Here is a 55,302-nt window from a genome sequence, read left to right as displayed (position 1 = left end):
CGGCTACTTCATCGAGCATCTCGGAGCAGCCCAGTTTGCCGTGCCGGCGACGGTGGACCGATTGCGCTCCTTTACGGAAGATGCCCAACTCGCCAAGGCGGAGCCTGTCGCCTTGGCCCTGGCCTCCACGGATCCCGCCAACCCGTACGGGGCTGCCCTCCCGTGGCCCGCGTTGGCCGTCGACGCCGGATCGGGTCATCGTCCGGGGCGGAAAGCAGGGGCCCTGGTGGTGATAGTCGACGGGGCCTTGGTTTTGTACGTCGAACGCGGAGGGAAGACCCTGCTTACTTTCAGCCATGACGATGCCGTCCTGGCGGCTGCCGCTGCGGCGCTCGTAGGCGTGGTGCGCCGGGGAGCCGTGGACAAACTGATCATGGAAAAGGTCAATGGCCATGACCTCCTGGACACCCCCGTGGCTTTTGCCCTAGCGGCTGCCGGGGCGTATTCCACGCCGAAGGGTTTGAGGATCCGTGCCTGAAATGGGAATCCGTGCCTGAGGGCGACTCGATCTGGCGGGCTGCCGCGGAATTGCACAAGGCCCTTGCCGGACAGACGCTGGTCTCCTCGGATTTCCGCGTGCCTAGGTTTGCCACGCTGAATCTGGCCGGATGGACGGTGTCCGAAGTGGTGCCGCGCGGAAAGCACTTGCTCATGCGATTGCTGGAGCCGGCGGCGGGCGGGAGCACGGCTGCCGGTTCGGCGGAGGCTTCGCGGGACGAAGCCGGATCGGCGGCGGCTTCGCGGGACGAGGCCGGTTCGGCGGCGGCCGGACGGCCCCGGCGCGCCTTGACCATCCATTCGCACTTGAAAATGGAAGGAAGCTGGCAGGTCTATGCCCCCGGCGGCCGCTGGAGGAAACCCGGCCACACGGCCAGGTGCGTCCTCCGCACGGCGACGGCCGACGTCGTCGGCTTTTCCTTGGGGATCCTCGAAGTGATCCCAACGCCGGATGAGCACCGTGTAGTAGGGCACCTTGGCCCGGATCTACTCGGGCCGGATTGGGACGCCGAAGAGGCCGTTCGTCGGCTGCGGGCCGCCCCGGACACGCCGATCGGCGTCGCACTGTTGGACCAGCGGAACCTCGCCGGCATCGGCAATATCTACCGTTGCGAGGCGTGTTTCGTGGCTGGGGTGCATCCCGCCGCGCCGGTATCGGCTGTGCCGGACCTGGCGGGGATGCTCGGGGAAGCCAAGGTCCTGCTCGAGGCCAACTTAGGACCCGGGCGAAGGATCACGCGTGGCACCGCGTTCCCTGGAGTCCGGGGGATTCCCCGCTCCGGCTTTTGGGTGTACGGCCGCGAGCATCAGCCGTGCCTTCGCTGCGGTACGCCCATTCGCCGTGGGTTGCTGGGACCGGCGTCGGGGTTGGAAGACCGGACCATCTACTTCTGCCCGGAGTGCCAGCCTGGTCCCTGACGCTGCGGGAATAACCTGGCTACGCTGCGGAAATTTCCTGACGCCCCCGGAATTCCGGGGGCGTCAGGAAATCGGCGCGTCGCCAGGACGAACCTGCGTCACGGAGCCGCCGGAACCGCTTCGGGGGCAGCCTGACGAACCTTCTCGGGAACCGTAAACAGGGGCAACAACAGTTGCACCACCGGTCCAATGGCCAAGGCATAGACCACGGTTCCCACGCCGACGGATCCGCCAAGCAGCCAACCCACACCAAGCACAACCACCTCGATCAACGTGCGGGACAAGCGCACTGACCAGCCCGTGCGGCGGGCAAGTCCCGTCATGAGTCCGTCGCGGGCACCCGGGCCAAGACGTGCGCCGATGTAGCAGGCGGAGGCGATGCCGTTGAGGACTACGGCGCCGGCGAGCATGGCGATCTGGCCACCCAGGTGTGAGAACGCGGGGATCAGGGCCAGGCCGATGTCCGCGAAGACACCCACCAGCACGGCGTTGGCGAGGGTTCCGAAGCCGGGCATCTGCCGCAGCGGGATCCAGAGGAGAAGGACCAGGAAGCTGACGACCACCACGACGGTGCCGATGCTCCACCCGATCTTCCCCGCGACGCCCTGGTGGAACACGTCCCAAGGATCCAGGCCAAGGCCGGCCCGGATGAACATGGCCAGGGAGATCCCATACATCGCGAGGCCGATCAGGAGCTGGGTGATTCTGCGGGTCATCATGAAACCATGCTCCCGAAAACTGGCATTGCTTTCCATAGCCAGTTTGCAATACTGGTCTTATGTCCGGATCCCTGAACCCCACAGCCATGGTGCGCCTCCTCGGCCCGTGGAGCAGTGGCGCCGCTCCCGCCTATCGCGAGCTTGCCGACGTCGTACGCCTTTTGGTGATGGACGGGCGCATCCCGCTTGACGTCGCACTGCCCAGCGAGCGCGCGCTTGCCGTGACCCTGGGGGTCAGCCGGACCACCGTCACCGCCGCGTACGCCAGCCTGCGCGAGCAAGGATTCCTCAGCGGCGGCCAGGGCAGCAGGGGTCGGACGGGCATTCCGCACCGGACGCTTCCCGTCAGCGGGCCGGGACTGGCTGTCCCGGATGGGATTCTTGACCTCGCCTATGCTTCACTGCCGGCCACGGGCGAAGTGGTGCACCGCGCATTCGCTGATGCGTTGGTTGACCTCCCGGCGCTGTTGCCTGGTTTTGGCTACGACGCGGTCGGCCTCCCGCCCCTCCGCGAAGCCATCGCGGACCGCTACAAGGCCGCCGGGATTCCCACGACGGCCGCGCAGATACTGGTGACTTCGGGGGCCCAGCACGCACTGAACATCATCTTGAAGACCCTCGCCGGACGGCAACAGAAGGTCCTCGTGGAGCATCCCAGCTACCCCAACGCTCTCGACGCAATCCGCGCTTCGGGTTCCCGCACGATTCCGGTACCGATGCCGCCTGCCGCGGAACCGACGTCGCGCGGTGGCGCGGAGCCGACGCCCGGCGGCTGGGATATCGAGGGCATGGTCGCCGCGATGCGCCACCAGCGCCCGGCCATGGCCTATCTCGTGCCGGACTTCCACAACCCCACCGGGCGGATCATGTCCAATCTTCAGCGGCGCCGCCTCATCCGCGAAGCCGCGGGGACGGGCACCGTCCTGGTGGTGGATGAAACGCTGCGCGAGCTAAACCTCGACGAAGTCAGTACTTCGCCGCTCGCGGCGTTCAGTCCGGCGGTGGTGACCATCGGATCGCTCAGCAAATCGCATTGGGCCGGACTCAGGACCGGATGGATCCGCGCTGAAGAGGACCTGATCAGCCGCTTTGTGCAGACCCGGACAACGATGGATCTGGGCGGGCCCGTCGTCGAGCAATTGGCTGCGGCTCGACTGCTCCGGGCCTTTACCGAACCTCTGGACGCCAGGCTTGCGGAGCTGCGGCGAAACCGGGAAGCGCTCCTTGGACTACTGGCCGAGCACCTGCCCGATTGGCACGTGGAACGTCCTCGCGGCGGGCTGACGGCATGGTGCAGGTTGCCCACGCCGTCGAGCACCGCACTCACCGTTGTCGCCCCGGACTTCGGCGTGCGGCTGGCGGCAGGGCCGCGCTTCGGCGTCGGCGGCGCTTTCGAGCACTTCATGCGTGTCCCGTACACCCTCGCACCGGACCAGCTCGAGACGGCGGTGCTGGCACTGCGAGATGCCCAAGCCCGGATCGACGCATCGCCGCAGCTCCGGAGGACCTTGAAGGCACCCAAGGAGCCGGCCGCCGTCGCGTAGCCCGTTCCTCCCCCAACTGACTCGCATTTGTTGTCGTTATGAGGGCTCAGAACGACAACAAGTGCGAGTCAGTTGGGTCACGACTACTCGCGCGCCGCGGAGGAGGAGCCCATGCGCTGCTTGGCGGTGTTGGTGCCCGGACCGACCGGAACATGCGAGGTGGCTTTGGCCAGGCCAAACTGCGGCATGCCGTTGTAGACCACCTCAATTCCCGACGCCGGCACCTGATAAGTTTCGTGCCACACGCCAATGTCTCCGCTTCCCGCGACTTCCTTCATGAAACGTCGCCACGGCCCCAGGTGCGGCGAATCCCTGTCCGCCGCGAAGCGCCTTAGATGCCCGGGGCTCTCCCAATAGCTGAGCAGCATGGTGGTGCGCCCGAACCACTGTTCGCAGCCGAGCATTCCGGACTCGGGATGTGCTGCGAGATGACGGAGCATGGTGGGCATTGCCGAGGCCACGCGCGCCACTTTGCCGATCTTCCACCAACGGTTGGCCCGCATTCCGATAAGGAATACGGTCACCGACTCGCGCCCGGTGTCCGCCGTGAAGCGTCCCGGGAAGACTTCCTGTGCCATGTGAATCCTTCGGTCTGGGAACAGTGGTTCAAGTTCCGCTCTTCGAGTTTCATAACGTCGTTACGAAACAATGTTATGAAACACTTGGAGGCATGGCAAGACCCATCGTTCATGACCAGCTCCTCCGGGAGCGGCTTCTTCAGGTAACGGCCGAACTCGTGGACCGGGATGGCCCCGCGCGGGTCACGCTCCGCGACGTTGCCGCGGCCGCCCAGACCTCAACCACGGCAATCTACTCACTTTTCGGTGGCAAGGCCCAGTTGCTGACGGCCGCCGTCGACGACGGATTCCGCTCGTTCGGCTACTCGCAGCGGCTCGCCGAAAGCGGCGGGCTCCGAGGCCTCGGCACCGCCTACCGCTCCTGGGCACTGGAACATCCGGCCTTGTACCGGCTCATGTTTGGCGGCGCACTTGCCAGCTATGTGGACTGCAGCCCGACGCCGGCAGTCGCCTCGGAAGCCATGCTTCCCCTCATGGAAGCGGTGACCTCCGCGCAGAAAGCGGGGACCCTTCGCGACGCCGAGGCCACGACGATCGCCATGTCCGTCTGGGGGCAGGTCCACGGACTGGTGAGCCTGGAATTGGCGAACATGGACGACGCCGGAACCGACTGGGAAGGGATCTACGCCGCGGCGTTGGATGCCGTGGCGCGCGGCTGGCAATGACGCCCGAATTTCCATGCGACGCGCGTATGGTCTGGCGACACCGGAATCCCGGAGTCGCCAGACCACATGCGCGTCGGCCAGCGTTTTGCGCGTCGCAGCCTAGGCGTACACCTTCTCCAGGAACCCGCCCCAGGCCTTGGCGGTCAGCTCGGAATCGCCGCTGCCGCTGAAATCGTGCACCGTCATGCCCACGGGGGCTCCGAAGGAGTTGCGGCCGAAGAAGCGGTAGAGCGTGTCGGCGGTCCGCAGGCCCAGGAAGTGCTGGTTGGAGAAGTCGAGCTCCCCGCTCAGCCGCCCCACGCCGTCGACGTCCAACTCAACCGTTGAACCCTGAGCAACGCCGTCCACGCCGAGGGCCGTCTTCAGTTGCACGAATCCGTCGGGCGTCTGCGAGGCCGCCGGACCCTGGATGTCGGTGAAGACTACAGGCTTGCCGTCGAAGTACTGAAGGTACTGGCCCAGGGTGTGAAGGTAGAACTCGGTGTGCTTGCTGGCGCCGTCGTACTGCCCCTCCCAGTTGTCCGCGAAGATGCCGCTGTGGACATAATGCAGCTTGGCACGGCCGCCGTCGAGCGGTTCGAGTACGTGCTCCAACTGGTTGAACCAGCCGTCCGGCCCGTCCATGCGGGTCACAAGATGACTGGGGTATTCGTCCACGGTCTTCACGGCCGGCCACTGATCGGTGGGAAACATCCAGGCCGAGGTGTCCTGGGTGACAGCCTGCCAGACCCGTTCAGGAGTGCCGGGCAGTTCGGTGTCGGCCACGATTTCGAATTCACGGTTGTCAGTCATTGTCCTGTTCCTTTTCTGGAGAGTGCTGCGTATTTGTCTTGAGTGCGGGATGAAGTACGACGACGAGTCGATGCTTACGTGCGCCGCTCGCCGCCGCGGAAGCCCCGCCGTCGTGGTACTTGTCCACGAGCCGCGTCACCGCGATGCCAAGCTCCTCGGCAAAAGCTGCGCGGTCCGACGCCGATCGGAAGGTGATCTCGCCGTCGATCGCGAAGCTCGCAAGCTTCTTCTTGGCCGCGGCCGCTCCCGCTATCAGCCTGCCCATCTCCTGGACCGTCCGGGCCGCAAGGGCCAGAAGCCAGAAGGCTGAAAAGCGATCCGAGAAGCGCCGGGGATCCGGCGCCACGGACGCAAGCGCCACCGGAGAAATCAGGTACGACGCCGCCGTCGCGCGCAAAACGCGCTCGGTGACGTTGCCCTTCTTCCGCTCCTCCACAAGCTCGACGAGCCCGTGCCGCTCAAGGGCCTTGAGATGGTAGTTGACCTTCTGCCGGGGCAGGCCCACCCTGACCGCCAGCTGCGTGGCGGAACCCGGCTCGACAAGCTCCTGCAGAATGCGGGTGCGGATCGGGTCCAGCGACGCTTCCGCCGCGGCGGGATCCTCGATCACTTCGATGTCCAACATGCTTCTATTCTGCCTACCGACAACTTTTCTTGTCAAGAACTCTTTTCTCGTCGGCGGGTTGCGGGACGCCATCAGAGGAGCGCTGCCGGCCTGTACCGCTGCGATCGGTGAAGGAGTACCCTGCGGGTATCACTGTCCGTGAGGTGCACGATGAGGTTCAAAAGTCCGCCCGCTGAGTCCAGAGCCGATCGGCCACTCAGGCGTCGAAGGGGGCGGATTCGGGCCTGGGCTTTACGGCGTCCGGCCCTCGCTGCCTTGTCCATCGTCGCGGTCATCGCGTTTGTGGGCGCTGCCGTCTTTTTCGGCGCGTCCTGGTCCCGGTCACTGGTGGCGGCGGGGGCGGGGGCGGGCGGTGCTGGCGCCCCCGCCGTGGCGGGCGGTGCGAGCGGTGCTGGGGCCGTGGATACGGGGATCTCGAAGATTCAACATGTCATCGTCATCATGCAGGAGAACCGTTCGTTCGACAGCTACTTCGGGACGTTCCCCGGAGCTGACGGGATACCGATGCAGAACGGCTCCCCCGCGGTGTGCGTTCCCGATCCGACCCACGGCTCGTGCGTGAAACCGTACTACGACCCCGCTGACCGGAACTCCGGAGGCCCGCACAGCCAGAGCAATGCCGCGGCTGACATCAACGGCGGGAAAATGGACGGCTTCATCGCGCAAGCCGAGAAAGCGTCAACCAACTGCGCACCGAACGCCCCAGCCTGCGCGGGCGGCAACCAAAGCGACGTGATGGGCTACCACGACGCGCGCGACCTGCCCAACTACTGGGCGTATGCCAAGAACTTCACGTTGCAGGACCACATGTTTGAACCCAATGCCTCCTGGAGCCTGCCCGAGCACCTGTACATGGTCTCGGAATGGTCGGCCAAATGCAGCCGGGCGGGCGACCCGCAATCCTGCGTGAACGCCCTCCAGAATCCGGGCAGTCCGCCGGACTTTACCTCCGCGATCCAGTCCACCCTCATCGGCAAATGCCGGGCCGGCCTGCAGAACAAGGCCTGCCAGGACGCGCTCACCGCAGCGGGGATCACCCCGGACATTGCTGCGCAACTGCACACCCTCATCACGCAAAACTGCGCCGGCTCGGATTCCTATACGAGTTGCCAGGCCGCGATCGACAAAGCAGCCCTCTCCGAGTCGCTCAAGCAAAAGCTGCTTGCCGCCGCGAAGCTGCTTGCTCCCCCTGACTACGCCTGGACCGATCTGACTTACCTGCTCCACAAACAGGATGTGCCCTGGGCCTATTACGTCTTCAACGGCACTGAGCCCGACTGCCAAGACGACGCAGCCATGTCCTGCGCTCCCGTAGCCCAGAACGCGAAGACGCCGGGCATCTGGAATCCGCTGCCCTACTTCGACACCGTCAAGCAGGACGGCCAGCTAGGCAACATCCAGTCCCTCACCAACTTCTACGCCGCCGCCAAGAAGGGCACATTGCCTGCAGTGAGCTGGATCAACCCCACCGGAGCCGTCAGCGAGCACCCGCCGGCGCTGATCAGCACCGGACAGGCCTACGTCACGGGCCTGATCAACGCCGTCATGTCGGGCCCGGACTGGAACAGCACCGCCATCTTCCTCTCGTGGGATGACTGGGGCGGTTTTTACGACCACGTCACCCCGCCCACTGTGGACCAAAACGGCTACGGCCTCCGGGTCCCCGGAATCGTGATCAGTCCCTACGCCAAGCAAGGCAACATCGACCACCAAATCCTCAGCCACGACGCCTACGCGAAGTTCATCGAAGACGACTTCCTCCACGGCCAACGCCTCGACCCGGCCACGGACGGACGGCCAGATCCCCGGCCCGGCGTCCGTGAGGACAACCCCCAGCTCGGCAACTTGGTGAACGATTTCAACTTCAACCAGCAACCCATCAAACCCGTCATCTTGCCGGGCGGCACAACGTACTAGGTGTTAGCGGCCCCCGGTAGAATAGACCGGTGATGCAATCCCCCCTTCCAGTGCGTGACGGCGTCAACGCCACCCGTCTGCGTCTCCCGGACGAGGGGCCCTGGGACACGGCGATGGATTACATGATGCACCGCTGGGGCCATATCGACCCCCAAGGCATCGAGGACAGGTTCGACGCCGGCGAAATCGTGGGCGAGGGCGGCGCGCCCCTTGACCCCCGCACCCCCCTCGAAGAACACACTTTCATTTGGTACTACCGCACCCTCCCGCCGGAGACCCGGATGCCTGTGGAGATCAACATCCTGCACCAGGACGAGCACCTCCTGGTGGTCGACAAGCCCCACTTCCTGCCGACCACCCCGGGTGGGACCTACATCCAGGAATCCGCGCTCGTCCGGCTCCGGAACCAACTGGACTTGCCAGACCTCATCCCGATGCACCGGCTCGACCGCATGACTGCCGGAGTGCTGTTGCTCTCCACCAACCCGGAGACCCGCGGCAAGTACCAGGTGCTCTTCGAGAAGCGGCAGGTGCAAAAGGAGTACGAGTGCGTCTCCGCCGCGGCACCCGCCGCAGGCTTTCCCGCCGTCGGGTTCCCCGCCGTCGTGCGCAACCGCATGACCAAATCCCGCAGCTACCTTCTCGCCGAAGTCATCGACGGCGAACCTAACGCTGAAACCCGCATTGAACTGCTGAGAACGTTCGACGGCGGTGTGGCTCGCCGGGCGCTGTACCGGCTTGAGCCCCACACCGGCAAGACCCACCAGCTTCGCGTGCACATGGCTTCGCTCGGGTTGGGTATCGTGAACGACGCGTTCTACCCCGAACTCCTGGACAAGGCCCCGGACGACTACTCCAAGCCCCTGCAGCTGCTCGCCCGTGGCATCCGATTCATTGACCCCATCAGCAAGCAGGCCGTGGAATACCGGAGCCGCCTTGAGTTGAGCGAAGCCCACCCAGCCTGACGCTCGCTACACATAAGTGAGCGAGCGTCCGGCCAGACACCCACATAGGTGAGCGAGCGTCGGGTGACGAGAGTCGAGCGCGGGTTTCAAGCGGCGGGGCGGCGAATCAACGGTCCGGTTACCCGTCGCGAACCGGACCGGGCGTATATGCTCAGTTTTGCCGGCTCGCTGACCGTGGGCGGTGTTCGATCTCGCGCAAAGGAACCACATGGCCCACGCTGAAAACGAAGTCTCGATCAACCGCACCGCAAACGACGTCTATGCCTTCCTGGCGGACGGGCTGAACAATAGGCTGTGGCGTCCAGCCGTCAAGACTGTCACCCTCGCAAGCGGTGAAGCGGGCAACAAGGGTGCCGTGTACTCCCAGACGATGGCAGGCCCCGGTGGCCGCACGATCGCCGGCGACTACGAGATCACCGCAGCCCAGCCGGGCAAGCGACTCGATTTCCAGGTCATTGCCGGCCCGGCCCGCCCAACAGGATCCTTCACCCTGAACGAGAACGACGGCGGCACAACCGTACGCTTTGCCTTGGATCTCCAGCCCAAGGGCTTCATGAAGCTCATGGGATCGATGATCACCAAGACCATGGAGTCGGAAGTCGGACAGCTCGGACAGCTGAAGTCCGTGCTTGAGGCGCAGTCCGTCTGACGCCACCCGCAGAAGCGCGCCGCCCGCGGGCTTCCCTCACCCTTCCGAAGCCGCGAACACGCTTCGGAATACGTCCGCCGTCTCGGCGCTAAACAGCACAAATTCGACGAGTTCCAGCCCGCTGGAGTCTTCGTCGTCGAACCGGCTGACGGCGTCGAGCGCTACTGTGGCGACCTCGAGCGCGTCCCAACCGTAGACCCCCGCGCTGATTGCGGGAAACGCAACTGAACTCGCCCCGAGGGATGCTGCCACCTTCAGGCTTTCGCGGAAACACGACGCCAGCAGTTCCGGATCGTTTTGGCCCGCGTGCCGGTTGGGACCCACGGTGTGGATCACCCAGCGGGCAGGCAATTTGAACCCGGAGGTGGCCACGGCACGGCCCACCGGTAGGCCGTGCGGGTACCGCTCGCGCACCTCCATGCACGCGGCCAGGAGTTCCCTGCCCGCGGCGCGGTGGATCGCGCCGTCCACTCCGCCGCCCCCCATCAACGACGAGTTGGCAGCGTTGACGATCGCATCGACGGCGCGCGTGGTGATGTCACCTTGCAGGATTTCGAGCCGCATGGCGCCAGTCTTGCACGACACTCCGGCGGATGCACCAAAGTGGGGTAATTTGTGCCCATGGACATCACCACGGCCGAAGGCTGGGGAGCCGCGATTTATGTGTGGATCATCCCCATGGTGGTGGGCGACGCGATCTTCCCGCCCATCCCGTCCGAGATGCTGGTGATCACGGGTGGTGCGCTGGCCGCGGAGGGCCGTGTCAACCTGTGGCTCGTGGGTTTGATGGCCGCCGTCGCCTCTTGGCTGGGCGACATCATCGTTTTCCAGCTCTTCAAGCGCCGCTTGGGGCATATCCTGGATCGCTGGGCCTGGGGCCGCAGGGTCCATCAGGGCATCCACAGGGCCATCGCCAGGGCCGGGCGCTCCTCCACGTACGGCGCGATCATAGGCGCCCGGTTCATCCCTGGTGGGCGGCTTGCTGCGTCGGCCGCTTCCGGGATCGCCGAGGTTTCCTCCCGCGGCTTCAGTCTCTGCGCTGGCTTGGGCGGCCTGTTGTGGGCCACGTGGCAAGCCGGTCTGGGCTACTTTGCGGGCTCGACGACGAAGCTTCCGTTCTGGGCGAGCTCACTGATCGGCGTCGGCGTGGGGCTGCTGATCGGCGTCGTGGTAGGCGTGATCGTCACGCGTCGCCGGGGCGACCGCTCGCCGGTGGACGAGCCGGGCGAGCCGCCGCGCCTTTAGGCGAGTCCCGACGTCGGGCTCAAACCGGCGACCATTTCCCCCGCTTGCGGCGCAGGACGTAAAGGTTCCCAGTGAGTGCTACGCGTTCGACGGCGTCGCGCATCATGGCTGCCGACGCGCGGGCCTCGCTGTTCTCACCCGGATAGTCACGCGGCTCCACCAGGAAGCGGAGGCTGATTTGCGCGACGCCACCAACGATATCCAACTGCTTGGATTCGACATGGTGCCGCGTTTCCAGGGCCTCAAGCGCAGCGGCCATCACCGACTCCGGCGGATTGCCTGGCTTGAGCCCGGTGATCTTCAATTTGGTCTGGAACGACGGCATTCCTCAACCCTAAACGCTCGCTCACAAACAAGCCCTTCCGGCCGCACGCTCGCTCTCATGTGAGCGTCGGAAGGGAGGGGTGACGCTATCCGGTGTTGCGGAGGCCGGCGGCCACGCCGTTGACGGTGATGAGCATGGCCCTCTGGAGGCGTTCGTCGATCTCGGCGCTGGAAATGGAGGCTTCGCGAACGCGGCGCAACAGCTCCACCTGCAGGTAACTGATGGGGTCGAGGTATTGGTCGCGGATTTCGAGCGATCGCTTGAGCGTCGGCTGGGCTTCCAGGAGCTCGGTTTCCCCGCTCAGGAGTTCCACTTCGGCAACCGTGAGGTCGTACTCTGCGCGGATTGCCTTGAACAGGTGGTGCAGCTCTTCCGGAACCAACGAAGACACGTAGTGCCCGGCGATGTCCATGTCCGTCTTGGCCAGGGTCATCTCCACGTTGGAAATCACGGACTGGAAGAAGTGCCAGCGCTTCATCATCTCCGCAAGCTCGGCGGTGTTGCCTGCCTCGCGGGCGGCCTTCAGGCCTGAGCCCACGCCGAACCAACCCGGAACGATCTGCCGAGACTGGGTCCAACCGAACACCCACGGAATGGCCCGAAGACCGCCCAGCCCGGCGCCGGAATCAGGGCGCTTGGAGGGCCGCGAGCCGATGTTCAATGAACCGAGCTGCTCCACCGGGGTCGAGGCCAGGAAGTACGCGGGCAGGTCCGGATCGTCGATCAGCGAACGGTACTGGGCAAACGCGGCGTCGGAAATGGTCTCCATGACGTGGCCGTAGCGTTCGCGCTCGTCGTCGGAGGTGCGCGGGGTGCGGTGCAGCGCTGAACCCTGCATCACGGCCGCCAGGGAGAGCTCCAGGTTTTCGCGGGCGAGTTCCGGCAGGGAGTACTTGTCCGAAATGACTTCGCCTTGCTCGGTGAACTTGATGGCGCCTTCGAGCACTCCGTTCGGCTGGGCCATGATGGCGTCGTAGGTCGGTCCGCCGCCACGGCCCACGGAGCCGCCGCGACCATGGAACAACCGGACGTTCACGCCGTGCTTGGCGGCGACGTCGCGCAGCTTGCGCTGGGTCTTGTGGATCTCCCACTGGCTGGTCATGACGCCGGATTCCTTGTTGGAGTCCGAGTATCCCAGCATGATCTCCTGGACATCCCCACGCAGCCGTACCAGCGAACGATAGGACGGGTCGGAGAGCAGCAGGTCCACGATTTCGGCCGAAGCGCGCAGCTCCTCCACAGTCTCCAGGAGCGGAGCAAAACCGATCTTGGCATACGGAGCCGCCCCGAACAGCTCGATCAGTCCGGCTTCCCGGGCCAGCACCGCGGCAGCCAGGACATCGTCCGCGCCGCGCGTCATGGAGATGATGTAGGTTTCGACGACGTCCGGTCCGTACGTCTGGAGGGCGTGGCGGATGCTGCGGAAGACGTCGTAGGTGCGGTCGCCGTCGCCGTCGAGCTTGATGGGGTGGCCGGACAGCGGGCGGCGCGAAGCCAGCTCCGCGCTCAGCCGCTCGAACCGCTCGGCGCGGCTCAACTCTCCGTAGGGAGTTCCGACGCCGATCCGGTCCACCAACTGCCCGACGGCGTCGTGGTGGTAGTCGGCATGCTCACGGATGTCGAGGGTCGCTAGGTGCAGCCCGAAGGAGGCGATCGCACGGCGGACGCGGGCCAGGGCGCCGTCGGCGACCAGTACGGCCGAGTGCTTGCGCAGCGAGGCTTCCAAGAGTTCGAGTTCGGCCAACACCTCCGAGGTGGACGCGTAGTCACGGCCGGTTTCGTGGTGGCTGGATGCGGACACGCGGCGGCCCGTGTTGATGAGCTTGGCCTTGATGCAGGTCAGTTTGAGGCGGTAGGGCTCCTGCGCGTTCAGCTCCAGGATGCGCTTGTCCAAGCCGGGCAGGTTCTTGAGGTCGACGGCGATCGAGTCCAGGAGGTCCTCTTCCGCGTCCACCAGGGCCGTCGAGTTGGAGAGGACGGAGATCAGTTCGTCAATCATCGAGATGCTGATCCGCACGGCGTGCTGGTTCTGCAGCTGCAAGACCTCGCGCGTGACGGAAGCGGTAACGTTCGGGTTGCCGTCGCGGTCTCCGCCGATCCAGGAGCCGAAGCGGATGGGGGCGTTGTGCGCCGGCAGAACCACGCCGTGCTCCCCCAGCAGCTCGGACAGGTCCGTGAGCATTTCCGGCATGGCATCGGTGAGGATGCTGCTCAGGTAGTAGATGGCGTTTCGGGCCTCGTCAACTGGAGTGGGGCGGACTTGGCGCAGTTCGTCGGTCTGCCACATCTGGTCGATGATCTCGGCGAGCTGGCGGTCTTGGCGACGGCGGGCGGCCGTGCCCTCAACAGTGGATTCTGACAGGACATCCGAGAGCTTGCGTATCTTGTCCAGCACCGAACGCCGGGAGGCTTCGGTGGGGTGCGCGGTGAAAATAGGACGAACGTCCAGCTCATTGACGACGTCCTGCAGGGCCTGGGTTCCGGCCTCGTCGGCGATCTCGGCCACGGCTTTGGCCAACCAGCCGTCCTTTTCCTGGCGGGTGCGCAGTCCGCGGACGCGGTGCACTTGCTCGGCGGCGTTGGCGAGGTGGAAATAGAAGGCGAAGGCGCGGACCAGCTCAGTGGCTTCCTCAAGGGGCAGGGAGGCGAGCAGCTCCCGGACCTGGGCGACGACGTCGTGCGCGCTCCACGGACCTGTGGCGTCGGCGCCGCCGCGGGCGGCTTCCTTGGATTCCTTGGTGAGCAGGCGCACCTGCTCGACGAGCTGAAGCAACTCGGGGCCGTGCTGGCGGACCAACGACTCTCCGAGAAGCGTGGAGACGCGGCGGACATCGGCCCGCAGTTCCGCGGCAAGGTCGGTGCTGAGATGTGCAGTGTCAACCATGAAAAATACCTTCTGGCGTTGGGTGTGGCCCGTACACTGCGCTGGATACTGTGAGCCGGATTACTAATATTCCTAGGGAATCCTACCTGCAGCTCTTGCGGGGGTGGCAATCCGTCTCAAATGTTGTCGTTTCGTTCGCCGTGCGCACCCAACTGACTCGCAGTTGTTGTCGTTTTCAGCGCTCAAAACGACATCTAATGCGAGTCAGTTGGGTTCCGGGAATGGTGGTGACGGGTGCATGGTTAAGCCAACGAACACCGCCCAAGCCGCTGGAGGAACCATGAGCGCAACAGCCCCCGCAAGCAACGCCCTGCTGGAACGCTGGCAGCGTTTCCGCAACGGCCGCAACGCCGCCCTCGCAGCGGACCACGGCTGGCTCACCCTTACCTCCTTCCAGTGGCTCGAATCGGCACCCGCCGCCGTCGAGCTCGTCCCGGGGCTCTGGTCAACGGATGGCACGACGGCGACACTCACCGCGGGCGCGGCCGATGGGCTCACGCTCGTGGAGACGGGAGCTCCCGTGGACGGCACGATTTCGGCCACCCTCCAGGATGAGGAATCGCTCATGTGGGTGCAGTTCGGCGGCGCGGATGGCACGGAGGTGGTGGTGGAACTCGCCATGCGCGCGGACAAGTACGCCATCCGCACCCGGGACAACTCCTCGCCGGTATTGACGGAGTTCGACGCCGTTCCCACCTATGAATACAACCCGGACTGGGTGATTGAAGGCCGCTTCGAGGAATACCCCGAACCGGTGGATGTTCCGATCGGGACAGCCAATCCCCTGGTGGACGGGGTGCACCGATCCGTAGGCGAGGTGGTTTTCCGGGCGCCTGGCCTTCCCCACGAGATCCGCCTGCACGCCGAGGCAGAGAAGCTCGGAGCCCTCACCGTCACCTTCCACGACGAAACGAACGGCAACACCACGGACGAATGGCGCAAGCTGGCCGTCTCGCGCCCCCGGCCTGACGCGTCCGTCGTGCTCGACTTCAACCGCGCCATCAACTACCCCAGTGCCTTCACCCCGTACGGAACGTGCCCTATGCCGGTGTCAGGAAACTCGATCGACGTGGCGGTAGAAGCCGGGGAAAAGCTGCCGGCCGGCCGGATCGTCTAAACGGATCGTCTAACACCGCCGCGTAAACGCAGTCGGCCAAACGTAGTAGCCCAAGGGCGTTACATCTCCCACAAGTCAAGGTACACTCTTCCTGGAAAGCGCTTACCAAGCGCTCCTGGAACGACACTGACGTCAGCAACCCCGCCCCCGGGGATAGATGAGGAGAGCCATGGGCACCCTGTCCACGCCCGTCCCGGCAGAACGCGAACAGCCCAGCCATGAAGCAAGCCGGGTGGCCCTTGTGGGGGTCCACGGCTTCGGCGCGCACCACCTGCAGAACCTCGAAAGGCTCCAGGCCAACGGCGTCGTGCGCCTTGTTGCCGTAGCGGATCCGAATCCGCCTGCCCCCGGCGCCCTCCCGCCCGGAACTGCTGTCTTCAGCACCTTGGACGAACTTCTGGCCGGAACCCCCGTGCTGGACCTGGTCATTGTGGCCACACCCATCCAGACGCACGCACAGCTCGCCTTCACAACGCTCCCCCACGCAGACCTGTACCTCGAGAAGCCCCCGGTCGCTTCCCTCGCCGACTTCAATCGTTTGCAGGAAGCCGCAATTGCGGCCGGCAGGAGCGTCCAGGTCGGCTTCCAGAGCCTCGGGTCCCGCGGCCTCCAGGCCATTGAGGAACTGCTTGCGGAAGGAGGGATCGGCACGCTTCTGGGCATCTCGGCCACGGGACGCTGGGTGCGTGACCGCGCCTACTACAAACGCTCCCGCTGGGCGGGCAAACGCAGCCTGGACGGCATCGACGTCGTTGACGGGGTGGCAACCAACCCGCTGGCACACGCGATCGCCACCGCGCTGAGGATCGCGGGGGCGCGGACGGTGGACGATCTTGCCTCTGTGGAAACAGACCTGTACCGCGCCAACGACATCGAATCCGACGACACCTCCGTGATCCGGATCCGCACCGCCGCGGGCCTCCCCATCACGTGCGCGCTCACTCTTTGTGCCGCCGAATCCGTGGAACCGTACATCACCCTGCAGGGCAGCGAAGGTACGGCGGTGTTCCACTACACCGAAGACCGCCTCACGGTCAGCTCTGCCGCCGGGAAGCGCGACACGGTCTACAGCCGGGTGGACCTCACCGAGGACTTGCTGGAGCATCGTCACCAGCTACGCTCCGTGCAGGGCCTTGCAACCGGCGCGCCGCTGATCAGTCCGCTCGCGGACAGCGGCGCCTTCATGCAGGTCCTCGAGGCCATCCGCACCGCAGAATCTCCCGCACTGATCGCCGGGCAGTACGTCACCTGGGAGGGCGAAGGCGACGCCGCCCGTGCCGTGATCAACGGAATCGAAGACGCCCTGGAACGCTCGACGGCGGCGCACGCCACCTTCAGCGAACTTGGCGTGCCGTGGGCGCGGCCTGCCGTCGACGGCGATCGGCCGGTTTTGAGCTTGCCCGACGGCGGTGAGCCGGGCACCTCTGCGATTGAAACCGACCAGCCCGCTGTCGTCTTGGCAACCCTGCAGAGCGGCGCCGGACTTGCCGCGCGGCTCTCCCCGCGGCCCTATCTGCACCCGGTCCGAACACTCGCCGGAGTCAAAGTCACCGACCACCTCCCGGCTGACCACCCTTGGCACCTCGGCGCGGGATTCGCGTTGCAGGATGTCAACGGCAGCAATTTCTGGGGCGGCAAGACGTACACGCGCGCTGCAGGCCGTTACGAAGAACGGCAAGACCACGGCCGCATCATCGAACGCTCCACAATGTCGGGTCCAGGCCTGCTGGAGCAGGAATTGAGCTGGCAGGCACCGGACGGTAATGAGCTGCTCCGCGAACTACGCACCGCCCGGTCCAGCCTGCTTGACCGCCGCACGTGGCAACTCGAGCTACGAACAGAACTGACCGCCGTCGTCGACTCCTCGCTGGGCAGCCCCGGCTCGAACGGCGCCCTCGGAAGCGGCTACGGCGGCTTCTTCTGGCGTTTGCCCGCCTCCGCCGGGGCAGAAGTCTTCACAGCGGAACGTCGCGGCGAGCCCGAAGTCCACGGCTCGGCGTCGCCGTGGCTGGCCTGGGCATCGGAATTCCCTGAAGGCCCCGCCACTCTGGTGTTCGCCGCCCAGGCTGAGGCGCAGGATCCCTGGTTCGTGCGGATGGCGGATTACCCCGCAGTGGGTTCGGCCCTGGCCTGGGACCGGCCGGTGGAGCTTGCCGCAGGCGACTCCATGACCCGCACGTTCACCGTATGGATCGCCGACGCCAAGCTGTCTCCGGCCGAGGTTGCCGAGCTGACGGCCGGCAGGGCTTCCGCTGCAGGATAGACCCGTAAAACTTGAGCGCGGCTTAGCGACAGCGGCTGCGCCGACGGAGCTCCCGTCAGGATGAGGGGGTCTGTTCTTTAGCCCACTCGGCGACCCGGCGAGCACTTTCCTCATCGGAGAGGTCCTCGACTCGGGTCATGATGGTCCAGCGGATACCGAACGGATCACGAATGCTGCAGAACCGATCCCCGGACACGAAAGTCATCAACGGCTCGCGGATAGTAGCGCCAGCCGCCTCGGCCCGCTCGACGACGCCGTCGACGTCATTGCAATAGAAACCCATCGAGCAGCAGTCATCGTCGCCAGCAGGAGGAGGTACGAGATGGTAGTCGACGGCCGGTTCACCAATCTGGAGCCGACCGTCGCCGAAATCGAGGACGGCGTGAACAACGACGGCATTGATTTCCGTCACGTCGACGATGCGTGCGCCGAACACATCGCGATAGAAAACGATCGCCGCGGGGGCGTTCGGTACAACGAGGAACGGCGTCAGGCTGGTCGAACCATGCGGGATACCGTGGGACGTGTGATCGCCGTGTGCAGCGGCGGTTTTCTCAGTTTTTTCGGACATGTCTTCACGATAAAGGGACGGCGCAATGCGGGGCTTGAAGATTCGCGACAACTTCATGAATGCCGCAGTATGACCGGAGATTCACGCGGAATTCTCTATCCCGCGAGCCTGCCACGGTTCTCCCGGCTGCCCTCCCCGGACCGGATCTCCTCATTGGTGCGGTGGTTCTGGATCGCTGAGTGGGACATCGCACCAGGACACACGTCGCGCCAACAAGTGATTTCGTTCCCCGCGTCAAATCTCACCGTGGAGCCAGCGTTTGTCGGTTTCGCGGGACCGACAAGCCGTCGCTCCACCCGTGACCTCACGGGTCGAGGATGGACTGTCGGCGCCCTGCTAAGGCCCGCAGCCGTCCCGCACTTCACGGCCGCCCCCGCAGCTCATCGAGATGCATACGGGCCCGTAGACTTCCCGGACGTCCATGCCGCGGTCGTCCGCGCAATGACGGGATCCGAGGATGCAAGCGGCCGGCATCTCCGGGCTGTCGAAGCGTTCACGAGCTGGTTCGTTGAGAACGTGCCGACTCCGGGCGCGGAAGGTTTGCGTGCGAACATGATGGCCGACCTCATAGACACTGATTCGACGATAGTGCGCTTGGATGATGTAGCCGGGCGTCTAGGAGTTTCTGCACGAACAGCACAGCGGCTCGCTGTACGTTACGTCGGCCTCTCGCCCGCTGCCATGATCCGTCGTCGGCGAATACAGGAAGCCTCAGAGCGTCTCCGGAGCGACCCGGACTCCGACATCGCAACCATTGCGGCCCACTTTGGCTACTCGGACCAAGCGCATCTCGCCAACGACTTCCGCACCGTCCTAGGGCTCACACCCGGCGCGTACCGCAACGCTTCATCGGATCACCCTCCTCTCGAATAGGACCCGCGATACTCCCGGCCATTTGGTCATCGGGATCGCGCCGAGCCGTTAGGCGTACGGAAGCACGAGCTCCGCGTAGCGCTGCTTCATGGTTTCCAGGACCGAATCGCCGTCGGCATCCCAGATGTCCTGATTGAAGATTTCCACTTCGATGTCGCCCGTGTAGCCGGCCTCGCGCACCCAGCTGCCGATCGTCGCGAAGTCGATCACGCCGTCGCCCATCATGCCCCGGGAGAGCAGGGCGTCGGAGGCGATGGGGAGGTTGAAATCGCACACCTGGTAAGAGGCGATCCGGCCTTCCCGACCGGCCCGCTGAATCTGCTGCTTCAGTTCCGGCTCCCACCACACGTGGAAGGTGTCGACGGCGACGCCGACGGCCTTCGCGTCGTAGGGTGCGGCGAGGTCGAGGGCCTGCCCCAGGGTCGAGATAAGGGCACGGTCCGCAGCGTACATCGGGTGCAGCGGCTCAAGCACCAGGCGGACCCCGTGTTCGACGCCGAAGGGCACCAGGTCCTCGAGGCGATCGGCCACGCGCTGGCGTGCCGCGACGACGTCTTTCTCTCCCGGCGCGAGGCCGCCGACCACCAGGAAGAGCTGCTGCGTATCCAACGCCACGGCTTCCAGGATGGCCGCCCGGTTGTCCGCCAACGCGGCTGCCTGCCCTTCGGCATCGGCCGCGGTGAGGAAGCCGCCCCGGCAGAGGGACGAGACGCGAAGTCCTGCGTCCTTGATCAGTTTGGCGGCCTTGTCCAGGCCCGCATCGGCAACGATGTCCCGCCACGGCCCGATCGCCGGAATTCCGGCCCGGACGCAACCGTCCACGGCTTCGGCCAGCGTCCATTTCTTGGTGGTGGCGCTATTCAGTGACAATCTTGAAAAGTCCGAGAGTCGCGAAAAGTCGCTCATGCGCCCACTCCGTTGATGCGAAGGTAGTCGGACATCCGGAAGGCGGCCAGCGCTGGATCGCGCAGGAGCCCGGCTTGGTCGGCGAGTTCGAAGGTGCGCGCCAGGTGGACCACGGAGCGGCCGGAATGCAGCCCGCCGACCATCTGGAATCCGGGCTGCTTGCCGTTGAGCCACGACATGAAGGCGATCCCGGTCTTGTAGTAGAACGTGGGGGCGCTGAAAATGTGCTTGCCAAGTTCGCGGGTGGAGTCCAGGATTGCCCGCGCGTCCGCAGCGTCGCCGGCGTCGTACTTCTGCAACGCTACCGAGGCGGCAGGGTAGATCGCGGCGAAGATGCCCAGCAGCGCGTCCGAGTGGCGGGTCCCGTCGCCGTCGATCAGTTCCGGGTAGTTGAAGTCGTCACCGGTGTAGAGACGGACGCCGTCCGGAAGAGCTGCGCGCAGGGCAACTTCATGCGAAGCGTCGAGCAGCGAGACCTTCACCCCGTCCACTTTGTCCGCGTGGTCGCGGATGAGGCCAAGGAAGGTTTCGGTTGCTTCGGCAACGTCGTCCGAGCCCCAATAGCCAGCCAATGCGGGGTCGAACATGGTCCCGAGCCAGTGCAGGATGACGGGCTGGTCCACTTCGTCCAGGAGGGTGGAGTAGACGTGCAGGTAGTCCTCCGGGTTGGTTGCCGCTTTGGCCAGTGCGCGGGAGGCCATGATGATGACCTTCGGTCCGGCTTCGCTCACGACGGCGATCTGCTCGCGGTACGCGTCCAACACGGCTTTGATGCCGGCGGGACCCTCGGGAACAGAGTCGAGGTCCAGCTGGTCGGTTCCGGCGCCGCAGGACACGAGGTCCTGGACGGTCTTGCCGGCGGTGGCGGTGTTGCCGGACGCCACCACGGAGGCCGCTTCGACGCCGGTTCGCTTGATGAGCTGCTGCGTCGCGGCCCAGTCCAGGCCCATGCCGCGCTGGGCGGTATCCATGGCATCAGCAACACCCAGGCCGTAGGACCACAGCTCGTGCCGGTACGCCATCGTGGCGTCCCAGTCCAAGTGCGCCGGGGCGCCCGGGGTATTGTCGGCTGTCGCTTCCGGAATCACGTGCGCGGCGGCATAGGCGCGCCTGGAGGTCAGCGGCGCCGTCGGCCTGGCCCACGACGTGGCCGGCTGCAACTTGTAAAGGCGGGTACCGCCGTCGTGGTTTGGGAGGAGAAGGGAGGTCATCAGAGCACAATCTCCGGGATATCGATGGTGCGGCGCTCGTCGTTGGACCGCAGGCCGAGTTCGGCCAGCTGCACGCCGCGGGCGGCGGAAAGGAGGCCGAAGCGGTGTTCCCGGCCGGCGACGACGTCGCGCAGGAATTCTTCCCACTGCAGCTTGAAGCCGTTGTCCAGGTCGGCGTTGGCGGGAACTTCCTGCCACTGGCTGCGGAAGGACTCCGTGACGGGCAGGTCCGGGTTCCACACGGGCTTGGGCGTGTGGGCGCGCTGCTGCGCAACGCACTTGTTCAAGCCCGCGACGGCGGAACCGTGCGTGCCGTCGATCTGGAACTCCACGAGTTCGTCGCGGTAGACGCGGACGGCCCAGGAGGAATTGATCTGGCCGACGACGTCGTCACCGCCCGGGGTTTCGAGCTCGAAGATTCCGTAGGAGGCATCGTCGGCCGTGGCCTTGTATTCCTTGCCCTGTTCGTCCCAGCGGGCCGGGATGTGGGTGGCGGTCTTGGCGTTGACGCTCTTGACCTTGCCGATGATGCCTTCCAGGACATAGTTCCAGTGGCAGAACATGTCCGTTGTCATGCCGCCGCCGTCTTCCTTGCGGTAGTTCCAGGACGGGCGCTGCGCTGCCTGGATGTCGCCCTCGAATACCCAGTAACCGAATTCTCCGCGGATCGAGAGGATGCGGCCGAAGAAGCCCTCGTCCACCAAGCGGCGCAGCTTGACCAGGCCCGGCAGGTAGAGCTTGTCGTGCACCACGCCCGCCGTCACGCCGGATTCCTTGCCGATCCGGGCCAGTTCGATGGCTTCTTCCAGCGTCTCCGCCGTCGGCTTTTCGGTGAAAATGTGTTTCCCGGCGCGCATGGCCTTCTTCAGCGTCGCCGCGCGGAGGCTCGTCATCGACGCATCGAAAACGACGTCGACCGTGGGGTCGTTGATGACTGCGTCGAGGTCGGTGGACCACTCGGAGACTTTGTGGAGTTCGGCGAGTTCGCGGATTTTCGCTTCGTTGCGGCCCACCAGGATCGGTTCAACCTGGACGCGGGTGCCGTCTGCCAAGGTGAAGCCCCCGGCGTCCCGGATGGGGAGGATGGAACGCAGCAGGTGCTGACGGTAGCCCATCCGGCCGGTGATGCCGTTCATGGCGATGCGGATCGTCTTTGTTTCGTAGCCCATGAGTCCTCTTCAATGGAAAGTAAGTGAAGTGGGAAAGCGCATTCCCAATGCATTCATGATGACACGCAGGTGCTGGTCTGGCAATCGCTTTCCCAAGGTCAGTTAGGACTGCAATAATCGGATGTTGCTGAAAGTGTCCGAGACTGAGGCTTTTGAAGAGGAGTTATCTGTGACTGCAAGCACGCTGTCCGAAGTGGCCAAACTGGCCGGCGTCTCCCCCGCCACCGCCTCCCGGGTGCTCAATGGTTCTGCCAGGACGCCCGCACCGGAAATCGCCGAGCGCGTCCGGCAGGCAGCCGACACCCTCGGCTACATCGCGAACGCCCAGGCCCAGGCGCTGGCGAAATCCAGCACGGGGCTCATTGGCCTGATCGTGCACGACATCGCGGACCCTTATTTTTCCGCCATAGCGCAAGGCGTCCAGGCCGCAGCACGGCAGGAGCGCCGCATGGTGCTGCTCGCCACGACCAACGGCACGCCCGCTGAGGAGAAAGATGCCGTCGCTGCCTTCGCTGCACGGCGGGCCGAGTCGATCGTCATCGCAGGATCGCGTTCAACACGTTCCGAAGATGCCCGCGCGAACACCGAGCTGGCCGCCGAATTGGACCGCTACTGCCGCAACGGCGGGCGCGTGGGCGTCGTCGGGCAAGCGATTCTGGGCGTCGCCGAAACGGACAGTTACCGAACCATCGCCGTCCCTAACGCGCAACTTGCGCGGGATCTGGCGCGGGAATTGGCGCGCACCCACAAAGGGCCGTTCGTCATTGTGGCCGGGCCAGAGGGACTGACCACTTCGGATGAGCGGGTTATGGGATTCCAGCGCGGCTTGTCCGACGCCGGCCAGCCCGCCGCGGATGTTGTGAACGTCTCGTTCAACCGGAACGGCGGCTTCGACGCCGGTATTGAGCTTGCCTGGCGGATCAAGGCCTCCGGCCAGTCGGCGCCGGAACAGCGCTTGTGCATTTTCGCTACGAACGATGTCATGGCCATCGGGGTGGCAGCCGCGTTGAGGGACCAGGGGCTCAGGGTCCCCCACGACGCCAGCCTCGCAGGGTTCGACGACATCGAATGGCTCCGGGACTTCCGGCCGGCGCTCTCCACCGTGAGCCTGCCACTGGAGGAAATCGGACGGCTGGCAACCATTGCGGCCCTTTCCGACGACGACGGCGGTCCGGCCGCCGTCGCGGGCAGCGTCACCCTCCGCAGGAGCACGGGTTCGCCCTAGTTCCCTGGGTTCGCGGCGGCTCCATCGATGACACGATCACGCCGGGCCGAGAGTCCCCCGCCATTGTGACCGGCATAACAACTTAACCTTGACAGCGCGGCCGCACGGGTGTCTCATGGAAAGCGCTTACCAAATGGGAAAGCGCATACCAAGCGGAAGTTCAGTCCGATTCTTGCGATGGCGCCGCCCTCCTACTGGAACCCAGACCCAAAGACGGGAAGGCCCTTCCAGTGGCCCCAACGACTTGTCCAAAGGAGGACAATATGAAGATCGACGCGAGCAGGCAGCGAAGTTCAACCGGACCGCGACCGTCCAGCACTACGAGGAAAGCGGCAGCCAGCGGCTGGATCGGCAGCGCCCTTGAGTACTACGACTGGTTCATCTACGCGCAGGCCGCGGCGCTCGTTTTCCCGGGCGTCTTTTTCCCCGCGGGAAACCCGACCGTTGCACTGATCGCTTCGCTCGGCACATACGCCGTGGGCTACGTGGCTCGCCCGATTGGTGCCTTCGTCCTCGGACAATGGGGCGACAAGCACGGCCGGAAGAACGTCCTGGTCCTCGCCATGTTGATGATGGGCGCGTCGACCTTCGCCGTCGCTTTGTTGCCGACTTATGGCCAGGTCGGACTTCTGGCACCCGTCCTCCTGGTTGCAGTCCGGCTCATCCAGGGCTTCGCGGTGGCCGGCGAGCTGAGCGGCGCCAGCGCCATGATCGTGGAGCACGCGCCCTTCGGTCGTCGGGGCTTCTACGCAAGCTTCGCGCTCCAAGGCACCCAGGCCGGACAGATCATTGCCGCGGCCGTCTTCCTCCCGCTTTCCGCCGTGCTCTCCAATGAAGCGTTCAAATCCTGGGGCTGGCGCATTCCGTTCCTCCTCAGCGCCCTCGTGGTGTTCGCCGGATACATGATCCGCCGCCGGGTCGAAGAAACACCCACTTTTACTGAGGAAAAGGCGCACCAGGAGATCCCGAAGATGCCGATCGTCCGCGTTCTGCGGGAAAGCGGCCTGGACGTGGTCCGGGCAGTCTGCATGACCTTGGTCAACGTCGTCGGCGTCACCGTCGCAGTCTTCGGTGCGGCGTACGCCACCCAGCCGGGTTACGGCGTCGGGATGAGTACTACTGTCTACCTCTGGATCCCGGTCTTGGCCAACGTCGTCGCACTCGCCCTCATCCCCTTGTTCGGAGATCTGTCGGATCGGTTCGGCCGCCGGCCGTTGATGATCTTCGGCTCGTTGAGCTCCGGTGTGCTGGCCTACGCCTACCTGTACGCGGTGAGCCAGAACAACGTACTGCTCACGATCATCCTCTCGATCATCATGTGGGGCACGCTGTACCAGGTCTGGAATGCAACATTCGCCAGCTTCTTCCAGGAGCTCTTCCCGGCCCGCACCCGCGTCACGGGATTCGCGATCTCGCAGAACATCGGCCTCGTCATCACCGCATTCCTTCCGAGCATCTTCACGGCAATCGCCCCGCCGGGATCGGCGAATGTCCCGCTCATCATCGGGTCCATCTGCTTCGGAATCTGTGTCATCGGCGCCGTGGCTGCCTGGTCGGCCCGGGAAACCTATCGTATCCCCCTCAATCAGCTGGGCACCCCGAACGCGACGCCGGTTGCCCGCGAGGAGTACCGCCAGCTCCGGAGCGGCGCCCGGTAAGCTGCACGATTAATGCAGTGATTCGCGGTCATCGAATGAAACGATTCAGGAAGATAGGAGAATCCACATGCGCGTCTGCTTCCGTTCCTCGGTCAAACCCAGCCAGATTCCCGAGTACCGGCGCCGTCATGCGGCCGTGTGGCCGGAGATGCTCCGTGAACTCAAGGTGGCCGGCTGGAACAACTATTCGTTGTTCCTTGCCGACGACGGGCTGCTGGTGGGATACGTGGAATGCGACGATTTCGACACGGCACGAGCCCGCATGGCCCTGACCGATGTGAATGCCCGCTGGCAAGCGGACATGGCGCTCCTGTTCGAAGACGACGAACGGGCGCCGGACCAAGGCTTCGTGCAACTCACGGAAATCTTCAATCTGGAGGACCAATTGTCCGGGCTGGAGGACCAATTGTCCGGGGGCTGAGGCCTCAGGCTCAAAACCGGGGCTTGTTTCCCATCACCGCGCTTCAAGCTCCGGTCTGGGAAACAAGCCCCGGAATGGCGCGCCGCCTCAAACGATCGCGGAAACCCCTGTCACTGCCCGGCCCACGATAAGCGAGTTGATCTCGAACGATCCTTCGTAGGTGTAGATCGCCTCGGCATCGGCAAAGATCTTGGCCATACGATAATCGGTCACGATGCCGTTCCCGCCCAGGATGGACCGGCCCATCGCCACAGTTTCGCGCATCCGGGCGCTGCAGTACGCCTTGGCCAGGGCCACCTGGGCCATTTGGGCTCCGCCGTGGCGCACTCCCTTGCTGTCCGTGTAGATATCCTCCTGCAGCTGGGCGATCCGCACCATCATGCCCATGCTGGCCACGGCATTTCCGAGCATGTCCACCAATTGCTGCTGGATGAGCTGGAACTTCGCCAGCGGTCGGCCGAACTGCTGGCGTTCGAGCGCGTACTTCCTGGCGACGTCGAACGCCGCCAACTGCTGCCCCACGGCCTGCCAGGCCACCATGAGCCTGGACCCTCTCAGCAGGTGGTTGGTGTCGGCGAAACTGTTGATCCCGGAAAAGCGATCCGCCTCGGCAATCCGGACGTCTTTGAGGACAATGTCGGCGTTTTGCACGGTGCGCAGGGCGATCTTGTTTTCGATCTTGGTCCGTGTCACCCCGGGCAGCGTGGCACCCACGATGAAGCCTCGGACGGCGCCGTCAGCTTCGTCCCGGGCCCAGACCAGCATGTGATCGCAGAACGTCCCGTTGCCGATCCAGCGCTTGGCGCCGTTCAGCACCCAGTAGTCGCCGCCGTCGTCGTCGGCTCCCCCGGTGACCCGGCGGGCCACCGTCTGCAGGCCACCGGCTACGTCGGAACCGTGATCCGGTTCTGTAAGCGCAAACGCTCCGGTGGTCCGCAGATTGGAGGCGTCGTCCAGGTAGCGGTCCTGCTGGTCCTTGGAACCGAACTCGTAGAGCGCCTCGATGAAAAGGTCGTGGTGGACCATGAAGAACGTGGCGATGGAGGTGTCAACGCGGGTCATTTCCGCGATCACCAACCCGGCGAAGAGGTTGCTGTAACCGCGGTGCGTGGGGGTGCTTAGGCGAAGGGCCGCGAGCTTGGGCAGGATGTGCGCCGGGAACTCAGCCTTGTCCCACCAATCCTTGGCATACGGGGCGATTTCCGTGGCCAGGAATTCCCGGAGCTCGTTGAGCTTGCGCTGTTCCTGGACGCTGAGGAGCGATTCGAAATCGAAAAAATCGGCCCCCGGCAAAGAATCAGGCAGGGAACCGGCCGAGTGTTCGACGGCGGCCGCCACCCTGTGCGCCTGGCTCACTTCGGTGCCATCCGGATGGCGCCGTCGAGGCGGATGGTTTCGCCGTTGAGCATGGCGTTTTCCACGATGTGCGCCACGAGGTTGGCATACTCGGCGGGACGGCCAAGACGTGCGGGGTGCGGTACCTGCTGGCCAAGGGAGAGCTGCGCGTCCTGGGGCAGGCCTGCCAGCATGGGGGTTTCGAAGATGCCCGGCGCAATGGCCATGACCCGGACCAGCGAGCGCGCAAATTCACGGGCCAGGGGCAACGTCATCGCGGCCACGGCTCCCTTGGACGCGGCATACGCAGGCTGCCCGATCTGGCCGTCGAAAGCCGCCACGGAGGCCGTGTTGATGATGACGCCGCATTCCGCGCCACCGAGTTCGGTAAAGGCAGGTTCGTTCCGGGCCATCGCTGCGGCAGCCAGGCGGATCACGTTGAAGGTGCCCACGAGGTTGATCTGGATGACCCTGTTGAAGTTCTCCAGCGGCAGCACGCCGTCCTTGCCAAGCACCTTGCCCGGGGTTGCGACGCCAGCGCAGTTGACCACGATCCGGAGCGGACCCAGCGCGACGGCAGCGTCGACGGCATCCTGCACTTGTTCTTCGTTGGTGACGTCGGCGGGGACGAACACGGCCCTGCCGTCGGCTCCCGAGGCGTTGAGTTCGCTGGCGAGAGCCTCGCCGGGAGAGGAGCGGAGGTCAAGCAGCACCACCGACGCTCCGGCGTCGAGCAATCGCCTTGCGGTTGCGGCCCCCAGTCCCGAAGCCCCGCCGGTTATCAACGCAACTGCGCCCTTGATGTCCATCCATCCTCCTTGATGCAGAACTAAAATCCGTTAATGAATGTTAACTGAATCACTTTGATTGTGCACTGGGGAGGGGCCTGCGGCCAAGCGCGCAGCGTTAGGCTGTCACCATGTCCGTCCCCGACACCTCGCAGGGCACCTCCGGAACACCGGATTGGGCCGCGCGTGCCGACGACGCCGCACGTTCGGTGACCCGGCATTTCGGACGGCCTCTCCTCCTCCTTCCCGGAACCCACCTCGCCGCGCCGGTCCGGCCCTCCAGCCGTTTTCCGGGGCAACCATGGAACTACTGGTGGCAGGCGCACTACGTCGATTGTCTGGTGGACGCCGGGTTTCGCGAACTGGCCTCGGGATCAAGGTTCGACGGTGGTGATCGCCCGAGCGCTGGCCGGCTCGCTTCACGCCTGGTCACCACCATCCGCTTGCGCAATGTCCTTCGCTACGTGAACAGCTACTACGACGACATGGCATGGCTCGCCCTCGCCACCTTGCGCTTGGACGCCTTGGCCGAAAGAGCGCACCAGCCCGGCCGACGGCGCAACGCCCGCTTGCAGGAAAGCCTCTCTCCGCAGTTCGAATCGGCCTCCACCGACGACATGGGCGGCGGCACCTTCTGGAGCACCACACGCGACTTCAAGAACACCCCGGCCACGGCGCCGGTGGCCCTGCACTTCGCCCGGACCGGCAAGCCGGAGCGGGCACAAGGGCTTGTGGACTGGCTCGACGCCACGCTCTTCGAACCCGCCCGCGGCCTGTACCTCGACGGCGCCTGGATCAGGGAAGGCAAGCTCGTCCTCGCCGAAGAGGTCTACACCTACAACCAGGGCCCTGTACTCGGCGCCTTGTTGGAGTTGGGTGGGGATGCGAACCTGGCACGTGCGGCCGCCTTGGTGGCCTCCGTCGCCGAACATCTGACGATCTGTGGGCCTGACACTCAGGGGAGGCACGTTCTTCGCAGCGAAGGCACCGGCGACGGCGGACTCTTCACCGGAATCCTCGTCCGTTACCTGGCCCTCGCCGCCGGGGACGTTCGTTTGCCCGCACCCAGCCGCGCTACCGCCGGCCAATTAGTGCTCGACACCGCGGAGGCGCTGTGGGCGGGGCGGACTGTGCGGACCGACGCTGCCCACGGGACTTACGGAAGGTACGACGACGACGGCTGGCTCATCTTCTCGACCGAACCACAGCGTCCGGCCGCCGAAACCTACCCGGCGGACACCGCCGTCGAACTCTCCACCCAACTGCAGGCGTGGATGGTGCTGGAAGCCGCCGCGCGCGTCCGGCACCTTGTCGGTGCCGAGGCCTAGTCTGGAGCTGTGAACCCGTCCCCGAGTCCATTGCCTGTCACCGTGGTCGCCGCGCCGCCGGAATGGTGGCAGATCCTCAGCGCGCTGAGCCCACTCGCTGTTCTTGCAGCGGCCATCGTTGCCGCGGTCGTCGGCCTCCTGTCCTTGAGGCAGAAGGCGCGGGCAGACGATAGGTCCGAGTGGTGGCGCCGGGCTCAATGGGCACTGGACGCATCCCTGTCCCGCAGCCGCTCTGAGGCGGAAATGGGCCAAAAAGCCATCGATCTGCTGGGCCGAAGCGAACTAGCGTCATCTGAAGAGCTCGCACTCCTCAAAATCGGCACCGAGGACGCATTAGAGGCCGCTGACAAAGCTCGAAGGATGGACGCCCACGATGTCTTGGGAGTCCCTGGCACGGTGCGGGCAGAGCTCATTCGGGTGGACGAAGGTGACAACGCAGGCGACAATGGAGGGGACATAAACGGCAGCAAGGGCAGGCAGGAGGTTGACGATGAACATGGCTAAGCCAGCAACCCGTCGTAAGGCCGATCACCCATCTGAAAACCACGTTGTTGCCACGTCGCAGCGTCCCGCGACGGTGAGCCCCGAGGACCGCAAGGTACAGATCGCCGCAGCCAAGGCCAGGGTCACGCTCGACAAGCGACTGGGCGAGGACACCCCTGAGTGGATCATTGCGCTGTCTCAGGAGAAGCCCGAGTAAGGCTACTCCCCCACCACAGGCACCGGCTTTTTCCTCTGCGGGTGCGGGGTTTCCTGCCGCGCCAACATCTCGACAAAGCCAGCGATCTTCCTGGCCCGCGTGTCCGCCTTCTTCACCGAATTGGTCCGGTAGATCAGAGCGTAGCGATTGACCGACGTCAGCACGTCGAACATCGCCTGGGCTTCGGGAACGGCGGCGATGGCTGCAGCGAGGTCCTCCGGAACTTCCGCGTCGGCTTGGCCCACGTAGGCAGCTTCCCAACGCCCGTCCGCCTTGGCGCTGTCGACGGCGGCCCATCCGGCCGGGGTCATCTTGCCTTCGGTTTCCAAACGGGCAATGTGCCCGACGTTCCGTTTGGACCATGGGCTTTTGGGGCCTCGGCGGGTCATGCGCTGGAAGACGCTTTCGTCGTCGCGTCTTCTGCCCTGGCCGTCGATCCAACCGAAACAAAGGGCCTCGTCCAAGGCAGCGGCGTAATCCAGTTCCGTCACGTTGCCGCCCTTCTTGTGCAGCACGAGCCACACGCCAGGGCTATCGGCGCCGTTCATTTCGAGCCAGGAACGCCATTCGGCAGCGTCTTTGACGATCAGTTCTTCAAGTTCTACAGCCATGGCCCCATTCTGGTGCCAGCTAGGCTGTGGCGAAAGCCCACTGACTTCTGCGGAGTATCCATGTTGCGCGTCCGCCCCATCCAGTTCACGTCCGACGTCGCCGCTTGGAAGCACCTTCTTACGACGCTAGGCCTTGTGTGCATCGAGGACCACGGCGATTGGGTGGAGTTCGACGCCGGCTCGGGCCGAGTGGCCTTGCACCGTACAGCCACTGACTCGCCCGACGACGGCACTGCCGTATTCGGCGTCGAGGTCGGGGATTTGGCCGAGTTCGCCCGACGCACCGTGGCGGACGGAACCCGTGCCGAACTCTTCGATGCCGATCACGGGCAGGCCGTGCGCATTACCGCCCGGGACGGCTTCACGTTCCTTGCCGATAAGGCGAGCAGCCGCACGACCAGCCCCGAAGCGGATCCGAGGCTCGCCGTCGTCGGGACATGGCTCACGCCGGATGTGCCGGCGGCCGCGCAGGAGTTGCGCAACATCGGCGCGCGGTCGCGGCGTGCGTCCGGGGACTTCGCGGATTTCAGCACGAAGAACGGCGGCATCCTTTTGGTCCGGGAGTCTCCGCAGACGGCTGCGGGAGGCCTCGCTTTCGAGTACGACGGCGACCTCGCAGCTCTGGAGGCCCGGCTCGCCGTCGCCGGACTCGCCGCCGCCCGGACCGGCTCGCTTCTCACGACCGAGGCCCCGCGCGGCGGGACGATCAGCGTGGCGGGGCCTGCATAGCCCAACGCTCGCTCACCTAAGTCGGTCCTTTCCCCAACGCTCGCTCACCTAAATCGGTCCTTCCCTCAACCCTCGCTCACCTAAATCGGTCCTTTCCCCAACGCTCGCTCACCTCAATCGGTCCTTCCCCCAACCCTCGCTCACCTCATCTGCACGAGGGATCCCGATTTTGGCCACAAACGTGAGCGAGCGTCGCCGGATTGGACGACATAAGTGAGCGAGCGTTCCGGATCTTGGGCTCGACGCAATCCTGGCTCTCTGATTCGTACGGCATGGAACGGCATGGGATGAGGTAGAACTTAACCATGAGTGTTCGTACCCCTGACCCGTACTCCGGCTGGCTTTCCGATGAAGACCTCTTCGAAGCCCGCGGCCGCCTCCCCATGGTTTACGTGGAGGCGGTTCCCGTGCGTCTGGATCCGCTCGGATTCGTCAACGAGGTGGGTACCCTCCTGCAGGGCGATGCCGACGGCACCATGGTCCGTTCCTTCGTGTCCGGCCGCGTGCTGTACCGCGAAACCATCCGGGCCGCGCTGCTGCGGCACATGGAAAAGGACCTCGGCCCGTTGGCCTTCCCCCAACTGCCCGTGAGTCCCGTGCCGTTCACGGTGGCCGAGTACTTTCCGGCGCCGTCGCAGACCGGCTTCACGGACGACCGCCAACACGCCGTATCCCTCGTCTACGTCATCCCCGTCACGGGCGAGTGCGAACCGCGCCAGGACGCCCTCGAGCTGACGTGGATGACTCCTCAGGAAATCCTCAGCGACGACGTGCAGCAGGAATTCAGCGGCGGCCGCGGCAATCTGGTCCGCCAGGCTCTGGCTTTCGCCGGCGTCGGCCAGTAGCCAGCGCGGTCAGTAGCCGCCTCCCCGATTTGCTCGGTGAGGTTTTATAGACTGTTGGGCGGACCCCAAGAGAACCAAAGGACTTCCGATGACTCACAGCCCAGCCGACCAGCAGTACCGTGAAAAGCAGGCTGGGGCCCTGCAAATCGGGGACTACCTGTTCCTCCCTGGGGATGGTCCCGCGGAGGAAATCACGCACATCGAGCTCGAACACGACGACTTTGGCGCGCCCGCACTCATCCTGGTGACCACGCTCGACGGCGGGAACGTGCGGATCGCTATCGGGTCCAGCGTTCCGGTGGGCGAAGCGGCTGTCATTCCCGACGACGTCGACACGCTGGCGGAGGACGATCCAGTTCCGCCGTCGGAGCCGGATCCCGGCGACGCGGCCGACGGCGGTGACGAGCCCGAGGTCGGTACCTCCGACGGCGGTACCTCCGATGACGGCGACTCGCCCGCGGAAGCCATTCCCGCCGTCGTCGTACCTCCTTTGCCCACGGTGGCACCGACTGTCAGCGGATCTCTTGTGCCCTCGGCTGCGCCGGATCCCGCGCGGCTCGCGCTCATTCCCGAACCGACAGATTCGCCCGAGGACGTCGTCGCCGCCGCTGCCGAAGCGCACCCCGGCAGGAACGGCGTCGCGGTGTTGAGTGAACGCCTCGTGAAAGGCATCAACACGAAGTCGGGAAGCTGCCTGCGGGATCTGAGCGACCTGGCCCACGATCTTTTCATCGAGCTGCGGGATCCGGACCATGCCCTCGCGGTGGCCGACATTCTCAATGTGCTCCCCTACGACGGAAACCGCGACCGGTGGATGTCGGTTGAACGATCCCTCGCACTTTCCAGCTTCATTTGCCGTGAGCTCGGCCAAACGGAACGCGGGGAAGTCTACGATCAACTCCTGCAAGCGCCGGACACCGTGGAGACAGACCCGTTCAAGGCCCGGATCGCCGCCAAGGTCCGGCAGCGCGGGCTCAACGAACCGAACCTGTACGACAAGGAAATCTTCCGCTCCATCGACAACGGCAACCGCGATGCCGAGCGTGAATGGCGGCTGCTCCGGCTGGAAGCACTGCTGTTCCTGCGCTCGCACGGCGGCTCGAACACCCTTGGCGTGGGTGAACTCGATCACCGGATCGCGAACGAACTCGAGGCCGTGCGGGCTTAGGCGCTATCGGAGGATTCCGCAAGACCTGTCGCGTTCGCTCCAACGGCGGTAGATTCGGGCCATGACGAACAATCTGAGCGTTGTTGTTAATGCCGACGCGCAGCAAGTTTGGACTTCGCTGCGCGAACCGTCGCTCGTGGCCCAGTGGCACGGCTGGGAGGCCGATGAGCTTGGCGACGAAATCAAGCAAATCTACTTCAGCACCGACGTGGTCGAGGCTCCCGACCACACAAGCCTCACTGTGAACGGCGGGGACGTCTTCGAGCTCACCCCGGTCAGCGGAGGCACCGAAGTCCGCGTGACGCGGGCCGCCTTGGACCACGATTCCGAATGGGCGGCGTGGGACGAGGACATCACGCAAGGCTGGCTGACCTTCCTGCACCAACTCCGGTTCGCCCTGGAACGCCACCCACACGGGCACCGGCGCACGCATTTTGTCTCCCTGCCCGGCGGTAGCGGATCCGGGATCCAGAAACTCGGCCTGGCCGACGTCCCCGCTCACGGGGAGGAGTACTCGCTCACGTTGCCCACAGGCGAGGCCGTCTCCGGCAGGGTCTGGTTCCGGAGCAACCACCAAGTGGGCCTCACCGTGCACAGTTATGCGGAACACGGGGACGGGCTGCTGATTGTGGCTGACCAGCCGGTGATTCCGGAGAAGAGGCCCGACGGCGGCACTATCGTGATCGCTTCGACCTACGACCTGGGCGCGGCCAGCCTGGACTCGATCCGCTCCCACTGGGACGGCTGGAAGGCTGAGAACTACCCCACAGAGGTGCATTCGCACTGACGATTCACGCTCCGGGGCTGGCAGACTGTAACGGTGCCAGCCGATCCTTCACTGCCTGCTTCCGGGTCTAACTCCAAGTCCGATCCTTCCGCGCTCGGGGCTGCCCGGCAGTCCGCATTTTCCTTCGAGGTAGGTGCGCGGCTCAGCGAAACGCGCCCGCCGTCGTCGGGCCTTTTGAACGCCGACGGCGGCAGCCGGCACGGCGGCGGCAAGCGCGGGGAGTTCCTGGGCCGCACCGGAACCATCACCACACCGCACGGCCAGATCCAGACGCCCGCGTTCATCGCCGTCGGGACCAAAGCCACGGTCAAAGCCGTGCTGCCCGAATCCATGAAGGAGCTCGGCGCGCAGGCTTTGCTGGCCAACGCCTACCACCTATATCTGCAGCCTGGACCGGAGATTCTGGACGCGGCCGGAGGACTCGGCGCGTTCATGAACTGGGACGGGCCGACGTTCACGGACTCTGGTGGATTCCAGGTGATGAGCCTCGGCTCGGGGTTCAAGAAGGTCATCGACATGACCTCCGTGGATGCGTCCGGGCCTGACGACGCTGTAGCCCCGGGCAAGGAGCGGCTGGCGCGTGTGGACGAGGACGGCGTCTGGTTCAAGTCGCACCTGAACGGGGACCGGCACCGCTTCTCGCCGGAAATCTCGATGCGGGTGCAGCACCAGATCGGCGCCGACATCATGTTCGCCTTCGACGAGCTGACCACCCTGCAGAACTCCCGGGGCTACCAGGAGGAATCCCTGGAGCGGACGCGTCGCTGGGCCGAGCGCTGTGTGGTTGAGCATGAGCGGCTGACAGCTTCCCGGGTAGGGAAGCCGTACCAAGCTCTGTTCGGCGTCATCCAGGGGGCGCAGTACGAGGACCTTCGCCGCAAGGCCTGCCGCGACCTGGGCGGGATGCCCTTTGACGGTTTCGGTATTGGCGGCGCCTTGGAAAAGGAAAACCTCGGCACCATTGTGCGTTGGTGCAACGAGGAACTTCCCGAGAACAAACCACGGCACCTCCTGGGGATATCCGAGCCGGACGACATCTTCACGGCCATCGAAAACGGCGCTGACACCTTTGATTGCGTCTCCCCCACCCGGGTGGCCCGCAACTCGGCGTTCTACACCCCGTCCGGCCGGTTCAACTTGTCCGGGGCACGCTACAAATCGGATTTCGGACCCTTGCAGGATGGTTGCGATTGCTACACCTGCGCCAACTATTCGCGGGCGTACATCCACCACCTGTACAAGGCCCACGAGATGGTCTCGGCCACGCTCATCTCCATCCACAACGAGCGCTTCGTGGTGAAGATGGTGGACGACGCCCGCTTGGCCATCGAATCCGGGGACTTCTTCGAGTTCAAGGCCGACACCTTGGGGCGGTACTACTCGTAGCTTCCCTCCGTCGAGTTGGAGGTGCACAGCCGGGCTGGTCGGCATCGGCTCGACTTGCCTGACGGGAGGCAAAGGTCGCGTTGGAATTCGATGGCGAGATCAAATACTTCGATTTCAAGCCAACAGCCGAGGTGATTTTCGAGGAGCGGCGCCGGGAGAAAGCCCTTAGCGAGGACGGCTGGCGCTTCGTCCGCGTGGAGTGGAAACCAGCCCGCCGCCGTCGAGATCGCCGGAACGCGCCCGGGTCGCCGAAACTCTCCGGCGAGCCGGCACCGTTCCGGCGAGCTCGCGCCGGGGAGCCTCCTCAGGGGCGGTCCGCCGTCGTCACGCCGATCACCAGGAGCACCACATTGAGCACGACGGCGGGCGTCACCAGCAGTTCCGGGGCGTTGAACAGCATGCCCAAGGCCAAAGGCACCAGGGCGAAGAGGCACAATACGTAGCCTCGGATCCTGGTTCCCAGCATGGCGGGTCCGCTACGTCCAAGCTGCATCAGGTACACCAGCTTGGTAAGGTCTTCCTGCTGCCGGAAGGCTCGTCGCAGCATCCCCGCGCCCAAACCGCCGCCCGCCGCCGCACCCAGGACGAGGAGCTCCACCCGGAATCCGCCCGCCAGCACGAAGAATCCGGCAGCCGCCGTCGTCCACAACCCCATCAGAATGACCGGCAGCGCGACGTGGACCCAGCGCGAGGCTGTCCTGGAAATCGGAAGGAGGGCGTCGAGGCTGGGGGCCATGCGCAACTGCCAGAGCGGCCCGGCCGCCGCTGTGGAAGAGAAGATCGCCGCGGCAAGCAGCACGGGAAGCAGGATGATAGGTGAATCGAACGTCCGGACCAGCCCGGTCAAGGGAACGACGGCGAGACCCAGGCCCCAGCGCCACAGCCGGCCGGGTTGCCGGGCGAGCACGGTTGCCTCCGCGTGGAAGAGCGCGCCCGCTGCGGTGCGGGGGGTGCCCGGGAGCTTCACCCTGCTCCGTTTGCCGCCGCTGGAAAGCGAGGCACTAAGCTCCCCGGTGTCCATCAGCGTCAGCGCAGCCTGGACATGTCCCCTCGCGGACCCTGCCTTGAGCAGTGATGTGGTGTGGACGCTGGAGAGCTTGTTTCGCATGCCAAGGGCTGCGGCAACCAAAGCGACAGCAGGGGCGATGGCGAAGATCCAGTTGCCCTGCAGCGTCCCGAACAGCATCGCGCCGAGCACCGCCGAAGCAGCCGCCAACAGCCACGAGGTTGCCCGGCCTTGCTGCCGAGCTGGACGCTGGGCGGGCGTCTCCAGCCGGCCCGGCGCTGCCATCCGCGTCTGGGCGAACGCGGCCAGCGCGAGAATAGCCGCGCCGGTCAGTGCCCCTGCCAGGACCCGCCCGGCAAACACCACCGCGTTCGAACCGCTGATGACTGCCACCGGAATCGTGGTGAGGGCCCCGACGACGGCGGAAGCCCAGACCGCGCGGCGCAAGCCCCGGGCTAGAAGCGGCTCGCGGTTGATAGCTAGCGAGTACCACCAGTGCCGCTGATTCGCCGTGATAGCCAGCGGCCCGAGCCTGCCCGACACCCAAAAGGCCGCCAAGCCCAGGAGCCCGAACCCGGCCACTAGACCGTATTCAACCGGGACGACACCGTAGCCGGCCGAAATCAGGTGGCCGCCGAAGCCATGCTCCGCTGCGGCTGTGAGCCCATTGAGGAGTCCTGTCGCGTAGATCAGGCCGACGCCGAACGTCAGGAACTGGATGTACAGCTCGTTGAGCCTGGAGAGCAAGGACTGGCCGCGCGGGCGAATGACCTTGCGTGTGGCACGCTCGGGGTCGAAGTCCACGAACTCCGGATGCGCTACGGCAGCAGTGGACATGCTCACCGGCGAATCCTCGCCACGGCCTCGTCGGTACTAACCACGCGCGCACCGCCGTCGTCGACTATTACCGCCCGGGTACACGCTGCTTGGGCGACGTCCGCGTCGTGCGTGACCATGACGACGGCGGCACTCTTCTTGGCAGTCCGGGCGATCCGCTGCGCGAGCAGGCCGCGCATGCGGGTATCGAGCCGCTGCTCGGGTTCGTCCAGGACCAGCAATTCGAAGGGTCGGATGAACGCCGAGGCCAGGAGGAGCTTGCGGCGCTGTCCCGAGGAAAGCTGATCGGGAAACGCATCGGCCACCGTTTGGAGCTCGAAGAAGTCGATCTCTCCTTCCACAGCCGCATCGGGGTTGGCGAGGCCATGCCCCCGGGCCACCAAGGAAAGGTGCTCACGGACCGTGAGTGAATCGAAGTAGGCATCCTCATCCAGCAGCACCGAGACCTTGCTGCGAAAGAGGGCCGAGCGGTCGTCCGGCATCAAACCAAGAACGTGGGCATCGCCCTCAATGGCGGCCTGGGCGCCTATCATCGTGCGCAGCAGAGTGGACTTGCCGGCCCCGTTTTCGCCCACCATCCCGAGCACCTGCCCGGAAAAAACCTCGACGTCGAGGGGCCCACACACTGCATGCTCGCCGTAGCCTGCAACAAGATTCTCGGCCGTCAGCACGGCGTTTCCCAGCTTCATCCTCTGAAACTACCGGACTTCCCTGCGGTTCCCCTGAGCCGACGACGCCCGCTCACATATATCGCGTCCCGGGCCAACGCCCGCTCACATAAACGCCGTCCCGGCCGGACGCCCGCTCACATAAACGCCGTCCCGGGCCAACGCCCGCTCACACCCAGTAGCTGGGCTCGCGCTTCTTGATCCAGCCAATGACCAAGGACGTCACGGGCACGAGGATGTATTGGACACCGACCTTGTACACAAAGCCAACCAGCACGTAATTGACGAAGCTTCCGAAGTCCGTAATGCCGATGACCGAGGCCGCGATGCTGCAGAAGATGAGCGTGTCCACGAATTCGCCCACCCCGGATGAACCCATGAGTCGAGCCCAGAGGGTTCTCTCACCCGAACGGGCTTTCATCTTGACCAGGATCAGGGAGTTGATGGTCTGGCCGGCCAGGAACGCGAGAAGCGAAGCCAGGACGATCTGAGGAACCGGCCCCAGTGCGCCCTCGATGGCGGCCTGCTTGGCAGTGCCGTAATCGTCATTGAAACCGGGCAACGCGATGATGATCCAGTAGCAGAGCGATGCGAATGCTGACAGTGCGAACGAGGTGATGATTGCTTTGCGGGCCACCTTGAATCCATAAATCTCGCTCATCACATCGCCAAGAATGTAGGCAAGCGGAAAAAGGAAGAATCCGCCGTCGGTGATGATCGGACCGAAGACAACGCCTTTGGCAGCGCCAATGTTGGACAGGATCAGCACGACGGCCATGCATGCCAACATGATGCCAAAGTATGGGGAGCCTATTGACGCGAAGCGCGGCTCGGGTTTATTCAGGGTCTGGGATTCTGATGCTGACGTCATCGCTTGTCCGTTCGTAGTGGTTCGCGCAGGCGGCCGGAGTTAGCACGGCGCCCCGCTGTATTAGCACTGGTTGTGGACCCGCCTGCAGAACCGCGGAGCCCTCCCTATTCTCGCATCGAGGAATCGAGAATTGTCCGGAAAACTCGCCACCGTCCACAACGCTCCATCAGATCAAGTGAGCGAGCGTGCCGCCAAAACCCCATATAGGTGAGCGGGCGTGCCGCCAAAACCCGATATAAGTGAGCGGGCGTCGGAGTCGCCCCAAACCTGTACGGCGCCCTCTGGCAGTGCTGCGCGCGCTGAGGCAAGCTTGGTCCAAGACCGGCTGAACGGCGGGGCACGGAACGGAGCGGGGAAGCGTATGGTGGAACATTTTGACTCGGTGGACGAATACATCGCGTCGCGGCCGGACGAGGTGCAAACCATCCTTCAGGAGATCCGACGGCGGACCCTGGCGGCCGTGCCCGGAGCCGGAGACAGGATCAGTTACGGAATCCCCACGATCACCCTCGACGGCCATTACGTGGTGTATTTCGCGGCGTGGAAGCGCCATATTTCCGTCTATCCAGTGCCCGACTGCGACGAGGACTTCGAGCGGGAAATCGCCCCTTTCCGGGCGGCCAAGGGCACGTTGAAGTTCCCCCTGGGGAAGCCGATGCCTTACGAGCTCATTGAAGAAGTGGCGACGCTGCTGGCTGAGCGCGAGCGACAGCGGGGCGGCTACTGACAATCGGCCTGTGCGGGGGTACGGTACAGCCATGCGCCGCGATGAGCTTGAGCACGCCATCCGGGCCGCTACGGATATCATCCACGGCGACCGGGTGATCGTGATCGGTAGCCAGTCAATTCTGGGATCGTTCACGGAGGACCAGCTACCTGCGGCAATCACCATGTCGGATGCCGTCGACGTAGCCCCGTTTTCCGACGACGACGCCGGCACGCTTGCGGACAGCATCGATTCCGCGCTTGGGGAGTGGTCGCCTTTCCACAAAGAGTTCGGCTTCTATGTCCAGGCGGCCGAAAGGGAGACTGCTGTGCTCCCGGAGGACTGGGAGTACCGCCTTGTCGGTGTGCGCAATGAGCGGACACGGAACAGCACCGGGCTTTGCCTCGATCCCTACGATCTGTGCGCGGCGAAGCTGATTGCGGCACGCCCCAAGGACCATGCCTTCGTTCTGGCACTCGTCGAGTCATCCCTCATCGACCGCGTCCAGCTCGTAGACAGAATCAGGCTGATAGACCCATCCGAGCCTCGCCGCGATGCGGCTTTGTCTTGGGCAATGTCCGTTTGACCTGAAGGAGCAAAGGTAATGACCAAGGTAGTGGCGTTCATGTCGATGTCCCTCGACGGCTACGTGGCGGACCTCGAGGATGGCGTCGACGAGGTCTTCGACTGGTACTTCGCAGGCGACGTCGACGTCCCCACGTTCAACCCCGCCTTCACGTTCCATGTTTCCGAAGCCAGCGCCGAACACCTACGGGCCTTGATGGGCGAGGTAGGTGCGATGCTCACCGGGCGACGGACCTCAGACCGCGCTGACGCCTGGGGCGGCCAGCACCCGTTCGGCGTGCCCGCGTATGTCGTCACTCACCAGATGCCCGAGGGGTGGCCCCGCTCCGACTCTGCGGTGCATTTCGTCACCGACGGACTGGAAAGCGCTGTCGGGCAGGCAAAGGCGGCGGCTGGCGACAAGATCGTCGGCATGCACGGGCCGGACACCATTCGGCAGTGCCTCGACTCCGGCCTGCTCGACGAGATTCGCGTCGACCTGGTTCCGCTGCTGCTAGGATCCGGCATCCGGCTTTTCGATCGCATTGAGAACGCGCCGGTCACTTTGGGCAACCCGACCGTCGTCGAGGGCGTGGGCGTCACTCACTTGAGCTATCCGGTCCTCAACTCGTAGCCCCTTGGCGATGTCGGCGTCACGCCGGACGGGTTTTTGGGTCCGTGTCATGGGCCAAGCCGCGGAATTCCGGGGTGGTTCAACCCACGGGCATCCAAAAAGGTGCGTGGCGTGACACGTCCACCAAGCCCGCGCACAAAAACTACCCAGAGTGCGCCTCCAGGAACGCGTACACCTCGGTCTCATCGACGCCGGGGAACGCGCCCGGCGGCATGGCGGCCAACAGGTGCGAGTGGGCGCGGGCGGACGGCCAGGCGTTTCCTGCCCAGGATGAAGCCAACGACGCCGGCGGCCGCTTGCAGCAATTCGGGTCCGGACACGTCGAGGTAGCCCGCGCCGTCGTCTCCCTCCCGCGGAACCACTTCACGTGCTGGTACGGCACGCCGATGCTCAGCGAAAATTCCCCCGCCGCAGAGCGCTCGGTGCGGGCCGTGCACCAATACGTGCCGGAGACGGTGTCCGTATATTGGCTGTAGGCGCTGAACTTGTCCGGAACGTCGAAGACGGCACGCGACGTCCACGCTTTGCACGCCGGCTGGCCCTCGATGGCGCCGGTATGGTCCTGAGGGAAGGCGACGCCGTCGTTCTCGTAGGCCTTGTAGATGATGCCGCTCTGGTGGGTCTTCTGGAAGTGGGTAGTGATGCCCAGGTGCTTCGTGGCGAGGTTGGTGAAGCGGTGCGCCGCGGTTTCGTAGGAGACGGCGAAGGCGTCCCGGATATCCTCGACGGCAATTTCCTTGGCGGCTTTCGCCTTTTGCAGGAATTCCAGGGTGGCGTGTTCGGGCAGGAGTAGCGCTGCGGCGAAGTAGTTGGTCGCGACGCGCTGCGCCAGGAAGTCGCCGTAGTTCTTGGGCGTCTCGTGGCCCAGGACGTAGTGGCCCAGGGCCTGCAGGAGGACAGAACGGGGATCGTGGTCCTGCCGTTGGCTCTGCGTGAGATAAATTCGGTGATTCTTTAGATCGGTCACTGAACGGGTGGAATGGGGCAGGTCGCCCACGTGGTGAAGCGTGAATCCGAGGTGGTCCGCGATGTCCGCAATGACGTGCTGGCTCAGGGGACCGGTCGTGTATCCAACGCCTTTGAGGACCTTCTGCGCTTCGGCCTCGTACTCCGGAAAATAGTTGCCGCGCTCGCGCATCATGGCACGTAGTTCGCCGTTCGCGCGCCGGGCTTCTTCCGGCGTCGCGATTTGCTCATTGAGCCTGCGCTCAAGCTCCTGGAGGAGACCAATCTGCGACTCCAGCACATCAAGCGGGAGCCGCGCGCTGACACGGATTTTCGGCAAGTTCAGGGACTCATAGAGGGGCCCGCGCTGGTACCGCTCCAGCTCGATTTCCAGGGCGGCGCGGCGGCTGGGCGGTTCCGCTCCGAGCAACTGGTCGATGCCCACATTCAAGGCGGCCGCGAGTTGCTTCAATAAACCCAGCTTGGGCTCGCGCTTGCCGTTCTCAATGAGGCTCAGCTGGCTGGGGGCAGTCCCGACGGCGGCGCTCACGTCGTCGAGGGTCAGTCCGGCCTGCTTGCGCAGGTACCGCACGCGGCGGCCCAGGCTGATGACGTCCAGTTCAGCGTCAGCGGCAGATGACGACGGCGGCGATACTTCGCGGTTCCAGCTCACAGGTGACATTTCTTGAGCATACGCGAAGAAGTGCATTTCTTTCCATGGTTTTTCTCTAGCAAGTCCCTTGGAAGTACTGAAAAGTGAGAACTACGGAAACCCCGGCCGGCCTGGACTGCAAAGGCGCAGCGAAGACCGGCCGGGGCTACATACACAGCAACACGCCAAAGTAGCGTCAAAGGAGACAGACAATGACCGCAGCATTTGAACCAGGACAGCCCGCCGCTCAGCAGATAGCAACTGAGCAGGCCGCCGCACTGGAGCTCGAATGGGCTGCCAACCCGCGTTGGGAAGGCGTCACCCGCGATTACTCGGCCACCGACGTCGTCCGCCTCCGCGGCCGCGTCTCCGAGGAACACACCCTGGCCAAGCGCGGCTCCGAGAAGCTGTGGAAGCAACTCACCGAAGAGCACAAGGAAGGCAAGTACACCAACGCCCTCGGCGCATTGACCGGCAACCAGGCCGTGCAGCAGGTCAAGGCCGGGCTGCGGGCCATCTACCTTTCCGGCTGGCAGGTCGCCGCCGACGCCAACAACTCCGGCCACACCTACCCGGACCAGTCGCTCTACCCGGCCAACTCCGTCCCCACCGTGGTCCGCCGCATCAACAACGCCCTGCTCCGGGCCGACCAGATCGAATTCTCCGAGGGCATCCAGACCGTCGAGGACTGGCTGGTCCCGATCGTCGCCGACGCCGAAGCCGGTTTCGGCGGCCCGCTGAACGCCTACGAACTCATGAAATCCATGATCCAGGCCGGCGCCTCGGGCGTGCACTGGGAAGACCAGCTCGCGTCCGAAAAGAAGTGCGGCCACCTCGGCGGCAAGGTGCTCATCCCCACCCAGCAGCACGTCCGGACCCTGAACGCCGCCCGCCTCGCGGCCGACGTCGCAGGCACCCCTTCGGTGATCATCGCCCGCACCGACGCGGAGGCAGCCACCCTGATCACCTCCGACGTCGACGAGCGCGACCAGGAATTCATCACCGGCGAACGTACCGCTGAGGGCTTCTACAAAGTCCGCAACGGCATCGAACCCTGCATCGCCCGCGCCAAGGCCTACGCCCCGTACTCCGACCTCATCTGGATGGAAACGGGCACCCCGGACCTCGAACTGGCCCGCAAGTTCGCCGAGTCCGTCAAGGCCGACTTCCCGGACCAGATGCTCTCCTACAACTGCTCGCCGTCCTTCAACTGGCGCAAGCACCTGGACGACGCCACCATCGCCAAGTTCCAGCGCGAACTCGGCGCCATGGGCTTCACCTTCCAGTTCATCACCCTGGCTGGCTTCCACGCCCTGAACTACTCGATGTTCGACCTAGCCCACGGCTACGCCCGTGAAGGCATGAGCGCCTACGTCGAACTTCAGGAGAAGGAATTCGCCTCCGAGTCCCGCGGCTACACCGCAACCAAGCACCAGCGCGAAGTCGGCACCGGCTACTTCGACGACATAGCCACTGCGCTCAACCCGAACGCATCCACCCTGGCCCTGGTGGGATCCACCGAAGAAGGCCAGTTCCACTAAAACTTCCCGTTCGACGGCGGGGCTCGCGTCCTGCGGTAGCTCCGGCCTACGGTCCGGCAATGCTCTGCCTGCTATTGGGGCCGAAAAAGGCAATCCTCCGCGTGCTATTCCCCATCCCCGTCCTATGGCCTCGCAAAGCTCGGCCCAGGACGGGGACAGGGCCCCTTTTACGCACCCTTCCGGATCACCTTTCCCGGCCGTCTGCGCTCGCCGACTGGCGCACCAGGCCGGAGGAGCCGGTATCGCGGCAGCCTGCGTAAAAGGGGCCCTGCGTCCCGGTCCGTCCTCGCTCAGCGAGGTCGAAACCGGGACGTGGGGAATAGCAGGCAGAGCGGTGCCGGTCCGAAGGGCCGGACGCAACCACCGCAAGCACCCAGCCAAAGCCACGCACCGAACCCAGCACCCGTCGTCGAACATTTGCTTCTCTGAGGAGAGATTGAGATGAACAGCTTCACTGACAATTACACGATCAACGGCATCACGCTGACCGCCCAGCCCATCCACCGGCAGAACGAGGTTCTTACCCCGGATGCCCTCGAGTTCGTGGCAACCCTGCACCGCGCGACGGCGGAGCGCCGCCAGGAGCTCATGCAGGCGCGGCACACCCGCCGCGGCCAGATCGCGAGCGGACAGGATCCGCGGTTCCTCCCGGAGACGGCGGAAATCCGCAACGATCCGAACTGGCGCGTCGCTCCCCCGGCCCCGGGCCTGGAAGACCGCCGCGTGGAGATCACCGGACCGGTTGACCGCAAGATGACCATCAATGCGCTGAACTCGGGCGCGAAGGTATGGCTGGCCGACATGGAAGACTCCTCCACCCCCACGTGGCGCAACGTCATCCAGGGCCAGCTGAACCTCACCGATGCCCTGGAACGCCGGATCGACTTCACGTCAACCTCCGACGGCCGCAGCAAGGAATACAAGCTCCGTGCCGCCGAGGATCTGCCGACCATCGTGGTCCGGCCCCGCGGCTGGCACCTGCCGGAAAAGCACATGCTCATCGACGGGAAGCCCGTCGCCGGCGGCGTGGTCGACTTCGGCTTGTTCTTCTTCCACAACGCACGCCGCCTGCTCGCCCAGGGCAAGGGCCCGTACTTCTACCTGCCCAAGATCGAGAACCACCTCGAGGCCCGCCTCTGGAACGACATCTTCATCCAGGCCCAGGACCTGCTCGGCATCCCGCAGGGCACCATCCGCGCCACGGTGCTGATCGAGACCATCACCGCGGCATTCGAAATGGAAGAGATCCTCTACGAGCTGCGCGATCACGCCTCGGGACTGAACGCAGGCCGCTGGGACTACATCTTCTCCGTGATCAAGAATTTCCGCACCCGCGGCCCCCGCTTCGTGTTGCCGGACCGCGCCCAGGTGTCCATGACCCAGCCGTTCATGCGCTCCTACACCGAGCAACTGGTCCGGGCCTGCCACCGCCGCGGAGCCATGGCGATCGGCGGCATGGCTGCAGCCGTCCCCAACCGCAAGGACGAGGCCGCCAACACGGCAGCGTTCGAAAAGGTCCGCGCGGACAAGACCCGCGAAGCCGGCGACGGTTTCGACGGTTCCTGGGTCGCCCACCCGGACCTGGTTCCGGTCTGCCGCGAAGTGTTCGACGGCGTACTCGGCGACCGTCCGAACCAACTGGACCGCTCACGCGAGGACGTCACCCCCGACGACCGCGCCCTGATCGACATCGCCTCCACCACAGGCACCATCACCGAAACCGGCATCCGGAACAACATCGAAGTGGGCATCCGCTACATCGAGTCCTGGCTGCGCGGCAACGGCGCCGTGGCCATCCACAACCTCATGGAAGACGCGGCCACCGCCGAGATCTCCCGCTCGCAGCTGTGGCAGTGGATCTACTCCCACGCCATCACCGACACCGGTGAGCTCATCACCCGCGAATGGGTCACCGACCTGCTGGACGAGGAGTTCGCACGCCTCGAACGCTTCGACGACGACCGCTTCAACGATGCCCGCAGCATCTTCGAAGAAGTCACCCTGGCCGAGGAGTTCCCCACCTTCCTGACCATCCCGGCCTACGCCCGCTACCTCACCGAAGCCCGCGAGGAAGCGACCAAGGAAGAACTCGTAGCCGCCTAATCCCCACCGGCTCCCGAACCTCGCCGGCGTGGGCCCACCCACCGGCTCCCGAACCTCGCCGGCGTGGGCCCACGTCCGCTGGGCTGCCTGCACTCTTCGCAACAAGTGACCCCGATGGTCGGGGAGGCAGCCCAGCGACGGACTCACCAACACTCGCGCGAGCTGGCAGCAGATGACCTCAAAACGCTTGGGAAGCGTCATCTGCTGCCAGCTCGCGCGGGGTTAAGGGACGACGACGGCGACGCGCGCCTAGCGTTGCCGGGCCACCCAGCGCACTGAGAGGGTGGTGCAGACGCAGAACGCGGCGACCGAGCCAAGGATCACCAGGAGCGGCACGGTCCAGCCGCCGGAGGTGCCGTGCACGTAGCCGATGATGGTGGGAGCCAGGGCCGCGAAGCAGTAACCCACCCCTTGCACGACGGCGGACATCTTGCCTGCCGAGGCTTGGTCGCGGGCGAACTTGATGATCGCGATGAAGATGACCGTGATGCCGCCACCCTGCGCGACTCCGCCCAGGGACGACCACAGCCACCACCAGCCCGGGGCCAGCAACAAGCCCAGGGGCACGGTGAGCCACAACGCACCCAAGGTGGCCGCCACCGCCGTCGTACTGGCGAAACGGGCAAGCAGCGGCACACCGAGCCCGCCCACAATCGCGAAAATCTGGAAGATCGACGATCCCGCGCCGGCTTGTGCGGTGCCCATGCCCAGCTCGTCGGCCAGGAAACTGGGAAGCCACGCGGTCACGCCGTAGTACGAAAATGCCTGGCCGGCGAAGCCGAGCGTCAGGCCGACGGTCAGCCAGCCGACCCCGGAGGCGTTGCCGGACCGCGAGCCCTGAGCGGCCGGAACCGGTGCCGGAACGAACGCGCTGCGGGCACCGACGGTGGGGATCCAGAACAGGATGGCCGCCAAGGCCAGGAGGGCACTTGCCGCGAGGGCAAGCCGCCAGCCCACGAGTTCGGCGAGCGGGGCGGTGGCCACCGAAGTCAGGAAGGACCCGATGTTCAGCGCCGCCGTGTACACACCCATCGCGGTTGCCTGGCGTCGCGGCGCGAAGTCCCGGCGGATGATGAGTGGCACTGCGATGTTGCCGATAGTGATGGCGAGGCCGATGAGGACGGTGCCCACCATGACCGGGACACCACCGCCGCTGGAGCGGATCACGACGCCGGCCAGCACACCCGCCAGCGTGAGCATCACCGCGAACTCGGCGCCGAGCCTGCGTCCGGCCATCGAAGCCAGCGGCGCGGCGAGCGAGAAGCAGAGCACGGGAATGCCCGTCAGCAGCCCGAGTTCGACGGGCGAGAATCCTAGATCCCGTTTCAGGGAATCCACCACCGGCGCCACCGCGACGAAAGGTCCTCGCATGTTGAGGGCGATGAGGCCGATGCACGCGAGGATCAGCCAGCCGCGTGGGACTTTGGCAAGGAATTGGCCGGTCATGGAGCGCAGTGAAGGGCGGGGAAAGTAGGCATCACCTTCATTGCTATCACGGCATGCCGCGGCAGAACGCCATAGTGGCTCGTCAGCCCGTTGCTTGGAGCGTGGCTTCGATCACTGCCGGAGACAAAACGTGCTGGGTGACCATCTGGCTCGCACCGAGGATCGCGGCCTGGTCGCCAGCCATCGAGATGCCGATGCGCAGATGCGAGGTGGCCAATGGAAGGGAGCGCCGATAGACAACTTCACGGATGCCGGCCACGAGGTGCTCGCCGGCCTCCCCCACGCTGCCGCCGATGACGATCATGGAGGGGTTAAGCAGATTGACGACAGTTGCCAGGACATCGCCGACGTCGCGCCCCGCCTGCCGGAGCGCTTGGATGGCCTGCAGGTTTCCCTCGGCTACGAGTCGCAACACTTCGCCGCCGTTGGTCGCCGCGAGTCCTTGGGCTTGTAGTTGGCGCGCGATGGCAGGCCCGGAGGCGAGTGCTTCAAGGCAGCCGTAGTTCCCGCAACGGCAGAGGACGTCGTCGCCGCGGGGAACCCGGACATGGCCGAGGTCCCCGGCAGTGCCGTTGGCGCCGCGCTGCAGCTCGCCGCTGCTGATGATGCCGGCGCCGATGCCCGTGGCGATTTTGATGAAGAGCAAATTGTCGTGGTCTGGCCAAAACGCCGTGCGTTCGCCCAAGGCCATGATGTTGACGTCGTTGTCCACCAGGACCGGAACGGGCAGCGAGCGCTGCATGTAACGGACCACGTCGAATCCGTCCCAGCCGGGCATGATCGGAGGCTTGACCGGCCGGCCCGTATCGTGTTCCACCGGGCCGGGCAGTCCGATGCCGATCCCTGCGAGGTCCTCAAGGTTGCGGCCGGCTTCGGCGAGCAGTTCCCGCCCCGCCGCGACCACCCTGCCGAGCACCGCATCGGGACCGTCAGCGACTTCCTGCGCGAGGCGGCGCTCGGCCAGGACTGTTCCGCCGAGATCGGTGACCGCGACGATCACGTGCGTCGCTCCGACGTCGACCGCCAAGACAACCCGGGCCGCAGGGTTGAAGGCAAAGCGCGACGGCGGCCTGCCGCCACTGGAACTCGCCTCACCGGCGGGGCCCACGAGTCCGGAGTTCATGAGGGCGTCGATGCGCGAGGCGACCGTGGAGCGGGCCAGTCCGGTAGTGAGGGCGAGTTCGGCCCGGGTTCGTGCCTGGCCGTCGCGAAGAAGCTGAAACAGATCTCCTGCACGCGAAAGGCTTCCGGCGTCCTGTACGGAACCGTCCTTGCCGGGCTCTTTTCCGGGTGCTGAGGTCATGCATCAGTGATAGCACGATTGCTTATGGCTGTCACGCAGCAAAAAGATTGTCGAAGGTTTTTCAACTTTTGCTTGCTCATCGACAAAAGTCGTCGTAGGTTGTTTGTGAGAAGCGCCACGCAGCCCACGAAGCCGCGCTGAAACTCCAGAGACTCCGTTTACGAAGAGGTAACTGATCTTGTCCAGCCAGTCACAGGCAACACCGTTAGGATCTCCCCGACCCCTCGGCGTCGGCATCCTTGGGGCCGGCCCGGTCACCCAAGCAATCCACCTTCCTTCCCTCGCCCGGCTCCGGAACATCCTGGAAGTCCGCCACATCATGGACGTCGACTCCGCGGTTGCCGAATCGGTCGCAGCCCGCGTCGGCGCCAACTACAGCACCAGCATGGACGCGCTCCTGGGCGATCCCGACGTCGACATCGTGGCCATCTGCAGCCCCCACCAGTTCCACGCGGACCAGGTCATCGCCGCATGTCGCGCGGGAAAGAAGGCCGTCCTCTGCGAAAAGCCCTTCGCCATGAGCGGCGAGGAAGCGGCCCGGATTTCGGCGGTCAGCGAGGAAACCGGCGTGCCGATCATCGTGGGCGCCATGCACACCTTCGATCCAGGCTGGCTCGCAGCCGAAGCCAACTGGGGCGATCTCCCCGAAAACGTCCACACCATCCGTTCTTCCATCGTCCTTCCGCCCAATGCCCGCTTCGAAGACTTCGCCACCGAAATCATCACCCGGCCCGCCGGCGGCACGCCTGACTACAGCGACGTCGAGGTCATCAAGAACGCCCTCCGCGGCGGCATCATGGGACTCGCCATCCACGACCTTCCCCTCGTCCGCCGCTTCACCCCGGATTTCGAAGACCTCGAAATCCTTCAGGCGCGCCACGTTCGCCCCTTCGGCTACGTGATTTCCCTTCGTTCCGGAAAAGAGGGTGCAGGAGACCGGATTATCGAGCTCAGGGCAGCCATGAACAAGACATGGAAGCCGGAATGGACCTTCGAAGCGATCTCGGACGACGCAGCCCTTCGCGTGGACTTCACCCCTTCCTACGTGCAGGCGGGTTCCGCCGTCGCGACCATCACCCGCGGCACCACAAGCACCACGTACGGACCGTTCGAGCACAACGGCTATGAGGGTGAGTGGCGCGAACTCGCCCAATTGGCCCTCGGAACCAAGCAACCGCCGTCGGCCGAAAACCTCATCAATGACCTCACCTTCGCGATAGCCATTGCCGACGCCACCGTTGATGAGGCGGCAGCCGAGCATATCCAGCACGCGAACAGCCACGCAGGAGCCCGCTCATGAGCACCCAGTACACGGTCACTTCCACCCCGCAGGCCGAAGAGGGCGGCGCCGTGGCACTCGCGGTCGCTTCGCTTCCGGCGAGCTTCGACCCGGTAGCAGCAGGGGAGGCCGCACGGATCTCCGCCATCGAGGGCGGTCCTGGCTGGACCACGGAGGCAATCAAGGCGATCGACGGCGGGGCATCGGGCATCGTCGTCGTCAATCCTGTCCCGGAAAGCACCGCCGCCCTGCTCGACGCCGCTGAAGTGTCCGGCGTCGCGATTGTCCTGGACCAGCGCTGGGCATCGAACCCCGGTCTCGCCGGAGCCGAAGACGCCGTCCGCTCGGTAGCCGGCCGCGCCGCCATGCTGGACTCGGTCGCGACGGCCGCGGCAGGCACGGATCCGGAAGGGCTCCTCACCGAGCACCTCGCCGCCGTCGTGCGCGTCACTGGTCAGCTGGACGCGCTTCGCCTCCTGCGCCGCGGCACGCACGGCTACACGGCTTCCGGGCGGCTCCCCAACGGAGCTCCGGTTTCGCTCCAGGGCGTGCTGAGCAACTCCCGGCCCGCCGGCGTCGACTTCCGCCTGTACACCGACGACGGCGGTGTCAGCATCACGGTTCCGGAGCCGCTTGCCGCCTGGCCGGCGGAGGTCCGGGCCACCGGACCCCAAGGAGAAATCCTCCTGCCCACCCTTTACGAATCCGCCCACCGGACCACTTGGCGCCGGCTCAAGGAAAACCTCGACGCCGGCACTCTCCCCTCCGATCTGGCCGGCTTCGCGCGGCTGACGGAATCCATCGCGCACCTGACCTGAACCCAAGCTCCTCAACTACGCAACCAGCACAATCGAGCAAAACAGAGCACCAAGCAATCATTAGCCTTCTCGACGACGAGCCGGACCGCACCAAACGCGCAGACCACGCAGCGGTCCCGAAAGGAATCATCATGAATGTTCAGTCCGAAGCCAGCCGCAATTTCTCCCGCAGGGGTTTCCTCGGCCTCACGGCGGCAGCAGCGGCTGTCCCCCTGCTCGCGGCTTGCGGAGGCGGCTCCAGCTCGAGCTCAACTGGCGGCGCCATCAAGTTCTGGGACATGCCGTGGGGCACCCCGGCCTATAACGACGCCGCCAAGAAGATCGCAGAGAGCTACGTACCCACAGGCAGCAGCGGCAAGGCCAGTTACCAGATCATCCAGTGGAACAACTTCTACCAGACCTTCTCCTCGGCCATCGCGTCCAAGACCGGGCCTGCGGTGTCCACCGGTGGCGGTTTCCAGGCCTTCCAGTTCGAGCAGCAGGGCCAGATCGCTTACGCGGACAAGGTCATCGACGCACTGAAGAAGAACGGCCAGTTCGACGACTTCCTGCCGGGCGTGCTCGAGCCCTTCAAGACGGACAAAGGCTACGTCGCCGTTCCGTGGCAGCTGGACATGCGCCCGCTGTGGTACCGCAAATCCCTCTTCGACCAGGCCGGCGTGGCCGTTCCAACCGACTGGCCCAGCCTGCTCGAGGCAGGCAAGAAGCTCAAGTCCATCGGTGCGGTCGGCTTCGCTACGGGTTCCGGCGCGGGCAACAACATCGGCAACCACTTGATGATCATGATGATGATCAACAACGGCGGTGGCGTCTTCACCAAGGACGGCCAGCTGGACGTCATGAACGACCGCAACGTCGAAGCCATTGAGTTCCTGCTCGAGCTGGTCTCCAACGGCGTCGTCGACCCCGCGGCGGTCAGTTACACCACGGACAACCTCGATGCGCAGTGGAAGAACAAGAAGGCGGCGTTCGGCATGTATGTGCTGGGCCTGCCGCAGCGCGTGGGAGACACCTCCGGAGACCTCCTGGTCGCGAGCCCGATGGCAGGTCCGCACGGCGACAAAGCCGCATTGGTGTTCCCGAACAACATCATGATGTACAAGAACACCCCCTCCCAAGAGTCTTCCGAGGCCTTCCTGACCTACTACCTGGGACAGGTCAAGGAGCTGTGGCGCCAGAAGCTGATGAATGGACTGCCGGTCTTCAAGTCCATCACTGAACTTCCCGAGTTTGCCGGCGATCCCAACAACGTCAAGATCGTCAAGGAATACCAGCCGATCGCGAAGACCTTCGCCGCGCAAGGCACCTCGCTCAACGCCAACCTCGCTGTTCTGGACGGCGGCCAGGCACTGAACCAGTTCACCCAGACCATCCTGACCGGAAAGACCGACGCCAAGACGGCACTCACGGCCTTCAAGACCGGCCTCGAATCCGTCATCAAGAAGTAAAGCCGTCGCCATGTCAACTACCACAACACAGTCCGGCCTCGCCCGGGCCCGTCGGGGCCTCGCCCCGGGCGGGCCCGGGGGCGGGTCCCATCACCGCGACGGCAGCCTGAACCGCAAGAGCAAACTGTCGGGCCAGACCCGCCGGACCTTTTTCTGGCTCCTGCTGCCCTCCATCGTCCTGCTCATCCTGATCAACGGCTACCCGCTGATCTACGCCGGTGTCCAGGCAACCCACGACGGCTCCTTGATCGACACCGGCAACTTCGTCGGCGTGGACAACTTCGCCACCGTCCTGTCCTCGCCCGCTTTCTGGAAGGCCGCACAGTTCACCCTGTGGTTCACCATCGTCGGTGTCTTCGGTTCCTGGCTGGTGGGCTTGGGTCTGGCCCTGCTCCTGCGTACCAAGATCCCCGCCGGGGGCACCTTCAAGGTCCTGCTCCTGCTGCCCTGGGTGGTGCCGATCGTGGTGTCCTCCACCGCCTGGAACTGGCTCGTCGCCACCCCGGACAGCCTCATCCCTTCCATCTTCCGCAACCTCGGACTGGGCACGCCGCTGTTCCTGGCCGACCCGCACCTCGCCGCCGTCATGGTCATGGTCTTCAAGGTCTGGGTCAGCTTCCCCTTCATGATGATGATGATCTCCGCCGCACTGGCTTCCGTGGACACCACCGTCTACGAAGCGGCCAGCATGGATGGCGCCAGCAAGTGGCAGCAGTTCACCCAGATCACCCTGCCCATGATCGCCCGCTCCACCTACATCAGCTGGATCCTGATGACGATCTTCTGCGTCAACGACTTCCCCACCATCTACCTGCTCACCGGCGGCGGACCCGTCGACGCCACCACCTCCCTCGTGGTCCTGGCCTACCGCAGCGTCTTCCAGGACTTCCAGACGGGACCCGGCGTCGCCATCGCCTTCCTCATGACCCTCACCCTCGTCGTCGTGTCGGTCTTCCTGTACCGCCAGATCCGAAAGTCGAGCGTCGAATAATGAGCGCAGTACTCCACGCACACCCCGAATCCGGACCCACGCTCGGCGTCGCGGGACCCGAGAAAACCCGCCGCGCCCTCTCCGAAGCCGGCCTGCGCGGACGCTGGTGGCGGTTCGTCCTGATCCTGGCCATCACTGCCATCGTCCTCGTCCCGATCATGGTCACCGTGGTCCTGGCCCTCACCCCAGGCCCGAACAGCACCGCCACGGGCCTGACCTTGGAAAACATCACCGGTGTCTTCTCCAAGACCCTCGCAGGCACCTGGCTGACCAACAGCCTCATCACTACGCTTTCCACGGTGATCGTCTCCGTCGCTGTCGCCGCACCCGCCGGCTACGTCCTCTCCCGCGGCCGCTCCAAAGCCGTCTCCGGCTACTCGCTGCTGCTGTTCGTCATGCAGTCCCTGCCGATCATCACCTCCGTGGTGCCGCTGTTCATCCTCTTCGCGGGGATGGGACTTGTGGACAACCTGCTCGGTCTGATCATCATTTACGTCGGCTCCACCATGACGGTGGCCACCTGGATGATGGCCGCATACTTCGACTCCATCCCGGTCAGCCTCGAGGAAGCCTCCTGGATCGACGGCTGCTCCGTGTTCGGATCGTTCACGAAGGTGGTGCTGCGCAATTCCCTGCCCGGCATCCTGTCCACCGCCATCTTCGCGTTCCTCCTGGCCTGGAACGACTACCTCGTCGCAATCGTGTTCCTGCGCTCCAACGAGATCTTCACCCTGCCGGTCGGCGTTCAGTCCTTCTTCCAGCAAAACATGACCGACTGGTCCGGCGTCATGGCCCTCGCCGTCGTTATGATGCTCCCGCCGATCATCGTCTTCGCCACCCTGAACAAATACTTCAGCGTCGGCGGCATCGGCGGATCGCTCGCCGGCCGCTAACTGACTCTCATCTCACGCAACTGACAACGCAAAGGAAAACCATGTCTTACTCCATCCAGCTGTACACCCTGCGCAATGCCATGCAGGAAGACCTGCCGGGCACCATCAAAAAGGTTGCCGAGATCGGTTTCACGCAGGTTGAGCCCTACAATTTCGTGGCCACCGCAAAGGAGCTGGGCGCGGCCTTGAAGGAGAACGGGCTGAGCGCCCCATCCGGCCACGCTCCGCTGCTGAGCCAGGACCAGGACGAGATCTTCGCAGCCGCGAAGGAACTGGGAATCTCCACGGTCATCGACCCGTACCTGCCTGCCGAGCACTGGCAGAAGGCCGAAGACATCCAGGCCACCGCGGCCAAGCTCAACGCCGCAGCGAAGAAGGGCGCCGAATACGGCATCCGCGTCGGCTACCACAACCATGCTTGGGAACTCGAGTCCACCATCGAAGGCCAGACAGCCCTGGAGTACTTCGAAGGCCTCCTTGACCCGGAACTGGTCCTGGAAGTCGACACCTACTGGGCCTCGGTCGGCGGCCAGAACCCGGCGGAACTGCTCGCCCGCCTCGGCGACCGGGTGAAGTTCATCCACATCAAGGACGGCCCGGGCACCACAGATACCAAGGCCCAGTTGCCGGCAGGCCAGGGCACCATACCGGTGCTCGACGTCGTTGCTGCCGCAAAGTCCCTCGAGGTGGGCGTCGTGGAGTTCGACGACTACGCCGGAAACATCTTCGAAGGCATCGCCGAGAGCCTCGCCTTCCTGCGGGACTCCGCTGCAACCACAGGAGCACAGGACGTGAACGCATGAGCGCGGCAACACACCAGACCACACCTTCCACCCCGTCTTCCCTCCGGGGGCCCGTAGGCGTCGCCGTCATCGGCGCGGGCAACATCAGCAAGGCTTACCTGGACAACCTGACGGTCTTCCCGGACCTGGAGGTCCTCGTGATCGCGGACCTCTTCGAGGACGCCGCCCAAGCGCGGGCCAAGGAATACGGCATCCCCGAGTGGGGCGGCGTGGACGCGGCCCTGAACCACCCCGACGTCGAGATCATCGTGAACCTGACCATCCCGGCCGCCCACGTCGAGGTGGCCACCGCGGCCGTCAACGCCGGCAAGCACGTCTGGACCGAGAAGCCGTTCTCCCTGGACCGCGAATCCGGCCTGGCATTGTTGAAGACGGCCGA

At 65.0% G+C, this 55,302-nt stretch carries 54 protein-coding genes and 1 pseudogene (1 of these 55 only partly in view); 35 read left to right on the top strand and 20 right to left on the bottom strand.

Annotated elements, in window-relative coordinates:
• Together AB4Z38_RS02920 and AB4Z38_RS02915 are read left to right on the top strand one after the other, a co-directional pair.
• Positions 1-478, top strand: the end of a protein-coding gene (locus tag AB4Z38_RS02920; protein ID WP_441428315.1) for a DNA glycosylase AlkZ-like family protein. The gene continues 4,550 nt to the left of window position 1, outside the view; only the last 478 of its 5,028 coding nucleotides appear in the window; its start codon lies off the left edge, out of view; its stop codon occupies positions 476-478.
• Between the two features lie 11 nt (positions 479-489).
• Positions 490-1,416 (top strand): Fpg/Nei family DNA glycosylase, encoded by a 927-nt coding sequence (locus AB4Z38_RS02915; RefSeq protein WP_441428314.1) that lies wholly within the window; start codon positions 490-492, stop codon positions 1,414-1,416.
• 98 nt (positions 1,417-1,514) lie between these two features.
• Here AB4Z38_RS02915 and yczE read toward each other — a convergent pair whose 3' ends face one another.
• Positions 1,515-2,135 carry a membrane protein YczE gene (gene yczE / locus AB4Z38_RS02910; protein WP_441428313.1) on the bottom strand — a complete coding sequence of 207 codons (621 nt, stop codon included), beginning with the start codon at positions 2,133-2,135 and terminating at the stop codon, positions 1,515-1,517.
• Between the two features lie 59 nt (positions 2,136-2,194).
• Here yczE and yczR point away from each other — a divergent pair, with 59 nt between their 5' ends.
• A complete protein-coding gene (yczR, locus tag AB4Z38_RS02905; protein ID WP_441428312.1) occupies positions 2,195-3,679 on the top strand; it encodes a MocR-like transcription factor YczR in 1,485 nt (494 codons plus the stop codon).
• Between the two features lie 83 nt (positions 3,680-3,762).
• Here the strand turns inward: yczR and AB4Z38_RS02900 are convergent, their stop codons facing one another.
• On the bottom strand, positions 3,763-4,257 hold the full coding sequence (locus tag AB4Z38_RS02900) for a DUF4188 domain-containing protein (protein WP_441428311.1): 495 nt from the start codon (positions 4,255-4,257) through the stop codon (positions 3,763-3,765).
• Between the two features lie 92 nt (positions 4,258-4,349).
• On the opposite strand from AB4Z38_RS02900, the gene AB4Z38_RS02895 reads away from it, so the two are divergent.
• Positions 4,350-4,922: a TetR-like C-terminal domain-containing protein gene (locus AB4Z38_RS02895; RefSeq protein ID WP_441428310.1), complete on the top strand. Its 573-nt coding sequence runs from the start codon at positions 4,350-4,352 to the stop codon at positions 4,920-4,922.
• A 99-nt stretch (positions 4,923-5,021) separates the two neighbouring features.
• On the opposite strand, the gene AB4Z38_RS02890 is transcribed toward AB4Z38_RS02895, so the two are convergent.
• Together AB4Z38_RS02890 and AB4Z38_RS02885 are read right to left on the bottom strand one after the other, a co-directional pair.
• A complete protein-coding gene (locus AB4Z38_RS02890; RefSeq protein ID WP_441428309.1) occupies positions 5,022-5,714 on the bottom strand; it encodes an SRPBCC family protein in 693 nt (230 codons plus the stop codon).
• On the bottom strand, positions 5,707-6,339 hold the full coding sequence (locus tag AB4Z38_RS02885) for an ArsR/SmtB family transcription factor (protein ID WP_441428308.1): 633 nt from the start codon (positions 6,337-6,339) through the stop codon (positions 5,707-5,709). Before AB4Z38_RS02885 ends, AB4Z38_RS02890 begins: the two co-directional genes overlap by 8 nt.
• Before the next feature lie 255 nt (positions 6,340-6,594).
• Here AB4Z38_RS02885 and AB4Z38_RS02880 point away from each other — a divergent pair, with 255 nt between their 5' ends.
• The 3 genes from AB4Z38_RS02880 to AB4Z38_RS02870 all read left to right on the top strand — a co-directional run bounded on the left by AB4Z38_RS02880 (position 6,595) and on the right by AB4Z38_RS02870 (position 9,870).
• Positions 6,595-8,256 (top strand): alkaline phosphatase family protein, encoded by a 1,662-nt coding sequence (locus AB4Z38_RS02880; protein WP_441428307.1) that lies wholly within the window; start codon positions 6,595-6,597, stop codon positions 8,254-8,256.
• A gap of 32 nt (positions 8,257-8,288) precedes the next feature.
• Positions 8,289-9,221 carry an RluA family pseudouridine synthase gene (locus tag AB4Z38_RS02875; RefSeq protein ID WP_441428460.1) on the top strand — a complete coding sequence of 311 codons (933 nt, stop codon included), beginning with the start codon at positions 8,289-8,291 and terminating at the stop codon, positions 9,219-9,221.
• A gap of 208 nt (positions 9,222-9,429) precedes the next feature.
• Complete coding sequence (locus tag AB4Z38_RS02870; RefSeq protein WP_441428306.1) at positions 9,430-9,870, top strand: SRPBCC family protein; 441 nt, start codon at positions 9,430-9,432, stop codon at positions 9,868-9,870.
• Positions 9,871-9,906: 36 nt separating this feature from the next.
• On the opposite strand, the gene AB4Z38_RS02865 is transcribed toward AB4Z38_RS02870, so the two are convergent.
• Entirely contained in the window at positions 9,907-10,434 is a 528-nt protein-coding gene (locus AB4Z38_RS02865; RefSeq protein WP_441428305.1) for an O-acetyl-ADP-ribose deacetylase, read from the bottom strand.
• A 57-nt stretch (positions 10,435-10,491) separates the two neighbouring features.
• Here AB4Z38_RS02865 and AB4Z38_RS02860 point away from each other — a divergent pair, with 57 nt between their 5' ends.
• Complete coding sequence (locus tag AB4Z38_RS02860) at positions 10,492-11,115, top strand: DedA family protein (RefSeq protein WP_441428304.1); 624 nt, start codon at positions 10,492-10,494, stop codon at positions 11,113-11,115.
• A 19-nt stretch (positions 11,116-11,134) separates the two neighbouring features.
• Here AB4Z38_RS02860 and AB4Z38_RS02855 read toward each other — a convergent pair whose 3' ends face one another.
• Entirely contained in the window at positions 11,135-11,440 is a 306-nt protein-coding gene (locus AB4Z38_RS02855; RefSeq protein WP_441428303.1) for a hypothetical protein, read from the bottom strand.
• 85 nt (positions 11,441-11,525) lie between these two features.
• Complete coding sequence (ppc, locus tag AB4Z38_RS02850) at positions 11,526-14,324, bottom strand: phosphoenolpyruvate carboxylase (protein ID WP_441428302.1); 2,799 nt, start codon at positions 14,322-14,324, stop codon at positions 11,526-11,528.
• 280 nt (positions 14,325-14,604) lie between these two features.
• Here ppc and AB4Z38_RS02845 point away from each other — a divergent pair, with 280 nt between their 5' ends.
• Positions 14,605-15,441 carry a DUF1684 domain-containing protein gene (locus tag AB4Z38_RS02845; RefSeq protein ID WP_441428301.1) on the top strand — a complete coding sequence of 279 codons (837 nt, stop codon included), beginning with the start codon at positions 14,605-14,607 and terminating at the stop codon, positions 15,439-15,441.
• Positions 15,442-15,610: 169 nt separating this feature from the next.
• Positions 15,611-17,704, top strand: a complete 2,094-nt coding sequence (locus AB4Z38_RS02840; protein WP_441428300.1) for a DUF6807 family protein — start codon at positions 15,611-15,613, stop codon at positions 17,702-17,704.
• Positions 17,705-17,759: 55 nt separating this feature from the next.
• Here AB4Z38_RS02840 and AB4Z38_RS02835 read toward each other — a convergent pair whose 3' ends face one another.
• Complete coding sequence (locus tag AB4Z38_RS02835) at positions 17,760-18,275, bottom strand: VOC family protein (protein WP_441428459.1); 516 nt, start codon at positions 18,273-18,275, stop codon at positions 17,760-17,762.
• Between the two features lie 69 nt (positions 18,276-18,344).
• Between AB4Z38_RS02835 and AB4Z38_RS02830 the strand changes: the two genes are divergently transcribed.
• Positions 18,345-19,148: a helix-turn-helix domain-containing protein gene (locus tag AB4Z38_RS02830; RefSeq protein WP_441428299.1), complete on the top strand. Its 804-nt coding sequence runs from the start codon at positions 18,345-18,347 to the stop codon at positions 19,146-19,148.
• 48 nt (positions 19,149-19,196) lie between these two features.
• Here AB4Z38_RS02830 and AB4Z38_RS02825 read toward each other — a convergent pair whose 3' ends face one another.
• From AB4Z38_RS02825 to AB4Z38_RS02815, 3 genes are read right to left on the bottom strand one after another with little or no spacing between them, the layout of a single operon-like run.
• Complete coding sequence (locus tag AB4Z38_RS02825) at positions 19,197-20,054, bottom strand: sugar phosphate isomerase/epimerase family protein (protein WP_441428298.1); 858 nt, start codon at positions 20,052-20,054, stop codon at positions 19,197-19,199.
• Positions 20,051-21,265 (bottom strand): dihydrodipicolinate synthase family protein, encoded by a 1,215-nt coding sequence (locus AB4Z38_RS02820; RefSeq protein ID WP_441428297.1) that lies wholly within the window; start codon positions 21,263-21,265, stop codon positions 20,051-20,053. The genes AB4Z38_RS02825 and AB4Z38_RS02820 overlap by 4 nt, the downstream gene beginning before the upstream one ends.
• A complete protein-coding gene (locus AB4Z38_RS02815; RefSeq protein WP_441428296.1) occupies positions 21,265-22,434 on the bottom strand; it encodes a Gfo/Idh/MocA family protein in 1,170 nt (389 codons plus the stop codon). Before AB4Z38_RS02815 ends, AB4Z38_RS02820 begins: the two co-directional genes overlap by 1 nt.
• A gap of 169 nt (positions 22,435-22,603) precedes the next feature.
• Between AB4Z38_RS02815 and AB4Z38_RS02810 the strand changes: the two genes are divergently transcribed.
• The 3 genes from AB4Z38_RS02810 (at position 22,604) to AB4Z38_RS02800 (ending at position 25,738) form a co-directional block, all read left to right on the top strand.
• Entirely contained in the window at positions 22,604-23,659 is a 1,056-nt protein-coding gene (locus AB4Z38_RS02810) for a LacI family DNA-binding transcriptional regulator (RefSeq protein WP_441428295.1), read from the top strand.
• A gap of 263 nt (positions 23,660-23,922) precedes the next feature.
• Positions 23,923-25,317 carry an MFS transporter gene (locus tag AB4Z38_RS02805; protein ID WP_441428294.1) on the top strand — a complete coding sequence of 465 codons (1,395 nt, stop codon included), beginning with the start codon at positions 23,923-23,925 and terminating at the stop codon, positions 25,315-25,317.
• A 67-nt stretch (positions 25,318-25,384) separates the two neighbouring features.
• Entirely contained in the window at positions 25,385-25,738 is a 354-nt protein-coding gene (locus tag AB4Z38_RS02800; protein WP_441428293.1) for an L-rhamnose mutarotase, read from the top strand.
• 87 nt (positions 25,739-25,825) lie between these two features.
• Here AB4Z38_RS02800 and AB4Z38_RS02795 read toward each other — a convergent pair whose 3' ends face one another.
• Together AB4Z38_RS02795 and AB4Z38_RS02790 are read right to left on the bottom strand one after the other, a co-directional pair.
• The gene (locus AB4Z38_RS02795) at positions 25,826-27,076 is read right to left on the bottom strand and encodes an acyl-CoA dehydrogenase family protein (protein WP_441428458.1); all 1,251 of its coding nucleotides are present in this window, start codon (positions 27,074-27,076) and stop codon (positions 25,826-25,828) included.
• A gap of 14 nt (positions 27,077-27,090) precedes the next feature.
• Positions 27,091-27,882 (bottom strand): 3-hydroxyacyl-CoA dehydrogenase, encoded by a 792-nt coding sequence (locus tag AB4Z38_RS02790; RefSeq protein WP_441428292.1) that lies wholly within the window; start codon positions 27,880-27,882, stop codon positions 27,091-27,093.
• Between the two features lie 110 nt (positions 27,883-27,992).
• Here AB4Z38_RS02790 and AB4Z38_RS02785 point away from each other — a divergent pair, with 110 nt between their 5' ends.
• The 3 genes from AB4Z38_RS02785 to AB4Z38_RS02775 are packed head-to-tail and all read left to right on the top strand — an operon-like array spanning position 27,993 to position 29,889.
• Positions 27,993-29,189, top strand: a complete 1,197-nt coding sequence (locus tag AB4Z38_RS02785) for a glycoside hydrolase family 76 protein (RefSeq protein WP_441428291.1) — start codon at positions 27,993-27,995, stop codon at positions 29,187-29,189.
• Positions 29,190-29,198: 9 nt separating this feature from the next.
• Positions 29,199-29,693, top strand: a complete 495-nt coding sequence (locus AB4Z38_RS02780; RefSeq protein WP_441428290.1) for a hypothetical protein — start codon at positions 29,199-29,201, stop codon at positions 29,691-29,693.
• Positions 29,686-29,889: a hypothetical protein gene (locus AB4Z38_RS02775; protein ID WP_441428289.1), complete on the top strand. Its 204-nt coding sequence runs from the start codon at positions 29,686-29,688 to the stop codon at positions 29,887-29,889. Before AB4Z38_RS02780 ends, AB4Z38_RS02775 begins: the two co-directional genes overlap by 8 nt.
• Positions 29,890-29,891: 2 nt before the next feature.
• On the opposite strand, the gene AB4Z38_RS02770 is transcribed toward AB4Z38_RS02775, so the two are convergent.
• Entirely contained in the window at positions 29,892-30,500 is a 609-nt protein-coding gene (locus AB4Z38_RS02770; protein ID WP_441428288.1) for a YdeI/OmpD-associated family protein, read from the bottom strand.
• A gap of 60 nt (positions 30,501-30,560) precedes the next feature.
• Between AB4Z38_RS02770 and AB4Z38_RS02765 the strand changes: the two genes are divergently transcribed.
• The 6 genes and pseudogenes from AB4Z38_RS02765 to AB4Z38_RS02740 form a co-directional block, all read left to right on the top strand.
• Entirely contained in the window at positions 30,561-31,229 is a 669-nt protein-coding gene (locus tag AB4Z38_RS02765) for a VOC family protein (RefSeq protein WP_441428287.1), read from the top strand.
• Positions 31,230-31,534: 305 nt separating this feature from the next.
• Entirely contained in the window at positions 31,535-32,074 is a 540-nt protein-coding gene (locus tag AB4Z38_RS02760) for an NUDIX hydrolase family protein (RefSeq protein WP_059388553.1), read from the top strand.
• 88 nt (positions 32,075-32,162) lie between these two features.
• Positions 32,163-33,242, top strand: coding sequence for a DUF6707 family protein (locus tag AB4Z38_RS02755; protein WP_441428286.1), 1,080 nt, complete (start codon positions 32,163-32,165; stop codon positions 33,240-33,242).
• 61 nt (positions 33,243-33,303) lie between these two features.
• The gene (locus AB4Z38_RS02750; protein ID WP_441428285.1) at positions 33,304-34,029 is read left to right on the top strand and encodes an SRPBCC family protein; all 726 of its coding nucleotides are present in this window, start codon (positions 33,304-33,306) and stop codon (positions 34,027-34,029) included.
• 51 nt (positions 34,030-34,080) lie between these two features.
• The gene (gene tgt, locus AB4Z38_RS02745) at positions 34,081-35,415 is read left to right on the top strand and encodes a tRNA guanosine(34) transglycosylase Tgt (protein WP_441428457.1); all 1,335 of its coding nucleotides are present in this window, start codon (positions 34,081-34,083) and stop codon (positions 35,413-35,415) included.
• A 3-nt stretch (positions 35,416-35,418) separates the two neighbouring features.
• A pseudogene (locus AB4Z38_RS02740) lies at positions 35,419-35,625 on the top strand (type IV toxin-antitoxin system AbiEi family antitoxin domain-containing protein); the annotation flags it as partial.
• A gap of 94 nt (positions 35,626-35,719) precedes the next feature.
• Here AB4Z38_RS02740 and AB4Z38_RS02735 read toward each other — a convergent pair.
• The 3 genes from AB4Z38_RS02735 to AB4Z38_RS02725 all read right to left on the bottom strand — a co-directional run bounded on the left by AB4Z38_RS02735 (position 35,720) and on the right by AB4Z38_RS02725 (position 38,797).
• Positions 35,720-37,258: a DUF6297 family protein gene (locus AB4Z38_RS02735; RefSeq protein ID WP_441428456.1), complete on the bottom strand. Its 1,539-nt coding sequence runs from the start codon at positions 37,256-37,258 to the stop codon at positions 35,720-35,722.
• Positions 37,259-37,260: 2 nt separating this feature from the next.
• Complete coding sequence (locus tag AB4Z38_RS02730; protein WP_441428284.1) at positions 37,261-37,947, bottom strand: ABC transporter ATP-binding protein; 687 nt, start codon at positions 37,945-37,947, stop codon at positions 37,261-37,263.
• A gap of 148 nt (positions 37,948-38,095) precedes the next feature.
• Positions 38,096-38,797: a queuosine precursor transporter gene (locus tag AB4Z38_RS02725; RefSeq protein WP_441428283.1), complete on the bottom strand. Its 702-nt coding sequence runs from the start codon at positions 38,795-38,797 to the stop codon at positions 38,096-38,098.
• Between the two features lie 361 nt (positions 38,798-39,158).
• Between AB4Z38_RS02725 and AB4Z38_RS02720 the strand changes: the two genes are divergently transcribed.
• Genes AB4Z38_RS02720 through AB4Z38_RS02710 form a run of 3 tightly spaced genes read left to right on the top strand, consistent with a single transcriptional unit; the run spans position 39,159 to position 40,701 of the window.
• On the top strand, positions 39,159-39,524 hold the full coding sequence (locus AB4Z38_RS02720; RefSeq protein WP_441428282.1) for an iron chaperone: 366 nt from the start codon (positions 39,159-39,161) through the stop codon (positions 39,522-39,524).
• A gap of 31 nt (positions 39,525-39,555) precedes the next feature.
• Positions 39,556-40,089, top strand: a complete 534-nt coding sequence (locus AB4Z38_RS02715) for a DUF6036 family nucleotidyltransferase (RefSeq protein WP_441428281.1) — start codon at positions 39,556-39,558, stop codon at positions 40,087-40,089.
• Positions 40,090-40,107: 18 nt separating this feature from the next.
• Positions 40,108-40,701, top strand: a complete 594-nt coding sequence (locus AB4Z38_RS02710; protein ID WP_441428280.1) for a dihydrofolate reductase family protein — start codon at positions 40,108-40,110, stop codon at positions 40,699-40,701.
• Between the two features lie 142 nt (positions 40,702-40,843).
• Here the strand turns inward: AB4Z38_RS02710 and AB4Z38_RS02705 are convergent, their stop codons facing one another.
• Positions 40,844-42,355, bottom strand: a complete 1,512-nt coding sequence (locus AB4Z38_RS02705; RefSeq protein ID WP_441428279.1) for a helix-turn-helix domain-containing protein — start codon at positions 42,353-42,355, stop codon at positions 40,844-40,846.
• Between the two features lie 155 nt (positions 42,356-42,510).
• On the opposite strand from AB4Z38_RS02705, the gene aceA reads away from it, so the two are divergent.
• Together aceA and aceB are read left to right on the top strand one after the other, a co-directional pair.
• Positions 42,511-43,839, top strand: coding sequence for an isocitrate lyase (aceA, locus tag AB4Z38_RS02700; protein WP_441428278.1), 1,329 nt, complete (start codon positions 42,511-42,513; stop codon positions 43,837-43,839).
• A gap of 441 nt (positions 43,840-44,280) precedes the next feature.
• Entirely contained in the window at positions 44,281-45,942 is a 1,662-nt protein-coding gene (gene aceB / locus AB4Z38_RS02695; RefSeq protein ID WP_441428277.1) for a malate synthase A, read from the top strand.
• Between the two features lie 249 nt (positions 45,943-46,191).
• Here the strand turns inward: aceB and AB4Z38_RS02690 are convergent, their stop codons facing one another.
• Together AB4Z38_RS02690 and AB4Z38_RS02685 are read right to left on the bottom strand one after the other, a co-directional pair.
• Positions 46,192-47,388: an MFS transporter gene (locus AB4Z38_RS02690; RefSeq protein ID WP_441428276.1), complete on the bottom strand. Its 1,197-nt coding sequence runs from the start codon at positions 47,386-47,388 to the stop codon at positions 46,192-46,194.
• An 82-nt stretch (positions 47,389-47,470) separates the two neighbouring features.
• Positions 47,471-48,691, bottom strand: coding sequence for an ROK family transcriptional regulator (locus tag AB4Z38_RS02685; RefSeq protein WP_441428275.1), 1,221 nt, complete (start codon positions 48,689-48,691; stop codon positions 47,471-47,473).
• 178 nt (positions 48,692-48,869) lie between these two features.
• Here AB4Z38_RS02685 and AB4Z38_RS02680 point away from each other — a divergent pair, with 178 nt between their 5' ends.
• The 7 genes from AB4Z38_RS02680 to AB4Z38_RS02650 all read left to right on the top strand — a co-directional run.
• Positions 48,870-49,991, top strand: a complete 1,122-nt coding sequence (locus tag AB4Z38_RS02680) for a Gfo/Idh/MocA family protein (protein WP_441428274.1) — start codon at positions 48,870-48,872, stop codon at positions 49,989-49,991.
• On the top strand, positions 49,988-50,788 hold the full coding sequence (locus AB4Z38_RS02675; RefSeq protein ID WP_441428273.1) for a hypothetical protein: 801 nt from the start codon (positions 49,988-49,990) through the stop codon (positions 50,786-50,788). Before AB4Z38_RS02680 ends, AB4Z38_RS02675 begins: the two co-directional genes overlap by 4 nt.
• A gap of 131 nt (positions 50,789-50,919) precedes the next feature.
• Complete coding sequence (locus tag AB4Z38_RS02670) at positions 50,920-52,236, top strand: ABC transporter substrate-binding protein (protein ID WP_441428272.1); 1,317 nt, start codon at positions 50,920-50,922, stop codon at positions 52,234-52,236.
• Between the two features lie 10 nt (positions 52,237-52,246).
• Complete coding sequence (locus tag AB4Z38_RS02665) at positions 52,247-53,227, top strand: carbohydrate ABC transporter permease (protein WP_441428271.1); 981 nt, start codon at positions 52,247-52,249, stop codon at positions 53,225-53,227.
• Positions 53,227-54,120 (top strand): carbohydrate ABC transporter permease, encoded by an 894-nt coding sequence (locus tag AB4Z38_RS02660; RefSeq protein WP_441428270.1) that lies wholly within the window; start codon positions 53,227-53,229, stop codon positions 54,118-54,120. Before AB4Z38_RS02665 ends, AB4Z38_RS02660 begins: the two co-directional genes overlap by 1 nt.
• Positions 54,121-54,161: 41 nt before the next feature.
• A complete protein-coding gene (locus tag AB4Z38_RS02655) occupies positions 54,162-54,923 on the top strand; it encodes a sugar phosphate isomerase/epimerase family protein (RefSeq protein ID WP_441428269.1) in 762 nt (253 codons plus the stop codon).
• Positions 54,920-55,302, top strand: a 383-nt coding sequence (locus tag AB4Z38_RS02650) for a Gfo/Idh/MocA family protein (RefSeq protein WP_441428268.1), incomplete at its 3' end; no start/stop codon positions are given. The genes AB4Z38_RS02655 and AB4Z38_RS02650, both read left to right, overlap by 4 nt.

The organism is Arthrobacter sp. 2RAF6, assembly GCF_052115205.1.
In the GTDB taxonomy this organism is placed as follows: domain Bacteria; phylum Actinomycetota; class Actinomycetes; order Actinomycetales; family Micrococcaceae; genus Arthrobacter.
This window is presented reverse-complemented; position numbering and strand designations above follow the sequence as displayed.

What these genes read in the sequence shown, in the direction of transcription:
- AB4Z38_RS02845 (WP_441428301.1), top strand. Translation starts at nt 14,605, where the DNA reads ATGAGCGCAACAGCCCCCGCAAGCAACGCCCTGCTGGAACGCTGGCAG.
- AB4Z38_RS02670 (WP_441428272.1), top strand. Translation starts at nt 50,920, where the DNA reads ATGAATGTTCAGTCCGAAGCCAGCCGCAATTTCTCCCGCAGGGGTTTC.
- AB4Z38_RS02785 (WP_441428291.1), top strand. Translation starts at nt 27,993, where the DNA reads ATGTCCGTCCCCGACACCTCGCAGGGCACCTCCGGAACACCGGATTGG.
- AB4Z38_RS02710 (WP_441428280.1), top strand. Translation starts at nt 40,108, where the DNA reads ATGACCAAGGTAGTGGCGTTCATGTCGATGTCCCTCGACGGCTACGTG.
- AB4Z38_RS02865 (WP_441428305.1), bottom strand. Translation starts at nt 10,434, where the DNA reads ATGCGGCTCGAAATCCTGCAAGGTGACATCACCACGCGCGCCGTCGAT.
- AB4Z38_RS02770 (WP_441428288.1), bottom strand. Translation starts at nt 30,500, where the DNA reads ATGGCTGTAGAACTTGAAGAACTGATCGTCAAAGACGCTGCCGAATGG.
- AB4Z38_RS02765 (WP_441428287.1), top strand. Translation starts at nt 30,561, where the DNA reads ATGTTGCGCGTCCGCCCCATCCAGTTCACGTCCGACGTCGCCGCTTGG.
- AB4Z38_RS02715 (WP_441428281.1), top strand. Translation starts at nt 39,556, where the DNA reads ATGCGCCGCGATGAGCTTGAGCACGCCATCCGGGCCGCTACGGATATC.
- AB4Z38_RS02690 (WP_441428276.1), bottom strand. Translation starts at nt 47,388, where the DNA reads ATGACCGGCCAATTCCTTGCCAAAGTCCCACGCGGCTGGCTGATCCTC.
- AB4Z38_RS02665 (WP_441428271.1), top strand. Translation starts at nt 52,247, where the DNA reads ATGTCAACTACCACAACACAGTCCGGCCTCGCCCGGGCCCGTCGGGGC.
- AB4Z38_RS02705 (WP_441428279.1), bottom strand. Translation starts at nt 42,355, where the DNA reads ATGCACTTCTTCGCGTATGCTCAAGAAATGTCACCTGTGAGCTGGAAC.
- AB4Z38_RS02860 (WP_441428304.1), top strand. Translation starts at nt 10,492, where the DNA reads ATGGACATCACCACGGCCGAAGGCTGGGGAGCCGCGATTTATGTGTGG.
- AB4Z38_RS02830 (WP_441428299.1), top strand. Translation starts at nt 18,345, where the DNA reads ATGACCGGAGATTCACGCGGAATTCTCTATCCCGCGAGCCTGCCACGG.
- AB4Z38_RS02685 (WP_441428275.1), bottom strand. Translation starts at nt 48,691, where the DNA reads ATGACCTCAGCACCCGGAAAAGAGCCCGGCAAGGACGGTTCCGTACAG.
- AB4Z38_RS02725 (WP_441428283.1), bottom strand. Translation starts at nt 38,797, where the DNA reads ATGACGTCAGCATCAGAATCCCAGACCCTGAATAAACCCGAGCCGCGC.
- AB4Z38_RS02835 (WP_441428459.1), bottom strand. Translation starts at nt 18,275, where the DNA reads ATGTCCGAAAAAACTGAGAAAACCGCCGCTGCACACGGCGATCACACG.
- ppc (WP_441428302.1), bottom strand. Translation starts at nt 14,324, where the DNA reads ATGGTTGACACTGCACATCTCAGCACCGACCTTGCCGCGGAACTGCGG.
- AB4Z38_RS02855 (WP_441428303.1), bottom strand. Translation starts at nt 11,440, where the DNA reads ATGCCGTCGTTCCAGACCAAATTGAAGATCACCGGGCTCAAGCCAGGC.
- AB4Z38_RS02655 (WP_441428269.1), top strand. Translation starts at nt 54,162, where the DNA reads ATGTCTTACTCCATCCAGCTGTACACCCTGCGCAATGCCATGCAGGAA.
- AB4Z38_RS02755 (WP_441428286.1), top strand. Translation starts at nt 32,163, where the DNA reads ATGACTCACAGCCCAGCCGACCAGCAGTACCGTGAAAAGCAGGCTGGG.
- AB4Z38_RS02720 (WP_441428282.1), top strand. Translation starts at nt 39,159, where the DNA reads ATGGTGGAACATTTTGACTCGGTGGACGAATACATCGCGTCGCGGCCG.
- aceB (WP_441428277.1), top strand. Translation starts at nt 44,281, where the DNA reads ATGAACAGCTTCACTGACAATTACACGATCAACGGCATCACGCTGACC.
- AB4Z38_RS02825 (WP_441428298.1), bottom strand. Translation starts at nt 20,054, where the DNA reads ATGAGCGACTTTTCGCGACTCTCGGACTTTTCAAGATTGTCACTGAAT.
- AB4Z38_RS02870 (WP_441428306.1), top strand. Translation starts at nt 9,430, where the DNA reads ATGGCCCACGCTGAAAACGAAGTCTCGATCAACCGCACCGCAAACGAC.
- AB4Z38_RS02790 (WP_441428292.1), bottom strand. Translation starts at nt 27,882, where the DNA reads ATGGACATCAAGGGCGCAGTTGCGTTGATAACCGGCGGGGCTTCGGGA.
- AB4Z38_RS02750 (WP_441428285.1), top strand. Translation starts at nt 33,304, where the DNA reads ATGACGAACAATCTGAGCGTTGTTGTTAATGCCGACGCGCAGCAAGTT.
- AB4Z38_RS02760 (WP_059388553.1), top strand. Translation starts at nt 31,535, where the DNA reads ATGAGTGTTCGTACCCCTGACCCGTACTCCGGCTGGCTTTCCGATGAA.
- AB4Z38_RS02900 (WP_441428311.1), bottom strand. Translation starts at nt 4,257, where the DNA reads ATGGCACAGGAAGTCTTCCCGGGACGCTTCACGGCGGACACCGGGCGC.
- AB4Z38_RS02890 (WP_441428309.1), bottom strand. Translation starts at nt 5,714, where the DNA reads ATGACTGACAACCGTGAATTCGAAATCGTGGCCGACACCGAACTGCCC.
- AB4Z38_RS02875 (WP_441428460.1), top strand. Translation starts at nt 8,289, where the DNA reads ATGCAATCCCCCCTTCCAGTGCGTGACGGCGTCAACGCCACCCGTCTG.
- aceA (WP_441428278.1), top strand. Translation starts at nt 42,511, where the DNA reads ATGACCGCAGCATTTGAACCAGGACAGCCCGCCGCTCAGCAGATAGCA.
- AB4Z38_RS02775 (WP_441428289.1), top strand. Translation starts at nt 29,686, where the DNA reads ATGGCTAAGCCAGCAACCCGTCGTAAGGCCGATCACCCATCTGAAAAC.
- AB4Z38_RS02735 (WP_441428456.1), bottom strand. Translation starts at nt 37,258, where the DNA reads ATGTCCACTGCTGCCGTAGCGCATCCGGAGTTCGTGGACTTCGACCCC.
- AB4Z38_RS02805 (WP_441428294.1), top strand. Translation starts at nt 23,923, where the DNA reads ATGAAGATCGACGCGAGCAGGCAGCGAAGTTCAACCGGACCGCGACCG.
- AB4Z38_RS02730 (WP_441428284.1), bottom strand. Translation starts at nt 37,947, where the DNA reads ATGAAGCTGGGAAACGCCGTGCTGACGGCCGAGAATCTTGTTGCAGGC.
- yczR (WP_441428312.1), top strand. Translation starts at nt 2,195, where the DNA reads ATGTCCGGATCCCTGAACCCCACAGCCATGGTGCGCCTCCTCGGCCCG.
- AB4Z38_RS02820 (WP_441428297.1), bottom strand. Translation starts at nt 21,265, where the DNA reads ATGACCTCCCTTCTCCTCCCAAACCACGACGGCGGTACCCGCCTTTAC.
- yczE (WP_441428313.1), bottom strand. Translation starts at nt 2,135, where the DNA reads ATGATGACCCGCAGAATCACCCAGCTCCTGATCGGCCTCGCGATGTAT.
- AB4Z38_RS02660 (WP_441428270.1), top strand. Translation starts at nt 53,227, where the DNA reads ATGAGCGCAGTACTCCACGCACACCCCGAATCCGGACCCACGCTCGGC.
- AB4Z38_RS02675 (WP_441428273.1), top strand. Translation starts at nt 49,988, where the DNA reads ATGAGCACCCAGTACACGGTCACTTCCACCCCGCAGGCCGAAGAGGGC.
- AB4Z38_RS02840 (WP_441428300.1), top strand. Translation starts at nt 15,611, where the DNA reads ATGGGCACCCTGTCCACGCCCGTCCCGGCAGAACGCGAACAGCCCAGC.
- AB4Z38_RS02815 (WP_441428296.1), bottom strand. Translation starts at nt 22,434, where the DNA reads ATGGGCTACGAAACAAAGACGATCCGCATCGCCATGAACGGCATCACC.
- AB4Z38_RS02800 (WP_441428293.1), top strand. Translation starts at nt 25,385, where the DNA reads ATGCGCGTCTGCTTCCGTTCCTCGGTCAAACCCAGCCAGATTCCCGAG.
- AB4Z38_RS02885 (WP_441428308.1), bottom strand. Translation starts at nt 6,339, where the DNA reads ATGTTGGACATCGAAGTGATCGAGGATCCCGCCGCGGCGGAAGCGTCG.
- AB4Z38_RS02895 (WP_441428310.1), top strand. Translation starts at nt 4,350, where the DNA reads ATGGCAAGACCCATCGTTCATGACCAGCTCCTCCGGGAGCGGCTTCTT.